Below are 57,671 nucleotides of genomic sequence, written 5' to 3' on the forward strand. Positions count from 1 at the left end.
CCGCGACCATCGGGCCGACGGCACCTCGGTCCGCCGGGACCTGAAGGCGCTGGCCCAGGGTCGGGCGGGGGCGCTGATCCATCAACTGCCCGTCGACGGCGACTTCACCCTGGCCGCCGGTCGCGGCATCTGGGGCTTCCCGAAGGTCCTGGCCGATTTCGACGTCGACCACACCGGTTCCGTCAAGCGCGGTTCGGTGAGCCGGGACGGCCGGCTGATCGCCCAGTTGAGCGTCAACCCGGGCATTGCGGTGCCGGGTTCGGGGGCCGGCACGTCGCTCGCCGCCTATTCGCACCTCGACGAACTCACCCGGTTCACCACCTGGGACATGAACCCGACCGGGGTCCGCTCCCGGCCCGGAGGCGCGGAGCTGAAACTGGGCAGCCACCCGATCGCGGACGAATTGCGGTCGCTGGGACTTCCGAAACGGGCACTCCTCACGTCCTCGATCCCCGAATTGAAGATGACGTTCGGGGACGCGCGGCCCGTCTGACCGCACGTGAGTGGCGAAGCGTGCCCGCGCACGCTTCGCCACTCACATGGGGGTTGCGCCGATTACCGAACTGGGGTCCAATACCGGCTACGGTTCTGGACGCTTGACCAATTCGTGGCACCCCCGGGGGCGGCCACCGAAAGGACGATCGGTAGTGCAGATCAGACGACGCAGCGTGCTCGCGGGGGCGGCCCTGACTCCGGCGTTCGCCGCGCTCGGTTCCGGGACGGCGGCCGCAGAACCCGCGACCGACGGCGACGGCGAATTCCTCGTCGGTGTCGGCATTTCCGACGCCACCGGGCCGGTCGCCGACGTCGGGATGATGGGGTACTCCAGTTTCGAGCAGCGCGCCGAGGGACTGCATCAGCGGACCCGTGCGCGGGCGTTCGTGTTCGCCGAGCCCGGCAGGCAGCGCGTGGTCTACGTGTGCGTCGACGTGTGCATGATCTTCCAGTCCGTGCACGACGCCGTACTCGCCCGGCTCGCGGAACTCCACGGCGACCTGTACACCGAGCGGAACGTCATGCTCACGGCGGTGCACTCCCACGCGGCGTGCGGCGGCGCGTCCCACGACTACGCCTACAACCTCGCCGTGCTCGGCCACAACCGTCAGGTGTTCGACGCCGAGGTCGGTGGCATCGTCGAGGCGATCACCGCCGCGCACGATTCCCTCGCCCCCGGTTCGGTGTCGTACGGCCGCAGCGAACTCACCGATGCCAGCGTCAACCGTTCGCGGTTCGCCTTCGACCGCAACCCCGCCGAGGACCGGGACTACTATCCCCTTGGCATCGACACGTCGATGCGGGTCCTGCGAATCACGCAGGGCGGCAGAGACGTCGGGGCGATCAACTGGTTCCCGACCCACGGCGCTTCGCTCACCGACACGAACCATCTGATCTCCGGTGACAACAAGGGCGCGGCCGCCTACTTCTGGGAGCACGACCACGAGGGTGTCCGTTACCTCGACGACCAGAAGCCGCATTTCGTCGCCGCGTTCCCGCAGACGAACACCGGCGACATGTCCCCCAACCTCGATCTCCAGCCCGGCCACGGTCCCACCGACGACGAGTTCGAGAACACCCGCATCATCGGGCAGCGGCAGGTCGCGGCAGCACGCACGGCGTGGGAGGCGGCGTCGGAGACCCTCACCGGCGGCGTGGACAGCCGAATCATGTATCTCGACATGGCCAATCAGGAGGTCGGCGGCGAATTCACCCCCGACGGCCGCACCTGCCGGACCTCCCCCGCGTGTGTCGGCGCCGCCATGAGCGCGGGCAGCACCGAGGACGGTCCCGCCATCCCGATCTTCCCGGAGGGCACCACCGATCCGCTCGTCGACGCACTCGGTGGGATGGACGCGCCGATCCCGCAGTGGCTGCAGGATGCGCAGGCCCCGAAACTCGTGCTGGTGGCCGTCGGTCTGCTGCCACCCGACGGGTGGGTTCCGCACGTGCTGAAAATCCAGATCCTCCGCATCGGCGGCGTGTACGTCGTGGGCGGCCCAGCGGAATTCACGATCGTGTCCGGGCTGCGGATCCGCCGCACCGTCGCCGACAGACTCGACGTCCCGCTGGAGAACGTGATCTTCCAGGGGTACGCCAACTCGTACGCGAGTTACTGCACCACCCCGCAGGAGTACGACGCGCAGCAGTACGAGGGCGGCTCGACCCTGTTCGGCCGATACACACTGCCCGCGTACCAGCAGGGATTCGCGGCGCTTGCGGACGCTTTGCGCACCGGTCGCGACGTTCCCCGCGGCCCGGCACCCCGCGACCTGTCGCAGTTCCAGCCCTACCTCGGTCCGGGCATCGACCGCGACGAACCGCCCGCAGGCCGCGTCTTCGGCGACGTGCTGACCCAGCCCGCCGCGAAAGCGTCGGCGGGCGAACAGATCGCGGCCGAGTTCGTCACCGGCCACCCCCGGAACGACCCGCGCCGACGTGACACGTTCCTCGAGATCCAGCGCCGAGGCGGCGACTGGGTACGTTACGCCGACGACGGCGACTGGTCCACCAAGTTCCGCTGGACGCGCACCGGGCCGAACCAGTCGGTCGCGCGCATCACGTGGGACGTCCCGGACGGCACCCCCGCCGGACGCTACCGTGTGCAGCACTTCGGCAACAGCCGCGACGCGGCAGGCACGATCACCGCGTTCACCGGGACGTCGAACGAATTCGAGATCGGATAGCTCTCGACGTGCCCCCGCTCACAAGCTGCGCCGCGGTGTCTCGCCCACCACATCGACGTTGCACCCCAACGCATTTCACGATCATCCGTCACACCACCGACCGTGCGATGAAACTACCCGGCAATACTTCCGGACGACAGTGGGTGCATGAACGATGCCGCGAGAGAACCCGGAGTTCATGTCAACGCGTGCGAGGCGTGCGGTCGGCTTCCGCACCCCCGCCGTCTCCGCCTGGCGCTCGCGAAACTGTGCGCCGTCTTTCCCGTCGAATTAGTGCTCCATGCCTTGGTCATTCATTTCCACGTCTCCTATCTGATGACCGTCACGGTCCTGACCGTCAGCACCACCGTGTTGGTGATCTGGGTGGTGGAGCCGTCGGCGATGAGACTGCTCGGCGGCTGGCTGCACGGTCCGCCCGACGGCAGGCACGGCCATCTCTCGACCGGGCAGTCACTCTGGCGTATCCGTGCCCGGGTGAGCGACCAACCGGGACAGCTCGAGTCGCTGGCCCGCAACCTCGCGAAGCTGGATGCCAACATCCTGACCGTGCACGTCCATCACCTGGACGGCGGTTCGCTCGACGAGTTGATCGTCGGGGCGGGCCGGGAGACGTCACCGGAGGCGCTGTCGCATGCCGTCCGGGCCGGGGGCGGCCGCAGTGTGGGCATCTGGCCGGCTTCGGCGCTCGCGCTCATCGACGGCCAGACGAAGGCGCTGACGTTGGCGTCGCGGGTGGCGGCCGATCCGTCCGAACTGCCCCTGTCGATCGCGGAGCTGCTCGGCGCCCAGTATGTCGATTCGCTCGTGAGCGACCATCCGGCCACGGCGGCGTCCGTCGCGATCCCGTCGGGCGAGGGTGAGCCGCTCGTCTTCGTGCGGCCGGTGGACGAGCCGTTCACGCCGGCCGAGATCGCCCGCGCTCGCCGCCTCAGCGAGCTGGCGCAGCGAACACGCGAGACCGCGAACTCGGGGGGACTCGCCGACCCTGCCACGTGATCTTGCGGACATCCCCGACGACGGCCTGGGTGCGGGAGACACTACGACGGTGATGTTCGCGCGCACTTCGACTGTCCTGACGATCGGCGTCGCCACGCTCGGCCTCCTGGCCACCACCGCCGGCGCGGTGCCGACGTACGCCGTCACCGCCACCGTTCCCGTCGGGCTGACGCCGATGCAGGTGGCGGTCGCACCCAACGGTGCCGTCACGTACGCCACGAACTCCGGGGCCAACAGCGTCTCCGTCATCGACACCGCAACGAACGCCGTCACCGCCACCGTCCCGGTGGGCGGCGGACCCACCGGGATCGCCGTCACCCCGAACGGTGCGCGGGTGTTCGTCGTGAACACCGCAGACCGGACGGTGTCCGTGATCGATACCGCCACCAACACGGTGGCGGCCACGATCCCGGTCGGCGAATTCGCCTTGGCGGTCGCGGTATCCGCCGACGGGGCCCACGCCTACGTCACGAACGGCGTCGAGAGCACCGTCTCCGTGATCGACACCGCCACGAACACGGTGACCGCCACGGTTCCGGTCGGCGCCTTCCCCATCCAGCTCGCGGCCAACGGCACGCACGTGTACGTCACCAACTCCTCCGACAACACGGTGACGGTGATCGACACGGCCACGACGACCGTCGTCGACACGATTCCCGTCGCCTCCCACCCCAGTGCCGTGACGGCGACGAACGACCGGGCCTACGTGCGGAGCGGCGCGGAGATGTCGGTGATCGACGCCGCCACCAATACAGTGACCGCCACGTTCGGCGTCGACGGGATAATGGGCGGCGCCGCGGTGACCGGGGACGGAAACACGCTGTACGTCATCGACTCCGAGGGTGGGTCCGTCACGGTCTTCGATCCGGGCACCAACGCCGAGGTGACGTCGCTCGCCGTCGGCGGCAGTGCCGGTGGCGTCGCGGTCTCCGCCGACGGCACGAAGGCCTACGCCACCAGCCAGAACGACAACACGATCGCCACCATCACGCGCGCAGCGGGCGACGCGACGCGGCCGCGCTGACGCTAGACCGACACCACCGCCGGATCCTCCTCCACCGGCTGATCTTTCGACCGACGGTCGAGGGCGGTGGCGAGGACGAGAACGGCGAGCGCCCCCACGGTCAGTGCGGCACCCATCCAGATCGGCGACGTGAAGCCGAGTCCCGCTGCGATGGTGATGCCGCCGAGCCAGGCCCCGAGTGCATTGCCCACGTTGAAGGCGGCGATGTTCGCGCCGGACGCCATCGTCGGCGCCTGTGCCGCGTAGTTCATGATCCGCATCTGCAGCCCGGGGACGGTAGCGAAACCGAAGGCGCCCATGAAGAACAGGGCCATGATCGTCATCGGCTTGCTCCCCGCGGTGAGCGCGAACACGACGAGCACGACGGTGAGCACGGCGAGGATCGTGATCAGCGTGCGGGTGAGTGCCTTGTCGGCGGCCCGGCCACCGAGGACGTTGCCGACGAACAGACCGCCGCCGAAGAGCACGAGGAGCCACGGGACGCTGGTCGACGCGAATCCGCCGACCTCGGTGAGGGTGAACGCGATGTACGTGAACGCACCGAACATGCCGCCGAATCCGAGGATGGTGACGGCGATCGAGAACCACACCTGCGGAGACCGGAAGGCCTGCAGTTCGGTGCGCAGACCGCCGGATTCCGGTGCGTCCGCCGGACGGGACACGGACGGCACCAGCGTTGCGATGCCGATCAGCGCCACGACGCCGATGACGGTGATGGCCCAGAACGTGGAGCGCCAGCCGAACTGCTGGCCGAGGAACGTGCCGAACGGGACGCCGAGAACGTTGGCGATGGTCAGTCCCGCGAACATCGTCGCGATCGCGCCTGCCCGCTTGCTCGCGGGCACGAGGTCGGCGGCGAGGACCGAGCCGATGCCGAAGAACGCGCCGTGGCACAGGGCTGCGAGGACGCGTCCGCCCATCATGACCTCGTACGTCGGGGCCAGCGCCGACAGGAGATTGCCGCCGATGAACAGCACCATCAGCGCCTGGAGTACGCGTTTGCGGTCGAAGCGGGTGACGGCTGCTGTGATGACGATCGCCCCGATGGCGACGGAGAGGGCGTAGCCGGAGATGAGGTAGCCGGCCACAGACTCGCTCACCTGGAAATCGGCCGACACCTCCGGCAGCAATCCCATGATGACGAATTCGGTGAGACCGATCCCGAAGCCGCCCATTGCGAGGGCGAGCAGACCCAGTGGCATCGCAGCCACTCCTTTCGTACAGACTGGGAGATAAGAGCGTTAGCTCGAATACCGCGTCTGCATTAGTTGCAGGCGCGTCATAAATAGTTGCACACGCCTGCTATGTGCGCAAGCTGGTATTCTGACCTTGCAGTCGTATCCACAGGAGGTGGCCCATGGCAGTCGCTGACGACGCCGTCGAGATTCGGTCGCAGGGATGGCGCACGCTCGCGGCCCTGCACGGGTTGCTCGAGGCGGAGCTCGAGCGCGCCCTACAGCGCGGGCACGATCTCTCGGTGGTCGAGTACACGGTGCTCGACGCACTCAGCCGTCAGGACGGCTGGCACATGCGCATGGCGCAACTCGCCCGCGCCGCGGCGCTGAGCAGCAGCGCCACCACCCGGCTGGTGAACCGTCTGGAAAACCGCGGACTGCTCACCCGCATTCTGTGCGACGACGACCGTCGCGGCATCTACACCGAGCTCACACCCGCGGGCCGGGCCGCACTGGACGAGGCGCGTCCCACCCACGACGCCACGCTGGAAGCGGCGCTCGATCGGGCCGCCGACATTCCCGAGCTCGCCCACCTCGCCCGGGCACTGCACGAGTTCCCCGCATAGGTGAGTGCCAAGGCGTGCCGGAGCACTCCTTGCCACTCACGTCAGGACAGAGGGGTGAAGTCGCGTGACGCGATGTGCTCCGGCCGCGGACGCGCCGCGGCGAACGGCTCGACGAGGGTGTTCTCGACACTGTTGAACACGAGGAACAGGTTCGACCGCGGGTAGGGCGTGATGTTGTTGCCCGACCCGTGCATGACGTTCGAGTCGAACCACAGCGCGGTGCCTGCGGCACCGGTGAACTGGTCGATCCCGAACTCCGCCGCCATCCGCGTCACGTCCTCGCGACGCGGAACCCCGACCTCCTGCGCGACGAGGGACGACGTGTAGTTGTCGTCGGGGGTGGCGCCGACGCACTGGACGAACTGCTTGTGCGAACCGGGCATCACCATCAACGACCCGTTGAACGGGTAGTTCTCGGTGAGCGTGATCGAGCAGCTGACGGCGCGCGGGACGGGAAGACCGTCCTCGGCGTGCCAGGTCTCGAAATCCGAGTGCCAGTAGAAGCCGGTGCCCTTGAAACCGGGCATCGAGTTGATCCGGCTCTGATGGATGTAGACGTCGGAGCCGAGGAGTTGCCGCGCGCGGTCGAGAATCCTGCTGTCGCGGATCAGCGCGGCGACCGCGTCGCTGCGCCGGTGCACATCGAAGACCGAACGAACCTCGTCGGTGCCGCGTTCGGTGATGACGCGCCCGCTGTCGCGCATCGCCGGGTCCCGGGACAGCCGGTCGAGTTCCTCCCGGCACGACATCACGTCGCCCGCGTTCATTAAGTTGTCGATGATCGTGAAGCCGCGCGACTCGTGTCCGGCAAGTGCCGACGAATCGAACGGCCCGTCGGCGGGTCTGCCCCACACTGCGGGTTCGCTCCGTGGGAGCATGGACGGCTCGGCGTCGATCCGAGTCGGGTAGCGATCGTGGCGGTTGGTGTGTCCCTGAACCTCAGCTACCTGGGTCATTGTCCCTCCTCGGCACTTACCCTCTACTTGACTGTCGCTACGACGACAGGGTCTTCTGGTCGGCGCGGAGCCGCTGGACGGCGTCGTCCAGGTGTTCGGCGAGCAGTTTCTGCACCTCTCCAGCTGTACCCGATCGGATCGCCTCGCGCAGGGTCGCGTGTTCCTGCGCCTGCTCGCGGATGTCGTCGTAGGTGGTCTGCAACGCACCCAGGCACATCCGGGTCTCGATCAGCAGTGTCCGCGCCGCCCGAATGAGCCGGGGGCTCTCCGAACTCTCCACCAGGATCTGATGGAACTGCTGGTCGGCGTCCGAGACGGCGGCGGCGTCGCCGCGCTCGGCCGCGGCCTGCATCACGAGCACGGTGGGTTCGAGCGCCAGGTACGTGGCTTCCCGGCGGCCGTCGTCGAGAATCATTTCGAGCGCCCCGCGCTCGATGACCGAGCGGCTGCGGTACACGTCGACGACGTCGTCGAGGGTCAGCTCCGTCACGAAGATCCCGCGATGACGGATGCTGTGCAGTATGCCCTCGGACACGAGCCTCTGCATGGCTTCGCGCAGGGGTCCGCGCGAGACCTGGAAATGCGCGGCCAGTTCCGCCTCGCCCAGCTGTGCACCGGGTTCGAGCGCCCCCTTCATGATGGCGATCCGCAGGCGGTCCGCGATGAATTCGGCAGTCGATTGACGACTGACGGGTTCCAGGTCAGTCAGAGCCATGACTGTGGCCTTTCTCGAACAAGGTTCCTAACGACGGGTTCACCGCCGTGTGGCCCGCAAGACGCAGGCCTTCCCAGATGGTCACCTGGTTTGCCGTGAGGACCGGCTTGCCGAGGCGCTGCTCGAGAGTACTCAGCGCACCCAGCGTCCTCATGGCCGTGTCGGGGATGAGCAGGGCTTCGGCGTCCGGGTGGTCGTTCTCCACCGCGAGTTCCACCACGGATTCCGGGCTGAGCAGACCGACCTCGGCCGCGGTGTCGATTCCCGCACTCGACATCGACAGCACCTCGATGCCGGCGGCGGCGAGGAACTCGACGAACAGCTTCGCGACGTCCTCCGGGTAGCTGGCGGCCACCGCGACGCGGGTGATCCCCAGCGCGTGCAGGGCGTGGACGAACGCGAAACTGGTGCTGGACGTGGGTACACCGGTGGCCGCGGCGAGCGTCTCGGCCTGCTGCTTCGCCCCGTCGGGGCCGTAGACGAAGCTGCCCGAGGTGCACGCCCACACGACGGCGTCCGGCTTCTCCTCGGCGAGGAGCGCGGCCCCGCCTGCGAGCTTCTCCGGGCTCCCGAGGTCGAGCAGTTCGGGCACGGCGTGCAGGTCGGTGCCATAGATGTGCACGACCGGCAGATCCACTCCGAGCATCTCCGCGGCGAAGGGGTAGTCGTCCTCGGCGGCGTGATCGGGGTAGATGAATCCCACTGTGGGGGTCGGCGTGCTCGTCATGCGTTCTCCTCTTTCCGAGTCGTGAGGGGTGATGTCAGAAGACGTTGCGGAGCCACTTGCCGGGGCCCGTCATGGGGAGCTTCATCCGGCCGAGACAGGCCCAGATCGTGAGTTGGTTGGCGGTGAGGACCGGTTTGCCGAGTTCCTGCTCGAGCGGGGCGATGACGTCGTAGGTCGGCAGATTCGTACAACTGACGAAGATCGCCTCCGACCTGGGGTCGTCCGCGGCGATGATCCGCTCGGCGATCGTGCGGTAGTTGACCTTCCAGATGCCGCCGCCGAGCCCGAGGTGATCGGAGCGAACCACCTCGGTGCCCGCCTCGTGCAGGAACGCATGCAGCCGTTCGGTCAGGGGGGCGTCGTAAGGCGTGATCACCGACAGCCTGCTCAGCTCGAGGTGTTCGATCGCCTCGACCAGCGCGCCGGACGTGGTGATCGCGTGCTGGGCGCCTGCCTCGCAGATCGCGTCGCACAGGGTTCGCTCGTATTCGAGCCCCTTGATGAAGCTTCCCGACGTGCACAGATAGGCCACGACCTCGGGCTCGACGTGCAGGACGTCGCGCGTCGCCGCCATGAGGTGTCTTCGCTCGGACACGAGTTCGGCCATCTCCAGACTGACGGGCACGGGTTCGTACGGCGTGCGCGCCAGGTGGAGGCTCACCTCGAGGGGAGCCCATCGCCACAGTTCTCGTTCGAGCGCCAGGTCGAACGGGGCGATGATGCCGATTCCCCGTTGCGCGATAGGCCCCTCGAATTCGGGAATGTTCAGTTCCAACACCAGGCCTCACCTTCGTTTCGGCCGCGCCCGAGCATTTTCAGATTGTTGACAATCATACGAGTTACTCATACGGTGTCAACGTGAGTCGGAACCCGATCGTCGCGGTGCTACATGCCCACGTCCTGCCGAGCGACGAACTCATGGCACCCGTCGCGGCCCGTGCCGAAGTTCGCTACACCGGCAAGGCGGGGCTGAGCGATGCCCTCGACGGCGCCGACGTGCTGTTCCTCTACGACTTCCTCACCGACGCGGTGCCCGGAGCCTGGCACGCCGCCGGCTCCCTGCAGTGGCTGCACATCGCCGCGGCCGGCGTCGATCCCGTCATGTTCCCCGAGGCCCGCGACAGCGACGTCACGATCACCAACTCACGGGGCGTGTTCGACGGGGCGATCGCCGAGTACGTGCTCGCCCAGGTCCTCTCGTTCGCGAAGGACCTGCCGGGCTCGCTCCGCCTGCAGCAGTCCCACACCTGGCAGCACCGGGAATCCGAGCGGATCGCGGGCCGTACCGCCCTGATCGTCGGCACCGGTCCCATCGGCCGCGCGATCGCCCGGCTTCTCCGCGCGGCGGGGATGAAGGTCAGCGGATCCGGTCGCACCGCACGCAACGCCGATCCCGACTTCGGGTCGGTCACCGCAACGGAAGATCTCCCGAAGCAGCTCGCCGTCGCCGACTACGTGATCGCGGTGGCACCGCTCACCGAGCAGACCCGCCACCTGTTCCGCGACTCGACGTTCGCCGCGATGAAGCCGGGCGCCCGGTTCGTCAACGTCGGACGCGGTGAGCTCGTCCGCACCGACGACCTCGTCGCCGCGCTCCGGGCGGGGACGATCGCGGGCGCCGCGCTCGACGTGTTCGACACGGAACCGCTCCCCGCCGGCCATCCACTCTGGGACATGCCGAACGTCTCGATCACACCCCACAATTCGGGCGACTTCGCCGGCTGGCGAGATGACCTCGTTACCGTGTTCACCGACAATTTCGAACGCTGGGTTACGGGGTACCCGCTCGAGAACGTAGTTGACAAGCACCTCGGGTACGTACCGAGCCGATGAAGACAGGGCCCGAACGTCCAGGCTGAAGGAGTTCTCATGAATCCCACCGACATGACCGCCGTCGAACTGGTCACGGCCTACTCGTCCGGAGAACTTTCGCCGGTGGAAGCGACGCAGGCGATGCTCGACGCCATCACCGAACGCGACCGCACCATCAATTCCTACTGCCTCGTCGACGAGGAGCGGGCGCTCGCGCAGGCCCGGAAGTCCGAGGAGCGCTGGAACACCGGCTACTCCAAGGGACTGCTCGACGGCGTTCCGATCTCGATCAAGGACATCTTCCTCACCGACGGCTGGCCGACACTCCGGGGTTCACAGGCCGTCGACGAGGACCAGCCGTGGAACGTCGACAGTCCCGTGGCCGCCCGGCTCCGCGAGGACGGCATGGTGTTCCTCGGCAAGACCACGACCCCCGAGATCGCCTGGAAGGCCGTGACCGACAGCGCCCTGTGCGGGATCACCCGCAACCCGGCCGACCCGACCAAGACGGCCGGTGGATCTTCGGGCGGCAGCGCCGCCGCGGTCGCGGCGGGTCTCGGTCCCTGCTCCGTCGGCACAGACGGCGGCGGCAGTGTGCGCATCCCCGCCTCGTTCTGCGGCGTCGTCGGGTTCAAACCCACCCACGGTCGCATCCCCCTGTTCCCGGCGAGCCCGTTCGGACCGCTGGCGCATGCCGGCCCCCTCACCCGCACGGTCGAGGATGCGGCACTGCTGATGGACATCCTGTCGCTGCCGGACCCGCGCGACCCGACATCGCTCGCCCCGTTCCCGACCACCTTCCGCGGCGAGATCGGCCGCGACGTGGTCGGACTCGGCGTCGCGTACTCCCCCACGCTCGGCTATGTGACCGTCGATCCGGAGGTCCGGGCGATCGTCGACCGAGCCGTGCAGGCCCTCGACGCCGCGGGTCTGCCGGTCACCGCCGCCGACCCCGGCTTCAGCGATCCGATCGAGGCCTTCGAGCTGCTGTGGGCGGCCGGGGCCGCAGCCATGTTGAAGAACTTCCCGGAGGGTGCGCGCGACAAGGTCGACCCGGGGCTCGGCAAGATCTGGGAGCGGGGCGAGAAGTTCAGCGCGGTCGACTATCTCGACGCTCGCGCGGTCGCCGCGGACATCGGCATCATGATGGGCAAATTCCACCTGACGCACAACGTCCTGCTCACACCCACCGTCCCGATTCCGGCTTTCGAGGCAGGTTTCGACGTCCCGCCGGGCAGCGACTTCACCAGCTGGCCGCAGTGGACCCCGTTCACCTACCCGTTCAACCTGACGCAGCAGCCGGCGATCAGCATCCCGGTAGGCCGCACCGCTGCGGGTCTGCCGGTGGGTCTGCAGATCATCGGCCCCCGTCACTCGGACGACCTCGTACTCGCGGTCGCGCGATATGCGGAGCACGTCCTCGGCTAGGTCGACCGAAAAGCACACGTTTCGCGCCGCATCCGAGGATGATCAGCACTAGGCCCGGTGCGGCGCGAACGTCTGCCCTGCTGCCCGGGTGAGAGTTGCCCGACAGGGATTTTCGGGGTCGGGGAGAGCCCGGGAGGGTAGATGACAGCGACGCCGGTGTCCGGGGTCCCGCCGCATTCGCCGCAGGGCCCGGATCCGCTCGCCCCGGGCATGCTCGTCGCCACCCGATACCGCCTCCTCGGCCGGTTCGCCGGCCCCGACTGGGTGCAGTGGTGGCACGCACACGACACCGAACTGCGCCGGGACGTCTCGCTCAGCCTCGTCGACTCGGCGCACGTCCGCGCCACCGACCCACTCCCGGATCCGGTGGTGCGGTTCTGCCGGAACACCACCGGAACCAGCTTCAGCCACGAGGGGCGGATCGCGCAGGTCTACGACATCGCGGCGGTCGGTAACCGGATCGCCGTGGTCGCGGAATGGACGCCCGGGTGGCGTGTCGCGGATGTCGCGCGCACGGTTCCGCGGCCGTTGGATGCCGCTCGTACCGTGCGGGACCTCGCCGCCGCGACTGCAGACGCACACCATTTCGGTGCCCGCATCTCACTCGATCATCCCAACCGGGTGCGGATCTCCCGGGAAGGACTCGCGGTCCTCGCCTTCCCTGCCACTCTCGCCGACGGCAGCGCGGCCGACGACGTCGCGGGACTCGGGGCGCTGCTGTACGCCCTGTTGCTCGGCACGTGGCCGCTGTCCTCGTCCGGCGCGACCCTGGCAGCCGGATTGCCCCCGGCCGGCAGGCGTGGCGACGGTTCCGTCGTCCCGCCGCATCGTGTGCGGCCCGCGATTCCACGACGTCTGTCCGACGTGGCCATGAATGCCCTCGCTCGACGGCCCGGGATGGCCACCGCGCAGGCGGTCGTCGACGCCCTGGACCGCATCTTGGCGGACGCGCGGGCTCGCTCGGCATCCGCATTCGCTGCCACCACGAAGAGAGCCCGCCCGGCACCCGCCAACCGGGCCCCCCGGCCGAACGCGCCACTTCCCGCGTTGAGCGGCGCACTCGCCCTGGTCGTCGCGCTCGGCGCCGCCGGGTGGGCGGCGGGCGCCACATTCACCTCGTCGGACGCTCCCCCGGCCGCCGTCGCAGACAGCATGCTCAGCCAGATCGCACCGGTTTCGGACCCCCTTCAGATACCGCTCACCCCGTCGTCCGCGGCCGTCTACTCCCCCCTGCGCTTCCCCGACAACGGTGCCACTGCCTCCCTCGCCGTCGACGCGAACCCCGCGACATCCTGGGCGACCGACCGCTACCCGCAGCAACTGTCGGCGACGAAGCGAGGAGTGGGTCTGATCGTGTCGTTTCCCGGGCCCGTCGATCTGCGGACCGTCTTGATCGACTCCCCGACACCGGGCACCACAGTCGAGATCCGGACCGTGCCCGTCGCGTGGGCGACCATCGATCGCACCCAGGTGATCGGCGCCGCCACGCTCGGCGACGGGGTCACCCAGATCGTGGCCCGGACGCCCGCACCCACCGACCGCGTCCTGGTCTGGATCTCGGGACTGTCCGGCGGCGAGTCCGGGTACCAGTCGCGCCTGTCGGAGATCGGCTTCCTGGGTAGCGGCGCATGAGCCGCAACATCTTCGGCCCCACGCAGCCGAACGAGGGAAGCACCGCGCGCGACCATCTCGCCAACGAGCGAACCTACCTCGCCTGGCATCGCACCGGTATCAGTGTCGCCGCGCTCGGTGTGGCGGTCGCGAAGTTCGCACCGCACCGCGGCGGCCACGCCGTGGCTGCCGGATTGATCCTGATCGGCGCGGGGCTACTGGTGTCCGCCTACGGCACCGTCCGCTACCGGGTCATCAGCCGGCAGATCGAATCCGGGGAATTCGCTCCGGCGACGTTCGCCGCCGTCGTCACGTCCAGCGTCGTCACAGTGCTCGCGCTACTCGCTGTGGTGGTCCTGATCTGATCCGGGTAAGGCCGTGACGCAGCGGAATCCGATGTGGCTCATCCCGGTGTCGACCATCTGCGGCCGCCGTGCGGCGGGCCGGTACCGCCGGCAGTAGCTGTCGGCGCACAGGAACGATCCGCCCTTGATCACCCGCCGGGGCACCCGGAACTGGGGTTGGCGGGGGTCGAAGCTCTCCGACATGCCGGGCCCACGCGGATTGCGTGGCGCGCAGCACGACTCCGCTGTGTCGGCGTGGCGATCCGAGAACCAGTCGGCGGTCCATTCCCACACGTTTCCCGCCATGTCGAACAGACCGTATTCGTTGGGCGGAAAGCTACCGACGGCGGTCGTGGTGCCGTACCCGGGGTCCGCGCGCCACGGGAACTCCCCGTGCCAGTAGTTCGCCAGCGGAGGGGATTCGCTCTCGGGGGCGTCACCCCAGGTGAATTCGGCGTGGTCGAGTCCGCCGCGCGCCGCGGCCTCCCATTGCGCCTCGGTGGGGAGGGAGCGCCCCGCCCACTGGGCGTACGCTGCCGCATCCTCGTGGGCGACGTGGACGACGGGATGCTGTTCGCGGCCGGTGATCGTCGACGCGGGTCCCGTGGGGTGGCGCCAGGATGCGCCAACAGTCCAGGTCCACCACTGACTGAGGTGACGGAGATCGACCGGGCCCCGAGTGGGGGTGAACACCATCGATCCCGGTTGCAGGTTCTCGGCGGGAGCGCCGGGGAAGTCGGCGGGGTCCAGCGGCCGCTCCGCGACGGTCACATAACCGGTGTCTCGGACGAACGCGGCGTACTGCGTGGTGGTGACCTGGTGGGCCTCGATGGCGAAGGCGTCGATCGCGACTCGATGCGCCGGACTTTCTTCCGGATAGTGCCGATCCGAGCCCATCGTGAAAGTGTGAGCGGGGATGTGCCGGACTTCGGAGACGGTCTGGGTATCCAACACGCCTTCCCTTCTGCCTGATCAGGTGACGGCCGGCGAGAAGATGCTCGTCCAATCGTTCTTCATGCTTACCACGGTCCAGTTCTTTCCTCGTGCGTGTTCGAGGGCCTGCTCCGCGCCGGCGACATAGTCGAATTCGCGATCGGCGTCGTCGTGCAGGATCAGCACCCGAAGCGCCGGGCGGTCGGGTAGCCCGGAGAACGCGAGCATCGGCAGGTCACCGTTGGAGTTGCCGACCGACAGGATCGGCCGTCGCCCGATCCGGCTCCAGATTCGGACCGGTTTCTCCGGCCCGTCGTCGAAGAAGTCCATCGCGGCCTTGTAGAGCAGGTCGCTCGTGTCCGCCCCTTCACGGTACGAGAGGCCGAGGGCACTGCCGATGACGCGTTCCGGCGGAATCCCGTAGAGCCGTCCGGCGACCGGGCGCATGAAGTCCCGGTCACCACCGGACGCGATGTAGATCGTGAATCCGTTCGCCTCGAGATAGCGCAACAGTTCGACCATCGGCGCGTATCCGCAGCCGGAATACGGGCGGCCGAGCGTCGGGTGGTCCGCGTCGTCGAAGAAGGACCGGACCCGCGCGTCGTAATTCTCGACGGTGATCGAATCGAACGCCTCGGTGACTGCGCCCATCAACAGTTTCAGGTCGCCGTCGTCGCCCCGATAGTGCTTGACCATCGCCGCACCGAGCCACTGAAGGTCGTGCTCGTGGGCCGCCTTCCACGGTTGCGTCTGCTGCAGGTCGGAGTCACCCGCGGCCATCTCGGCGAAGCGCCGGATGGTGAAGTCGAGCTGGATGGGCATCGGCTTCTCGCACCAGAGTGTGCCGTCGTTGTCGAATACGGCCACCCGGTCCGCGGGCTCGACGAAGTCCGGTCCCCGTGTCGTCACCCGCCCGACGAAGTCCTCGATCGCGGACCGCGTCGATCCGTCCGCCCAGGAACCACCCAGCCCGGCCCCCACGTCGCTCAGTCCTTCGCCAGGAAGGCGTGCAGCTTCGCCACCGCGTGGTCGATCGTGAAGCTCGCCGGCTCCTGCCTCGGGGGGAACTCCTTGAACGTCTCGAGGAATTGACTCGTGATGAATGTCCCGTAGATGGCGATGTAGTCGTGGTCGAGGAACCAGTCCCAGTAGGTGTTCGACGTGATGTCGGCACGCTCGAACGGGTCGGTGCGCAGGTTGAACAGTTTCGGCAACCGCAGTTGGGTGAACGGCTCCGCCCACAGCCCGAGGGTGCCCTGCGCCCGCTGCTCCATGAACACGATCTTCCAATTGTCGAAACGGATGCCCAGCACGTCGCAGTCGTCGGAGAAGTACACCATTCCCCGGCGCGGGGACGTCTCGACCTCACCGGTGAGGTACGGGAGCAGGTTGTAGCCGTCGATGTGCACCTTGAACGTCTTCTCGCCGATCGTGTGCCCGGTCTTCAGTTGCTCCACGACCTCGGGTGCGCCCGCGGCGGCGAGGAAGGTGGGAAGCCAATCATGGTGCTGAACGATCTCGTTGGACACCACGCCGGCTGGGATCTTGCCCGGCCAGCGAATCACCTCGGGGACGCGGAAGGCTCCCTCCCAGTTGGTGTCCTTCTCACTGCGGAACGGGGTGGTCGCGCCGTCCGGCCAGGTGTTCGCGTGGGGACCGTTGTCGGTGCTGTAGATGACGATGGTGTTCTCGGCGAGACCCAGCTCGTCGACCGCGTCGAGAAGTTGGCCGACGTGCTTGTCGTGATCGATCATGGTGTCGTGGTACGGCGACTGCCAGTGCCCGGCCTGGCCGACGCTTTCCGGCTTCGTGTGAGTCCGCAGGTGCATGTGCGTCGTGTTCATCCACACGAAGAACGGTGTCTCCGCTTCCTTCTGCCGCGTGATGAAGTCGATTGCCGCGGAGACCGTCTCGTCGTCGATGGTCTCCATCCGCTTCTTGCTCAGCGGACCGGTGTCCTCGATGCGCTGCTTCCCGACCGGGCCGTACCGCGGATCGACCTCACCCGCGTCCTCCTCGGTGGCGAAGCAGTGCAGGACACCGCGCGGCATCATCACCTCGTGCAGTTTGGGATAGTCCTGTGCGCTCGGGTAGTCGGGGAGCTCCGGTTCTTCCTCGGCGTTCAGGTGATAGAGGTTGCCGAAGAACTCGTCGAACCCGTGAGCGGTCGGCAGATACTTGTTCAGATCGCCGAGATGGTTCTTCCCGAACTGTCCGGTGGCGTATCCGAGGGGCTTGAGGAGTTCGGCGATGGTGGGGTCGTCGGGCGACAATCCGACGTCGACTCCCGGGATTCCGACCTTGCTCATGCCGGTGCGATACACGCTCTGCCCCGTGATGAACGACGCGCGACCGGCCGTGCAACTCTGCTCACCGTAGGAGTCGGTGAACTTCATGCCCTCGTCGGCGAGACGGTCGATGTTCGGTGTCCGGTACCCCATCAGTCCGTCGCTGTAGCAGCTGAGATTGGTGATACCGATGTCGTCGCCCCAAATGACCAGGATGTTGGGTTTCGGGTCCGTCATCTGTCTCTCCTCGCATCATCGGGGGAATCGCAGTCCTGACGTTGCTCGCGGTGCGCCCGCGACACATCACCCGCACCGGGTGAGAACCTCGTGTCCGAGTACCGGCCGTCAGTCCGGGGGGATCGACGGCGGTCGATCCACGGCGAGGATGTACACGCTGATCACCATCACCCACGCCGGGAAGACCAACGTCACCCAGAGACTGAAACTCACGACCACCAGCAGGGTGAGTGACAGCAGGTAGGTGCTGACAGCCAGCCATCGCGGCATCAGTCCGGTGCGCAGCCAGATGGTTCCCAGCGAAATCATGAACACCCCGGCCATGCGAACCCCGTAGACGTTGTTCACATGCAACATCACTTCGCGCCCGAAGAAGACGAGGTCGTTCTGCGGAACACCGGAGAGCCGGGACACGGCGAGGAGTCCGCCTGCGATTGCCGTCGACACGAACGTCATGGCGAGAAACAGCAACCCACTGCCGAGGAAGACGGTCGAGAAGAATCGGTCTTCGAGGTCCCCGAGCCGGTCGCGGATGACACCGATGAACCACAGGAACGCGATGCCCGCGAAGGGTGCGAGTATCAGGGCTGCCGTGATCTGCCGTTGGTGGTGTAACCACGGGGTCGCGGCTGCGCCGGGCAGCGCGCTACGCAGCAGAACGATGCTGGAGGCGAACAGGACACCGAAGACGACACCGGCGACGGCCGCGGCCCGTGGAGTCCGTAGCTGGTGGAACTCGGCGTCGCTCTGAGTGCGGGCCATGAGATCAGTCTTCGCCGAGGTCGAGCTCCAGGGCAACAGGGAGCCCGAATCGTACCCGGATTCAGCCCGCGTCGTCCGCCCTGCCCGGCCGCACGACGACAGGAACTCCCTCATAGGGCGCGAGGGAGATCGGGAAGCTGTGGAGTTCGTCGACGGTGCCGATCTGTTCGTCGGTGAACAGGTTGACCGCAGGCGATCCGGCCGGCAGGAACTGGGACTGCACGGTCGCGGCGATCTCCTCGGACGTGAAGTTGAGAACCGTGACTTCGAGACTCGAGTCCGCCAGTTCGTGGACCATGACGAGCAGCCCCTTGTGCGACACGGTGGGCACGTCGAGCTGAACCGCGGTGGCGATGCCGAACCGGTTTCGGATGTCGATGATGCGGGCGAGACCGCGAGCGAAGGACGCCGGATCCTGCAGTTGCACCGGCAGACTCCCGTACAGGCTGGTGCCCCGGGGGATGCCCGACTCCGACCGGGCCGCTTCGGGATTGACCCCCATCAGGTCGTGCGCGCCGCGGTTGATCCAGCGGGTGTCCCCTTCGGCGAGAAGGTCGGCGACCTCCTCGGACGGCACGGGAAGCAGCCCGCACAGATCCCAGCCCGACAGGGCGAAGACACCGGGCTGGAGCGCGTTGAACATCGCCAGGAGCAGATGCGCCTGCTTGACCGTGTCGATGTCGGCGGCATCCATCCTGTCGAGGTCGCGGATGCCGAGCGCAGCGGTGATGACGCTGGCGGTCGTGCAGGCGATCCCGTTGGTCGTGAACGTGCGGTTGTACGGGGCCCAGCGCCCGGTGAGCCGCTCGCACAGATCCTTACGGATGCGATCACCGAGATCGGACCCTGTGACCGACTCACCGCCGTACGCGAACTCGTCGTCCTTGTGCAGCGTCGCGAAGTGGACCAGCTCGAATGTCAGCTCGTCGTGATTCTGCAGCGCATGGACGAGCGACGCGGCATCCACACCGTGATCGCGGGCGAGGTTCATGGTGAGCCGGAGAAATTCGGTGTTCCCCATGACGAGGGCGTGATGGTAGGCGGGGCGATTGATGAAGTCGTAGGACAGGTCGGCTCCGGTGGTGCCCATCGCCTTGATGTCGTCGATGGTGAGGTTCAGTTCCTGGAACGTGAATCCCCCCATCTTCCGCACGATGCTGGCGATGAGGTGGTTTGCCGCCTCCGACAGTGGATGCCCTTCCGACCAGCCGGGCAGTCCTTCGGTCCGGCGTTCGACCCCGAGGAATCCGTTGGCGTCCAGTCGAAGAGCGCCCGCACCGAGGTCCGCGATGGAGTGGCAGGCGTCCCCGATGACGAGGCGCATGCCCGCGAACGACGGATCCAGCCAATTGATGGAGGGCTGCCCGGCCTTGAAATAGTGCAGGTACACCCACCTGCGCTCGATGCCGTCCACCCCCTTCACGACGGGGGTGACACTCCAGTTGGTTTCCTTGACACCGAGTTCGTAGAAGATGACGCGCTGGAGTTGACCGATGATGTACCCGGCCCGGGCGAGTTGCGCCTCGGTGTCGGCGTCGATGTTGACCGAGTCCCGGCCTTCCGGCACGCGGGGAAGCAGGTGCCAATCCTGTTGTTCGATCTCCACCATGTGATAGATGCCGGGGTAGTCGGCGTAGGCCATCTCGGCGAGCCGGAAGTCGGCGCCCTTGCCGGTGTGACCGGGGACGATGTCGTCGATGACGATGCCGTCGTATGCTGCGGCGACGACGCAGAGCTTGCGGAACTCCTCTTCGGTCCCGAAGGCCGAGTCGATCTGCATGCTGATGCGATCGAAATGGCCGTCCACCGACGGCGTGGCCCGCCATCCGTTGATCCCGCCTGCCTGCTTCACCGGCCCCGTGTGGACGGCCGTCACCCCGATCTCGGAGAACGCCTGCCACAGGGACTCGTCGCCGAGCGAACTCAGGAAACTCGCGCCCGGTGCCGTGATGATCGAAATCGGGTACGCCGTGAACCACACCGATCCCCGCTCCACCGCGGCGCGCGGATTCGGGTCGGCATACGGGTTCTGCCACATGCTGCCCTTGCCGGACAGCTGCTCCGCGATCAACTTCGCATCGTGCAGGATCGACTGATTGATCAGCCACTCCACATAATTCGGGTTGTCCGGCACGGGCTCACCCGTCTGCGCATCGACCCTGGTCGCACGGCGGACCGACGGTTTCAACGGCCGCGGGCGCGCCGGGTAGAACTGCTCGTCGTAGCTGATCTCGCTGGGCTCGTGATGGATCTCGGGGTTCATGGTCCTCCGTCGTCATCTCGTCTGCTCCGCCGCACCGGTCGGCTACCCGTCCACCGTCCCACGGAAACGACCGCCTGGCATGCGGAGTTGGATGACTGTCAGCGGACCGCGGAACTTTCGGGTGCGACGAACTCGGCGGAGGCCTCGGACCACAGGCTCACCCGCCTGTCCCGGCTCTCGAAGAACTCGATCTCGCGTCTGATGCCGGAACTCCGATCCCATCCGGGGAGGTCGAGGATGATCAATTCCTCCATCGCGTCCATGAACACCCGGTCGACGGGTCCCCACATCGTGCCGATCGCTGTGTTGTCCTTTCCGGTGAAAGTCAGGTTGACGGGATGAGACATCGACACCTGACTGAACACCGCATGGCCGGATTCGACGATGTATCCCGCTACTTCGTTGCTGGCGAGAAACCGCTCGTGTGTCACCGCCGGATCGGCATGGCTGTAGGGGCAGGCCAGAAAGATCTTTCTCATGGGTTCCTCGTGATTCGTGGGGCGGAGGCCCCGGTGCAGGGTGTGCTCATCGAGAACCCGCCGGGAGTGGATGCACGGTCCGGCACCATCCCGAGAGCGCCTCGATCATCAGCGACGCGACCGCCCGGTGGGCGACGTCGTTCGGAATGTCGTGGTAGCCGCCGGGGATGACGACGCTCTGTCCGTGCTGCAGTTCTCGCGCGAATTCGGCGGCGCGGTCGGGCGTTGCGAAGGCGTCGAATTCGCCGTTGACCAACAGGATCGGCATGGTCACCGCGGGCAGACACGCCCGCACTTTTCCTCCGGCCACGGTGAGCGCCTGCCAGAGGTTCGGTTCGGCGGGAGCCGTGTCGAAGCCGAGCGGATCGTTCTCGAGTGCGTCGAGGTACGACCGGTCCTTCGCCATGACGAGGTCCGTCCGGCCCTGCGCCTCACGCGGCAGACCCCACAGGGGCGCTCCCGTCATGATCAATCCGGTGCGCAGGGACGGTGTGCGAACCGAGAGGAGGGCGCCGGTCAGTGCGCCGAGCGAGTGGCCCAGGACGACCACCGGCAGGTCGGGCCCGTCGCCGGCCATGATGTCGACGAGAACTCCTGCATTGGAGGCGAGTTCGTCCACCGAGGGGAAGAACCCTGCCGGTCCGCCGGTGTGACCGTGACCGAGGTGATCGGGCGCCCACACGTCCAGACCGGCCGAGTTCAGCTGCCCCGCGAGCCGGTGATAGTGACCGGAGTGTTCACCGAATCCGTGCAGGAGCAGGATCCGTGCCCAGGGTTGCGAAGCTTCCCAATGCCGGTAGTAGACCTTGTTCCTGACACCGTCGAAGAAGGGCATGTCAGATCTCCGGACTTCCCGGATCGGTCGACGGCGGTGCGGTCGGCAGGTCCTCGAACCAGGTCGGGGACGTGAGCCAGTTCAGCGGAATCGGCGGGCTCGGGTAGCCCGCGACGAGAACGACGTTGCCGTGCACCGAGTAGTCGCCGGTCTGGACGAAGACCTTCACCCGGTCGCGGAGGTTGTAGAACTCGGGTAGGTACCGCAGTTCGTGGACGTTCTCCTCCCCTACCAGTGCCGAGACGAACTTCCGGGCTTCGGGGTTGGCGGTCACCATGTCCTCGGTGACGATGGCTGCTTCGAAATCCCCCACCTCGCACAGCACCGACAGCAGATCCCCGACCGACGGCAATCCCGGTGCGATGCCGAGATCGATCGTCTCGACCTGCGGCGACAGTGGAACGAGGCTCGCCGAAGACGTGCCGCTTCCCGCGTCCGCGACGTAGATCATCTCGCCGTGCCGGAGCTGGCTCACGACGGCGGCCAGGCGTTCGTGCAGCAATCGGGTTTTGGGTGCCATGGGATTCGTCCTTCGATCGAGTGCGTGAGGTGTGCGGCGCAGCGCACCGGGCACAGAATGTGCTCTGGTCGACAATCGACTAGAAATCTAAGACGCTCCCGCCCGGAGGTCAAGCGCTGGACGAATCCAGATCCAACGCTTGACCGATCGTCCGGAGAGGGAGCACACTTGCCTGGTCGATTGTCGACAAAGAGTCAATCGCTTCCGCGTCTACGCGCTTCCACATCCACATGACCCTCGAGGGAGAACACCATGGGCCAGCTGCTGCAGGGTAAGACAGTCATCGTTACGGGCGCAGGCGGAGGAATCGGCCTCGCCACGGCGTTGCATCTCCACGACGAGGGGGCACAGGTGGTCGCCACCGTGCACTCCGAGTCCAGCCTTCCCCAGCTGAAGGTCGACGACGATCGCCTGATCGGCCGCGTCGTCGATGTCACCGAAGAAGAGCAAGTCAAGGACCTTGTCGACTTCACGGTGGCGAGGTTCGGCAAGCTCGACGGCATCGTCAACAATGCCGGCATCCTGAAGCCCGGCACCATTCTGGATGCGTCGGTCGAGGACTTCCAGAAGACGTTCGACGTCAATGTGAAGGGCGTGTTCCTGGGGTCGAAGTACGCGATTCCCGAGCTGCTGAAGGTGGGCGGCGGGTCGATCGTCAACTTCGGTTCCATCAACTCGATCGGCGCCGAGAAACTGCTGACGACGTACACGGCGAGCAAGGGCGCCGTGCTCACGTTGACCAAGGCCATCGCCCTGGACTTCGGCGCGCAGGGCGTCCGCGCCAACACCCTCTGCCCGGGCTTCGTCGACACCCCGCTGAACGTGCCGCACTACACGGCACTCGGCGGCCGCGAGGAACTCGAGGCCGGGCTCCCCGACTTCCAGCCGATCGGCCGCGCCATCCTTCCCCTCGAGATCGCACACTCCGTCGCCTTCCTGCTGTCGGACCACTCCACCGCCATCACCGGAACGGCATTCGTCGTCGACGGCGGCGTTCTCGCCGGGGCCTGATCACCCACTCTTGCGGTGGGAGCCCTGCCGCCTCGGGCTCCCACCGCAATCCCATTTGACAGCCGACGTGACTCCCATCACCATTGATGCAATGTCGACAATTAGACGAAATGAGGTCGACCCCGATGACTTCCACTGACTCCGATGTCACCCAGCACGACGTTGTCGACGTGTTGGTGATCGGCGCGGGTCCGTCCGGCGCGGTGGTCACGCACACTGCTGCCACGGCGGGACTGAGCACCCTCTGCCTCGAGCAGGGTGACTGGGTCAACCCCAGCGACTTCCCCGCCAACCACCCCGAGTGGGAACTGCTCATCCAGCACGACTGGGCGCACGATCCGAATGTCCGTGCCCTGCCGTCCGACTACCCGGTCGACGTGACGGAATCCGACATGTGGCCCGTGATGTTCAACGCCGTCGGGGGAAGTTCCATCTTCTACGGCGCCGAATGGCCGCGGCTGCTGCCCTCGGACTTCCGGGTCAAGACGCTCGACGGCGTCGCGGACGACTGGCCGATCAGTTACGACGACCTCAAGCCGTACCACGACGAGGTCGACGAATTCATCGGCGTCGCCGGACTCGACGGCGACACCGCCTACCCCGAGGGTCTCGAATACCCGTTGCCGCCACACCCGTTGGGCAAGCCCGGCATGAAGGCGGCCGAAGCCGCGAACAAGCTCGGCTGGCACTGGTGGCCGGGCACCAACGCGATTCCCAGCCAGAAGAACAAGACACTCGAGCAGTGCGGTCGCTGGGGCGTCTGCGAATGGGGCTGTCCGCAGGGCGCGAAGGCCTCGTTCGACTTGATCTACATGCCGCAGGCGCAGCAGGCCGGCGCCCGCGTGGAGACCGGTGCGCGTGTCCGCCGGATCGTCACCGGCGACGACGGCCGCGCGGCAGGCGCCGAATGGGTGGACCGCACCGGCGCCGTCCATTTCCAGCCGGCCCGGGCAGTGATCGTCTGCGCGAACGGCATCGGAACACCGCGACTCCTGCTGCTGTCGGCCGACGAGAAGCATCCGGACGGCCTGGCGAATTCCTCGGGCCAGGTGGGCCGGAACCTCATGCTGCATCCCAACTGCACCGCCGTCGGGTACTACGAGGACAACCTCGAGAGCTGGCGCGGGCCGGCCGGGCAGCTCATTCACTCCATGCAGTTCTACGACACGGACACCTCCCGCGGATTCGTCCGCGGCGCCAAGCTGCACGCCCTCCCGACTCCGGGCCCGCTGAACACGATCGAGACCCACCGGCAACTCGATTTCGACGACCTGTGGGGACCGGCCATCCACGATGTCGCGCGCGCGGCGTCCAACGGAATCCTGTGGGCGGCCAACGTGGAGGATCTGCCCGAGGAACACAACCGGGTCACCCTCTCCACCGAGGAGTTCGATGCCGACGGCCTGCCGGCACCGAAGGTCGAGTACCGCGTCAGCGAGAACACCCGCAAGATCCTGAAGTACACCGTCGACCGCATGGTCGAACTCCACGAGGCTGCGGGCGCGAAGCAGATCTTCACGCAGGAATTGTGGGTCGACCAGCCAGGGCACCTCCTCGGGACGGCCCGGATGGGCGACGACCCGGCGACGTCCGTGGTCGATTCGCACGGCCGGGCCCACGATATCGACAACCTCTACATCGCGGACGGCAGCATCTTCGTCACGTCCGGCTCCGCCAACCCGACCTGCACGATCAGCGCCCTCGCCCTGCGGGTGGGCAAGAAGGTCGTCGAAGACGTCAACGCACGGAAGGCATCGGTATGAGCACCACATCCCTCGACCTGCAGTCGGCGCCGAAACGGCGGCTGTCGGTACCGGGCAGGCACACGGCACCGCCGCGGCCGCTCACGGACTCCGAACTGACCACGCTGCTGCGGATCGCGGACTGTCTGATCCCCGCGTCCGGTGAGAATCCCGCCGCCAGCGAGGCCGACGAGTACCTCCGCTACCTGAATCTGGCGCTGGCCGCCCGGGCCGATGTCTTCGACGCGGTCCTCTCCGCGGTCGACGAGGCAGCCGATCTGCACGGTGACGACCTGCGCGCGGAGCTCGAGCGGATGTGGGCCGAAGACAAGTTCACGTTCGATCCGCTGTCCTCGATCCTCGCCGGCGCCTACTTCATGACCCCCCAGGTCAAAGCGCTGATCGGGTACCCCGGGCAGCACCGGGACGCCGCCGGATTCGAGGACGCGGCCAACGAACTGGAAACCGGGATACTCGATCCGGTGCTCGAACGGGGCCACTTCTACGTGTCCGCGAACGGCGAGTAGCCGGCTCGGACGCTCCCCCGCTCCGCACTGGTGATCTATTGTCGACAAGAGGCTCCCGGCGTGGTCAACGTCGAATCAACCACCATCAGAAAGGACAACCCGATGACTCTGTCACCGAATCGTCCACCGGGATCGACTGTGGGTCGGCGCGAGGACGGCGACATCTCCCTCGGGCGGATCCATCAGCGCACCACGCCGGGCACGGTCGCGGGCGTCCTGCGCACGGCGATCCTCGACGGCACCCTGGCCCCCGGCAGTCAGCTCCGCGAGGCACACATCGCCGCCGACCTGGGCGTGAGCCGGGCGCCGCTGCGGGAGGCGCTGAGCATCCTCGCCGACGAAGGCCTCGTGGTGAAGATCGCGTACAAGGGTGCGTTCGTCGCCGAGGTCAGCGCGAAGGGGATGGCCGAGATCGCCAGCCTGCGCAAACGGCTCGAGCCCTACGCGATCGAGTTGGCACTGCCACGCCTGTCGGGCGCCGGCCGGACCAAGATCGTCCGGACCCTCCAGGACATGGCCCGGGGCGCCGACGACGGTGACCTGACCCGGACCATCGACGCGCACATGAGCTTCCATCGGGTGATCTACGAACTGTCCGAGCACGGCCTCCTGCTGGACCTGTGGCGCAGCTGGGAATCCCAGCTCCAGTTGTTCCTCTCGGCGGATCACCAGTCGTTCCCCGATCTCCACGACGTCGCCGCCGAACACGAGCGCCTGCTCACCATCATCGATACCGGCGACCTCGAGGCGATCACCCGCGAGATCGACCGGCACGTCCACGGTTCGACCGACGCCGCCCCGGCCGCAACCGCTCCAATCGACGGTTCTCAACCGTCGAATGCGTGAGTACGTCGATTTTCTCGGCCGTCAGCCGCCCTACGACGAGCTGGACTCCGCCGACCTCGAGGCCCTGGCTCGGACGGTGGAGGTCGAGTACTTCGCCGCCGGCGCACAAATCGTCGAGGCAGGCGCGGCCCCACTCGATCATTTCTTCGTAGTCCGCACCGGGGAGGTCGAGGTGATCGACCGCGGCCGGGTCGTCGATCTTCTCGGCCCCGGCGAAACGTTCGGGCAGATCTCGGTGCTGTCCGGTTTGCCTCCGCCTCTCGCGATCCGCGCCTCCGAAGACACACTCTGCTACCGCTTTCCGGACCCGCGGCCGGTGCTGCGGCACCCGCAGCGACTCCAGTTCGGGCACTACGGCACCCTCGTCACGCGGGAACGGTTGGCCCGCTCCGGTTTGGTCGATCAGGCGTTGCGGGCGGCCCGGCATCAGATGCGCCCTGTCGTCTGGTGCCCCGCCGATGCGACCGTGGGCGAGGCCGCGTCCGTGATCACCGAGGCCGGCCAGTCGTACGCGCTGATGGACCGGGGCGGCGCGATCGGCATCGTCACCGACAACGACTTCCGGCGGGCGTTCGCCGACGGGCACGTCGACGCGCACAGCCCGGCCTCGGTCATCGCCTCGTTCCCCGCCCGGTCCGTCCCCGCCGAGACGCTCGTGGGCGATGCGTTCCTGACGATGGTCGAGTCGGGGGTGCACCACCTGGTCGTGACCGGCACCGGTGACAGACCGGTGGGGATTCTCCGCGTCGTCGACGTCGCGTCGGCCGAAGTGCGCAATCCCCTCGTCGTCCGCCGGGCGATCGACGACGCGACCACAGTGGAGGACCTGGCGGCCGCGGCGGCCCTTCTCCCCGGAACCTGGGTCGAGTTGTACGACACCGGCGCGTCCGTCATGCACGTCGCGGGACTGATGTCCGCGGTGATCGACGCGATCATCAGGCGGCTCGTCGAGCTGACCGACGTCGGCGCCGACCACGTTCCCCACCGGACGTCCTGGCTGCTTCTCGGGTCGGTGGCCCGGCGCGAACCCCTCCCCAAGTCGGACGTCGACACCGGCCTGGTCTGGGAAGACCTGCCCGGGACGGACTCCCCCGCCCGGAAGTTGCAGAACTGGGCCGGGCGCGTCCTGGACAACATGGAACGCTGCGGCCTGCCCCGCTGCGCCGACGGCGCCAACGCGACCAACCCGCTGTTCGCGCGCTCCCGCACCGACGCGGTCGCCGCCGCGACGTCGTGGATCACGAATCCCACCCAGAAGAACGCTCTGCTGCTGTCGTCGATGATCGCCGACAGCAGACCCGTCAGCGGGATGTCGCTCGGACGTTCGGTGTCCGACGCCATGCTCGCGACCACCCGCAGCCGCGAGTATCTGTCGGCTCTGCTGCGTTTCACCACGTCCCGGCGACCTCCGGTCGGGTTCGTGCGCAACTTCGTCGTCGAGCACTCCGGCGCCAACCGCGGCAACCTCGACCTCAAGGCGGGCGGACTCGTGCCGATCGCGTCCCTGGGCCGGTGGATCGCCGTGGTCACCGGGGACGATCGCGGCTCCACCCTCACCCGGTTGCGGCGCGGCGAGGCCGCCGCTCTGCTCACCGCGGACGAAACCGAGACGCTGGTGCGCGCGTTCGAGTACGTGTACGGATTGATTCTGGGCCGCGAGATCGAGGCCATCAAGGGCAGCACGGTCGCGACGACGTGGGTCGCGCCCAACCAACTGGACACGCTCACCCGCCGGTATCTGCGTGAATCGTTCCGCGCGGTGGCCGAGGTCCAGAACCGGCTGGAAAGCGAATGGGTGGCGCGCCTTCCATGAGGGCACACCGGAGGTTCCGCCGCCTCGACACTGTGTCGTGCCCGTGGCGCGATGCCGAGTTCGCGGTCGTCGATCTGGAGACCACCGGACTGGATCTCGTGCGGGACACCATCGTGTCCTACGGGGCCGTCGTGGTCCGGCACGGTCGCATCGTCATGGCGGAGAGTGTCTACGGACTGGTCCACCCCGAGTGCGACATTCGCCCGGAGGCCGTGGCCGTCCACACTCTCCGGGAGGCGGACGTCGCCGATGCCCCACCGTTGAGCGAGGCCGTCGGCGTCCTGCGACATCTCCTCACCGACCGTGTCCTCGTCGCGCACGCGGCGTGGGTCGAGACGGCCTTCCTCTCCCGCGCCTTTCGCGACAGCGGGCTGAAGTTCCGGCCGACGGTCGTGGACACCGCTGCCCTCGCCCGTGCTGTCGGCGTGGCGCCGCGACAGCATCGGTGCGAGCCGAACCTGGAATGGCTGGCCGACACGCTCGGCCTGCCCGTCGTCGATCCCCACCACGCACTGGGCGACGCCGTCACCACGGCACAGGTGTTCCTCGCCCTGGCGTCCCGGCTCGAGCGCCTCGGGCACGACACCGCGCGCTCCCTCGTGGATCTGAGTGCCGGCGACCGTCGCCTCGGGCGCGGTTGACGCAAAGGTAATCCAGCCGAAACAACTGGTGATTGAGGTCACACCGATTTATGGTAGATTGTCGACAGTAGAACAAGCGCGATGCAACCTTTCGCCTTCTTCCACGACAACCGAACCTCGTCTCGGCACATCCCCCGCCGAGATACCCGCGACAGAGACCAGCGAGGTCACGATGGCCATAACCCCGGAAGAGCCCCCGGTGTCCACTCAACCGCCCACCGAGCCCGATCGCCCGCTCCTCGATTCCGGAGCGGACACCGATTCCGCCTATTTGGAGAAGCTCGGCTACAAGCAGGAGCTCAACCGAACGCTGGGGCTGTTCTCCGCCTTCGGAGTCCAGTTCACCTCGATCGCGATCGCCTCCGGAATCTTCACGACCCTGATCGTCGGCTTCGGGTTCTTCGGGCCCGCGTCGTTCTGGTCGTTCCTCGTCGGCGGCGGCCTGCAGGTGTTCACCGTGGGACTCGCGGTCGCGCAGCTCGTCTCGGCCTACCCACTGGCCGGCGGCGTGTACCAGATCACCGGGCGGATCACCGGGAAGCCGTGGCTGGCCTGGCAAACCGGATGGTGGCTGCTGATCGCACACACCGTCGCGGTCACCACCGTCGCCGTGAGCATCGCCCCCTTCGTCGCCGGCTGGTTCGGCGTCACGTTCGAGGACAACACCGACGCCCTCCCGTGGGCGCTCGGCCTGATCGTGCTCGGCACCGTCATCAATATCGCCGGAGTCAAGGTCGCTGCCGTGCTCAACAACATCGGCGTGGTGGCGGAAGTACTCTGCGTCGTCGCACTGGTAGCCGTGCTGCTGATCGTGAAGCATCCGACCCAGCCGCTGTCGTTCCTGAGCGAGTCCGGCGGAACGACCACCGGCGGCAACTGGTTCGTCCCCTTCCTTCTCGCGATGATCCTTCCCGCATACGCGATCTCGTCGTTCGACGCGACCGGAAACGCCTCCGAGGAGACCAAGGACGCCGCCCGGAAGGCGCCGATGGCATCGGTGATGGCCAACGTCTCCTCCTACGTCGTCGGCATCTTCATGGTCGCGTTGATCATGCTCGCCATCCAGGACCTCCCGGCGGTCATGGAGAGCACCACCCCGGTCAAACTGATCCTCGACACCGCGGTCGGCACCGCGTTCGCGAACATCTTCGAAGCCGTCGCGATCGTCGCCCTGTTCGCCGCCCTGGTCATGCTGCAGCTCACCGGCATTCGCGTCCTGTGGTCGCAGGCACGCGACGGCCAGATCCCCGCGGCCTCCTGGCTGCGCAAGGTCAGTGCCCAGCGGATCCCGATCAACGCGACCCTCACGATCTTCGCGATCTCCGTGGTGTTCGCACTGTGGTCCTCGCTGCTGTCCGTGCTCGCAGCGATGACGGCACTCGCCTGGGGAATGGCCTACGGTGTCGTGGTCGTGGTCGGCTTCTACGGACTGATCAAGCGCAAGTTGCCATCCCATCCGTGGCACTACGGCATCGTCAGCCCGGTCATCTTCATCCTGGCCATCGCCTGGTCGGTCGTGCTCTGCGCGCTCCTGATCTACTCCGACCCCACCCATGTCGGCCTCGGCATGCTGCTGGTCATCGCGTCGGGCGCCGTCATCTACATGCTGATCCCCAAGAGCAGGCGCGGTAAGTCCATCGACACCCAGGCCGGACACCTCTGACAGCCCACTTGCCCGACAACCGACCCACATTCGAAAGGAACTTCATGTCATCCACGCTTCGTTCCGTCACCAACATCATCGACGGCAAGGCCGTGGCCGGATCCTCCGAGCAGGTGCGACAGGTCCGCAACCCGTCCACCGGCGAGGTCGTCGCCGAACTCCAGGAATCGACCGTCGAGGACGGCTATCGCGCCGTCGATGCGGCCCGCGCAGCCTTCCCCGCCTGGGCCGCGAAGACACCCGGCGAGCGCTCGCAGATTCTGCACGACCTCGCCAACCTCCTCGAGGCGAACCTGGACGAACTCGCCGACCTCGAGACCCTCGACGCCGGCAAGCCGACGACGGCGGCGAAGGGTGACGAACTTCCGGGCATCGTCGCGGCGTTCCGGCACTTCGCCGGCGCGGGCCGGGCGTTGTCCGCGCAGGCCGCCGGCGAATTCACCGCCGGCAACACCAGCTTCGTCCGGCGCGAACCCCTGGGCGTCGTCCTCGGAATCACGCCGTGGAATTTCCCTCTCTGGCAAGCGGTCTGGAAGCTGGCCCCCGCACTGGTCGCCGGCAACACCGTGGTCGTCAAGCCGGCCGAGCTGACCCCGCTGGCCACCACCCGGTTCGCGGAGCTCGCGCAACAGCTGCTGCCCGCGGGTGTCCTCAATGTCGTGCACGGCAAGGGCAGTGTGGTCGGGGACGCTCTCGTTCGTCACCCCGACGTCAACCTCGTCTCCTTCACCGGCTCGACGTCCGCCGGACAGCGGATCGCCGAGGCTGCGGGTGCCACGCCCAAACGGCTGGTGCTCGAACTGGGCGGGAACGCTCCCGTCGTCGTCTACGACGACGTCGACCTCGAGGCAGCACTCCCGATCATCACCAACGGCATCCTGTTCAACGCCGGCCAGGAGTGCATGTCGGCAACCCGGCTGCTGGTGAGCGAGACCATCCACGACACGTTCGTCGCGGCGCTCGCCGAAAGACTGAGCGCGGCCCGGATCGGTGATGCTGCCGACAGTTCTACGGTTCTCGGACCTCTCATCTCGGAGGGCCAGCGCGCCCGCGTGGCAGAGCTCGTCGACGGCAGGCCGGACCACGCACGGGTCGTGACCGGCGGCAGGATCGTCGACGGTCCCGGCTACTTCTACGAGGCCACCCTCATCGACGGTCTGCAGCAGGACGATCAGCTGGTGCAGGAAGAGGTCTTCGGACCGGTGGCGACGGTCCAGACGTTCACGGACGAGGCGGACGCCCTGGAGAAGGCCAATGCGGTCGAGCAGGGACTCGCCGCGTCGGTCTGGACCCGCGACATCGGCCGAGCGCTGCGGAACGTCAACGCGATCGAGTCCGGGGTCGTGTGGGTCAACAACCACATGGCGGTCGGCCCGGAAGGACCGCTCGGCGGCTTCAAGGGCTCGGGCTACGGCAAAGAGGGCGGCGCGGCCGGACTCGAGGAATTCACCCGGGTCAAGCACGTCATCGTGAGCCTGTCGTGACGGCGCCGAGCCGCCACGACACCGCGTGGAGGACGTGGGAGCCGGCAGAGCCGGAAGACGCGGTCGGACGAGCCATCCGGCGGATCGACCTGCGCAGCGGTACGGCGTCGCCCTGGGCGCACGCCACCATGGTCGTGCCGTCGCGCGGGCGCGAGTGCTGGTTGGTGACGCAGTGGGACGGCAACGTCGACGTGTGGCGGGTCGACGACACGACCGCGAGATACGAGTTCGATTTTCACACTCGGACCGACTAGATCTGGTCCACCCATCCGATTCGAAAGGAAGCGCGCGTGACAGTCCTTGCCATCGACCAGGGCACGTCCGGCACGAAGGCTGTCGTCGTCTCCGAGGACGGCGACGTCCTCGCGATCGCCGAAACAGCCGTCCGTCCGGCATATCTCGCCGCGGGCGGCGTGGAGCAGGACCCGATGGAACTGCTGGGCTCGGTCCTCGAAGCGGGACGGAGCGCGGTCGCGAAAGCGGGTGTGCCCGTGTCCGCCGTGTCCCTCGCCAACCAGGGTGAGACCGTCCTGGTGTGGGACCCGGTCACCGGCCGCCCGCTCAGCCAGGCCGTGGTGTGGCAGGACCGCCGGTCGGACCAGCTGTGCCGCGACAAGTCCGAGTCCAAGTCGTGGGTCGAACAGCGGACGGGCCTCGTGCTCGATCCGTATTTCTCGGCGCCGAAGATGCAGTGGTTACGGCAGCACGCCACCGCATCGGGCGTGGTCACCACGACGGACACGTGGATCGTGCACTACCTGACCGGGGAATTCGTCACGGATTCCGCCACCGCCAGCCGCTCGCTGCTCACCGACCTCGACACGGTCGCGTGGGATCCGCAGCTTCTCGATCTGTTCGAGCTCTCCGCCGAGCGGATGCCTGCCATCGTCGCCAACGACGTCGTCGTGGGAACCACGGATGTCTTCGGATCCGGCGCTGCCGTGGGCGGTCTCGTCGTCGACCAGCAGGCGGCTCTCCTGGCGGAGCGGTGCTTCGACGCGGGCACCGCCAAGTGCACGTTCGGCACCGGGGCGTTCCTGCTGGCCAATACCGGCACGCTCCCGGTCCGCTCGGCAGCCGGGTTGGCGTCGTGCGTCGCGTGGAACGTGCGCGGGAAGACGTCGTACTGCGTCGACGGCCAGGCCTACACCGCCGCCTCCGCCATCCGGTGGATCCAGGACCTCGGCTTGATCGAGTCGGTGCGCGACCTCGACAGTGTGGCCGCGCACGATTCCGGTGGAACGTATTTCGTGCCCGCGCTGGCCGGTCTCGCCGCGCCCTGGTGGCGGCCGGACGCGACGGCGTCGTTCTCCGGGATGACGTTGTCCACCGACCGGTCCCAGTTGGTGGCCGCCGTCCTCGAGGGACTGGCGGCGCAGACGGCAGAGCTGGTGTCTGCCGTCGAAGGCGACCTGGGCGCTCCCCTCACCCGGCTGCGGGTGGACGGCGGACTCACTCGGTCCCGCCGCCTCATGCAGGCCACGGCTGATCTGACCCAGATCCCCCTCGACGTCTATCCGTCGTCCCACGCCACCGCTCTCGGAGCGGCGGCCTGCGCCAGATTGTCACTGAACCCCGACCTGTCCCTGCAGGACGCGGTAGCCGACTGGGAACCGGCGACCACCTACGAGCCGCGGTGGTCGGTCGACCGCGCGGCAGAATTCCGACACCACTGGCGGGCGGCCGCACGAGCGGCGCTGCCACAGGAGAAGCGATGACTGACACCCCTCCGCCCCCCGACTACGATTTCGTCGTGCTCGGTGCGGGCATCGTCGGCTCGGCGATCGCGCGGGAGCTGGCCGGATACCACCACACCGTGGCACTCGTCGAGGCGCGGGACGACGTGGGCGACGGGACGAGCAAGGCGAACACGGCGATCCTGCACACCGGATTCGACGCGAAGCCGGGCACGCTCGAATCCCGCATGGTGAGCCGCGGCTACACGCTGCTCTCCGAATACGCGCAGCAGACCGGGATTCCCGTCGAACGGTCGGGCGCCATCCTCGTCGCGTGGAACGACGAGGAACTGGCCGCACTGCCGGGCCTGCGCGACAAGGCAGCCGACAACGGCTACACCCACTGCGACATCATCGACGCCGACGAGGTCTATCGTCTCGTGCCCGCGCTCGGTGACGGCGCGCTCGGCGGGCTCACCGTCCCCGACGAGTCGATCATCTGCACCTGGACCACCAACCTCGCGCTGGCCACCGACGCCGTCGCCCGCGGGGTGACACTGCGGACGCGGACCCGCGCCGAGTCGGTGACCGCCCTGCCCGAGCGGACGATCCTGCACACGTCGAGCGGCGACATCAGCGCGCGGTGGGTGATCAACGCCGCCGGGTTGGGAGCCGACTACATCGACAAGGAATTCGGCTACGACCGATTCCACGTCACCCCGCGGCGCGGCGAACTGCTCGTCTACGACAAGCTCGCGCGGCCGTTGATCGACAAAATCGTGCTCCCCGTCCCGACATCGCGCGGCAAGGGTGTTCTGGTCAGCCCGACGATCTACGGCAACGTGATGCTCGGGCCCACTGCGGAAGACCTCACCGACCGTTCCGCGACGGCGACGTCGGAGGCCGGCTTCGAGTTCCTGCTGGGCAAGGGCGGCACGCTGATGCCGCGCCTGCTCGAGGAGGAGGTCACCGCCACGTACGCCGGACTCCGTGCCGCCACCGACTACGGTGACTACCTCGTCGAGGTCGACCACGATCAGCGCTACGTTCTGGTCGGCGGAATCCGCTCGACCGGACTGACGTCCGGTATGGCGGTGGCCGAGTACGTCGGCGAACTGCTCACCAAGGCAGGCGTTCTCGACGGCGCACGCACCGAATTGCCACCACCACCCCGGATGCCGAACATCGGCGAAGCATTCACTCGCCCGTATCAGGACGCCGAACTCATCGCGCGTGATAGTGAATACGGCAGGGTCGTCTGCTTCTGCGAGCGCGTCACGGCGGGTGAGATCCGCGACGCGTACCAGTCGCTGATCCCCCCGGCCGGACTCGAAGGGCTCCGTCGCCGCACCCGGGCGATGAACGGCCGGTGCCAGGGCTTCTTCTGCGGCGCCGAGGTCGGCTCGCTCGTCGATGCACACCGATGCCCCGCCGGTTCGCCCGAAGCGACCGAGACCCGGAAGGAAGCCGTCCGATGAGCGCTCCCGACACCTCACGCACCGTGGTGACCGCCGATGTCGCCATCGTCGGCGCGGGTCCCGCCGGGTTGGCCGCGGCCACGCAACTCGGAAAGGTCCACGGGCGCCAGGCTCTCGTCCTGGACCGCGAAAGCCGCGCGGGTGGGATCCCGCGGCATTGCGATCACCCCGGCTATGGCATCCGCGACATGCACACGTTCATCGGCGGCCCCGCCTACGCCGAACGCCTGGTGCGGGAGGCGAAGTCCGCGGGCGCCGACATCATGCCGAATGCGATGGTGACGGCGGTGCATCCCGACGGCGCGCTCGACGTCACCTCACCCGCGGGTCTCCTCCGCATCGAGTCCAGGGCGCTCGTCCTGGCCACCGGTGCCCGCGAGCGTGCCCGTCCGGCCCGCATGATTCCCGGCGACAGACCGTCCGGGGTCTACACCACCGGACAGCTGCAGAACATCGTGCACCTGCACCACGGACGTGTCGGAACACGTGCGGTGGTCGTCGGCGGCGAACTCGTGAGCTGGTCGGCGGTCACGACGCTGAAGCACGCCGGATGCAGGACCGTGCTCATGACGACGCAGTACCCGTCGCCGGAGTCCTACGCCGCCTTCACCATTCCCGGTAAGGCGTTGTTCCGGCTCCCGATCGCCACCCGCACCCGCGTCGTGCGGATCATCGGTCGCGGGAATCTGGAGGCGGTCGAGATCGAGAATCTCGACACCGGCGCACGCGAGATCGTCGAATGCGACACGGTCGTCTTCACCGGCGACTGGATCCCGGATCACGAACTCGCGCGCACGGCGGGTATCGCCATCGACCCCGGAACGAAGGGACCGCTGGTCGACACCGCTCTGCGCACCAGCCGGCCGGGCGTCTTCGCCGCGGGCAACGTCCTGCACCCGGTCGACACCGCCGACATCGCTGCCCTCGACGGCACGTTCGTCGCAGACCGGGTGGCCGCGTTCCTCGACGCCGGCGAAGCGATCGATCCGGGTGCGACCGCCGTGCGCATCCTCGCGGCCCCACCGTTCCGCTGGGTTTCCCCCGGAGTGCTCCGGGCGGGTGACCCGGCACCACCACGACAGCGCCTGCTGCTGTGGACCGATCAGCTGGTCCGGTTCCCGAAGGTGACCGTCTCGCAGCGGGGTCACGTCGTCGCGACCACGCTGCTGCCCTGGGCCGCCTCACCGGGACGGGTCTTCCGGGTGCCGTGGTCGATCATGGACGCCGTCGACCCGGCACTGGGGCCCGTGACCGTCGGACTGGCCAACGCACCTCGTGTGGGAACCACGCGCAACGCGGTCGGGGAATTCATTCCCTCCCGCTGCAACTGAGCACACCCCGACACCCACTCTCGTTCAGCACTACCCCACAGACAGATTGTCGACATAAACTTCGATCGATCGGAAGACACATGACGGAAGTACAGGGCGGTTTGCACGGTCCCGAGATGCGGCGGGCCATCACGGCCGCCGCGATCGGAAACTTCATCACCTGGTTCGACTTCGCCGCATACGGGTTCCTCGCCGTCCTGCTCGGCAGGATCTTCTTCCCCTCCGAGAACCCGGCGACGAGTCTGCTGGCGACGTTCGCCGCGTTCGGAGTCGCGTTCCTGATGAACCCGATCGGCGGCTTCGTCTTCGGCCGGCTCGGAGACAAGGTCGGCCGCAAGAAGATCCTTGCGACGGGGATCATCCTGATGTCGCTGTCGACGTTCGCGGTCGGCCTGCTGCCGGGATACGCCACCATCGGCCTCGCAGCCCCGGCGCTGCTCGTGACACTGCGGATCATTCAGGGTTTCGCCGCCGGCGGCGAACCCGGCGGTGCGGCGACGTTCCTCGTCGAATCCGCGAAACGCGGCCGGCGGGCGCGCACCGTCAGCTTCTGGCACTGCTCGAGTTACCTCGCCAACGCGGCGGCCTCGGTCCTCATCCTGGGCCTCAACGCCGCACTGAGCGAGGCGGCGATGTTCGAGTGGGGCTGGCGCATCCCCTTCCTCATCGCGGGACCGCTCGGACTGGTCGGGCTCTACATACGCCTGAAGCTGAGCGACACAGCGGAATTCGAACGACTTCAGGCCTCGGGCGAAGTCAGCGAGTCCCCGGTCAAGGACGCCCTCGCGACCAGTCGCCGGCAGATCCTGCAGGTGGTCGGTTGTATTGCACTGCAGGCCGCGGCTTTCTACTTCATCTTCGTCTACATGGAGACGTATCTGCAGTCGGAGGTGGGATTCTCGTTCGGTCTGGCCTCCGCGTCGACGGTCACCTGCCTGTGCTCGGCGGCGGTCGCCATCTTCGTGTTCGCCCGCTTCTCCGACCGCTACGGTCGCAAACCCGTGATCATCCTCGGCGCCGTCTCGAGCACGCTGATCGTCTATCCCGCGTTCATGGTGTTCGCGACGGGGAATGTCCCCGCAATCGTCGTCGCGCACGCCGCGATGGGGATCTGCCTCGCCATGTTCATGTCCGCGTCGGGCGCAGCGATGGTGGAGATCTTCCCGAGTCGTGTTCGGTACGCAGGATTCTCGATCGGATTCAACATCTCGGTCGCAGTCTTCGGCGGCACCGCACCGTACGTGGCGACCTATCTGATCGCCACAACCGGCAGTCCGTTGTCACCGTCGGTCATTCTGATCGTGACGGGCGTGATGGCCATTGTGGCGGCGGCGACGCTGCACGAAACCGCAGGCCGGAAAGTCGATGCGAGGGTGGCGGCGGAGCCGCTCCGCCGCGATCCCATCACCGTCGGCGAATAGCGGCCGAAGAACCCCGGCCGATCCCTTGACACCACCGCGGATCGACCTTAGATTTAAGATCGTTCTCTTGTCGACAATCGGCAATCTGACAATTGTCGAAAGGCCAGAGCAGTTCCCGGAAGTTCACCAGTCGAGGACCCCACAACGGGCATCGACCACCACCACCGAACAAGGACACGACATGACCAAGAAGCTGGGTGGCATCCTCGCCGCCGTCTCCACTCCCTTCGCCCAGGACGGCTCCGTCGACGAGGGCGCACTGCGCAACCACGTCGACTTCCTGATCGAGAACGGACTGCACGGCCTGGTCCCCGGCGGCAGCACCGGAGAGTTCGCAGCTCTCACGCTCGACGAGCGCAAGTTCGTCAACACGGTCGTCATCGACCAGGCCGCCGGCCGCGTGCCCGTCGCACCGCAGACCGGCTCCACCCGCACCGCGGAGGCCGTCGAACTGTCCCGGCACGCGGCCGACGCGGGCGCCGACGCCGTCCTGCTGGTGCAGCCCTTCTACGAGGCCCCCACGCGCCACGAGGTCATCGAGTACTTCGCCACCGTCGGCGAAGCGGCGAACATCCCGGTGATCGCGTACAACCTGCCGGGTGTCACGGGAATGAACCTCGACCGACCGTTCTACCGGGAACTGCTGGAACGCACGGACGCCGTCAAGTACATCAAGGACACGTCCGGATCGATCGAGCAGGCCTTCGACCTCATCTTCAACCTCGGCGACGCCATCGACACCTTCGTCGGCTGGGACACGATCGTGCTGCCCGCCTTCTCCGCCGGCGCCGCCGGTTCCATCTGGGGTGCGCCCAACTTCGCGCCCAAGGAGTGCGTCGCGATCTACGAACTCGCCAAGGCCGGCAAGTACACCGAGGCCCTCGAAATCTTCAAGCGGCTGTGGAACGTCCTCGACTTCCTCGGCAAGGAGGGTTACGCCGTGGCCACCAAGGCCGCCGCGCAGGCCGTCGGCGTGGACCTCGGAGTGCCCCGCGCACCGTACGGTGAGCTGCCCGCGGACAAGAAGGAAGAGCTCACCAAGCTCATCGCCGAGACCGGCCTCACCTACGCCCGCTAGTCACCGCCAAGAAGACCGCGCGCGTTCATCACGGAGTGACCCTTCCCCAACACGTGCGCAGAGGCCGGCAGCAATCACCCCCGCTGCCGGCCTCGCCTCTCGCCGGCAGGCGAAGAGAAGTTCACCCCTGGCAGGGTGGAACCAGGCCACCGCAACGCAGACGAACACACGGAGGAAGATCGTGCGCTGGAGTCGAGTAGTCAACGTAGTGAAGTGTCACGTCGGGGGCGAGATCAACAACGTCGTCACCGGCGGAATCGGCGACGTCCCCGGCGCCACGGTCTTCGACAAGATGAAGCACTTCCGTGAGCACCGCGACGACCTCCGGCAGCTACTGCTCCACGAGCCGCGGGGCTCGGTGACCCAGTGCGTCAACTTCGTCGTCCCGGCGACGGATCCCGAGGCCCAGATGGGCTACGTCATCGCCGAGTCCACGGAGTACCCGGCCATGTCGGGGAGCAACACCATGTGTGTCGTCACCGCACTGCTCGAGACCGGCATGATTCCCATGGTCGAACCGATCACCGACATCGTGCTGGAAGCACCCGCCGGACTCATCCGCATTCGCTGCACCTGCGAGAACGGCAAGGTGACGAGCGTCGAGTTCGAGAACCAGCCCGCGTTCGCCTACGAGGTCGGGGTGCCGCTCGAACTCGACGGCTACGGCACCCTCACCGTCGACGTCGCGTGGGGCGGCATGGCCTACGTCCTCGCCGACGCCGACCAACTCGGATTGAAGCTGCAACCCGACGAGGCACGCGACATCTGCGACCTCGGACAGAAGCTCAAGACCGCCGCCGCCGAGCAGATCCCCGCCGTGCACCCGACCAATCCCGAGTTCGCCGGAATCACCCAGACCGAATTCGTCGGACCGCTCTCCCGCACCGACGGGGTGCTGACCGCCCGGAATGCCGTGGTGGTCTCCCCCGGCCGGCTCGACCGCTCGCCCTGCGGCACCGGCACGTCCGCTCGACTGGCGGTGCTGAAGGCGAAGGGCCTCATCGAGGTCGGGGAGAAGTTCGTGCACGAATCGGTGATCGGCAGTCGCTTCGAGAGCCGGATCGACAGACTGACGAAGGTCGGAACGTACGACGCCGTGGTTCCCCGCGTGAGCGGCCAGGCGTACATCACCGAACTCAGCCAGGTCGGACTCGACCCCGCCGACCCGTTCCCGACCGGCTACACCCTGTCCGACACCTGGCCGACCGGCAACTGACCCGCACGTGAGTGGGAAAGTGTGCCCGGGCACTCTTTGCCACTCACGTGGGGATAAGGGGTTTGACGGCGCGGCCGAGGAACTCGACGAAGCCCAGCAGATCCGGTTCGTCCTCGGTCGGCGCGAAGGCCACCGACGTCGCGCCCAGGCGGGCAAGCCTTCGCACCTCTTCGGCGACGGTGCTCGCGTCACCCGCGACCCCGATTCCCGTGTCGGCCGGCTTCTCCCACCGCGCCAGTTCCGCGTCCACCCGTTGCCGCGCACCCTCGCCGGTGGCGGCGATCTTCGGGACGACCATGCGATGCGACGACGCCCGTTCGTCGCCGATCTCCTCGACGATCAGGTCGCGGGTCCTGCGGATGTCGTCGTCGCCGACCGCGGACGCGAGGAGGTTGCCGTCACCCAGACGCGCCGCCAGCCGGACCGACTTGGGACCTTCGCCGCCCAGCATCAGCGGAACCCGCTCGGTGGGAGGCCAGTCGAGTCTCACACGATCGAGCCGAACGTACCGTCCCTGTGTGCTCACCGACTCGCCGTCCAGCAGTGCCCGGAGCGCCACCGTGTACTCCTCGAGGAGGGTCATCGGTGACGCCGCCCGCGCACCCACCTGCTCCATCCATCCCTGCACACCGTGTCCGATGCCCGCAATCACTCGACCGGGAAACAACCGAGCGAGCGTGGCGATCTCCATCGCGGTGAGCGCGACGTTGCGCAGCGGGACGGGCATCAACCCGACGCCGACGTGGATTCGCTCCGTCCACGCGAGTGCCGCGGCCGCCGAAGCCACGCCGCTCTCCTTGAAACAGTCCTCCCACAACCAGATCTCGTCGAGGCCACTGTCCTCGGCGATCCGCGCGAAGTCCTTCAACCTCTCGGGTTCGATCGTCGGGATGAACGTCACGCCCAGTCGCGGCACCGCAGTCGTCATCGATCCATCATGGAGGATGACGTCCGGCCGTCGCGGGGCATCGCCATCATTCGCGCGGCGGCGCGGTGCTGGATTCGCGCGGCGGCGCGGTGCTGGCGCGGACGACCAGTGACGTCTTCATCAACGATCGCGTGCGGGTGCCGCCACCCAGTCGATCGAGCAGGATCGTCGCGGCCGCGCGGCCCTTCTCGACGATCGGTTGATGAATTGTGCTGAGACCGAGTAGTTCTGCAACGGGTGCGTCGTCGAATCCGATGACGGACATGTCGTCGGGCACGGCGAGTCCGCGCTCACGTAACACCTGCCACGCCGCCACCGCGTGCACGTCGGACGTCGCCACGAGAGCGGTCGGCTGAGCGGCGTCGAGCAGGATCCGGGTGGCCTCGGCACCGGCGGCGCGATCGATGTTGCCCGCCACGACGATCGACAGTTCCTCCACCGGGAGGTGGTGGTCGCGGGCCGCGGCGAAGTAACCGGCAAGCCGCTCCCGCGCGTTGCGTTCGGTCGCCGCTTCGACGTCGTCCGCCGTGACCATCCGGCAGTCGGAATCCTGGCCGAGCTTGTCGACGATGATCCCGATGCGTCGATGGCCCAGGCTCAGGATGTGGTCCATCTGCAGGTAGGCGCCGTGCCGGTCGTCGATGGCCACGAACGGGAGTCCCGCGCTTCGCGGCGAATCGACCACGACGGCCGGGATACCGCGCGCGATGATCGCCTCGACCAGAGGATGACCGTCGGGGACGTTGTGGATGACCACCCCGTCCACGAGCCCACGGAGAACCAGCGAGTTCGGTGGTGAATCCGGGGATCCACCGCGCGAGGCCGGAAACAGGGTGAGGGCGATGTCGGCCGAGTTCCCGATTTCCGCGATGCCCTTCATCAGCAGGGTCACGGACGGATCCTCGAGCGCCTGCACCGGGGAGTCGGGCACGATCACGCCGACCGCGCCGATACGCCCCGACCGCAGACTGCTCCCGGCGATGTTCGGGCCGGCGTAGCCGAGTCCCGCGGCGACGGAATAGATGCGTTCCCGTTGTGTCGCAGAGACCTTCGACGATTTACTGAAGGCGTAGGAGACGGTGGCGACCGATACTCCGGCCGCCCGGGCGACGTCCTTCATCGTGACCAAGTGGTACTCCCTCGTCGGCGATCATCGGCCACACCCGGCCGTTGCGCACCGGAGCGCACAATGGGACCGATCCTAGTCCGCGTCTGGACGCTCTCCACGTTCCCCTCGACATCACCCATTGACAGCGCTCCAGCCGGTGATACGATTCACCACCATAAGTTAATCGTTTCACCATTCCGGTTTCACCATCCATGGGAGCACTCATGACCAAGGCCCTCTACCTCTACGGCGGCTGGCCCGGCCACCATCCGTACGACATCGCCGCATGGGCACGCGAACTGTTTTCCGAGCTGAACTACCAGGTCGAGGAGTCGCAGGACATCTTCACCCTCGATCGCGACCTGACCGGATACGACCTGATCGTGCTCGGCTGGAACAACGCGCTCACCACCGAAGACCTGAGCGATTCGCAGGAGAAGAACCTGCTCGACGCCGTCGCGGCAGGAACCGGGGTCGCGGCGTGGCACGGCGCCGCCGCCGCGTTCCGGGCGAGTCTGAAGTACCACTTCCTCCTCGGCGGCGACTTCGTCGAACATCCTGCGGGAGAGGCTTTCCCACAGCCGTACAAGGTGAGCATCACCGACCGCGAGCACGAGGTGACCGCCGGTGTCGAGGACTTCGCCGTGGCGTCCGAGCAGTACTACATGCACGTCGACCCGAACAACCGGGTACTCGCGGAGACCGAGTTCAGCGGCGAGCACCTGCCCTGGCTGGAGGGACTGCGCAGCCCGGTGGCGTGGGTGCGCCAGTGGGGCGCAGGCCGGGTCTTCTACCACTCGATCGGCCACACGCCGGCCGACCTGTCGGAGCCGAACGTGCGCCGACTGACCAAGCAGGGACTGCGCTACGCCGCCCGCGTAGCGAACTGACACAGCAAGGAGACACGATCATGGCGAAATTGACCGGCGGGCAGGTGGTCGCCCAGGTCCTGAAGCAGTACGGCGTCGAGTACGTCACGGGCATTCCGGGCCACGGCATCTGGTCGCTCACCGATGCATTCCTGGAGAAGGGGTCCGAGATCCCGTTCATCCAGGTCTACCACGAGCAGAGCGCCGCGCACCTCGCGGACGGGTATTACCGGGTGTCCGGTAAGCCGATGGCCGCGGTGGCGTCGATCGGGGCGGGCGCAGCGAACACCGTGCTCGGTCTCGCGACCGCGTACAGCGACTCGACGAGCCTGCTGTGCATCACCGGCGGGCCGCCCACCCACATGCGCGGGCGCGGCCTGCTCCAGGAACTCGAGCGGCACACAGACAACGGCTTTCCGCAGGTCACCGACGCAGTGTCGAAGCGCAGCTGGGTCGCCACCCGCGTGGAGGAACTGCCGTTCATCATGCACCGCGCGTTCAGCACCATGCTGACCGGTCGGCCGGGGCCTGCACACATCGAGGTGCCGATGGACGTGCAGGCCGAGGCCGCCGACGTCTCCCTTCACGACCTCGCACGCCGGCTGCCGGTCGGCCTCCAGCAGCCCGACCCGCTGGCGATCGACAAGGCCGTCGACGTGCTCCGTGACTCACACCGGCCGGTGATCGTCGTCGGCGGCGGCGCCATCACGTCCGACTCGGCCGGCGAAGTGCTCGCCCTCGCCGAGGCGTGGCAGATCCCCGTGGTCACCACGTGGAACGGCAAGGGCGCGTTCCCCGAGGACCACGCGCTGTTCGCCGGCAGCGTCGGCCAGACCGGAACGATCGTGGGCAACGCCGTCGCCTCTCGCGCCGACGTGGTGATCTCCATCGGGTGCCGGTTCACCGACTGGTCCTCCTCCAGCTACGCGCAGGGAGTCACGTTCTCGATTCCGCCCGCCAAGCTCATCCACATCGACATCGATCCGCACGAGATCGGCAAGAACTACCCGGCCGAGGTCGGCATCGTCGCCGACGCCAAGCCGACCGTCGCCGCGATCGTCGCCTCCCTCCCCCGCAGCAGCGCCGACCGGTCCGAATACCTCGCCGAACTCGAACAGTTGAAGGCGGAGTGGGAGGCCAAGCTCGCCGGCCGTCGCGATTCCGACCGCTTCCCGTTCACCTCCCAACGCCCCCTCGGCGGCCTGCGGTCGGTGATGGAACGGGACGGCATCATCGTGGCCGGCTCCGGCAACACCCAGGGCGCCGTGAAGCAGACGTTCCCGGTGTATCACCCGCGCACCCACTTGACGTCCGGCGGATTCTCGTCCATGGGCTGGGCCGTGCCCGCCGCGATCGGCGCCAAGCTCGCCGCCCCCGACCGGCAGGTGGCGTGTGTCGTCGGTGACGGCGACTTCCTCATGACGTCGCAGGAGATCGGTGTCTGCGTGCAGCACGACATTCCGGTGGTCTTCGTGGTCCAGGACAACGCGGGCTTCATGTCCATCCGCGGTGGGCAGCGCAAGCAGACCAGCCGGCACATCGGCACCGAGTTCAATCGCCCCGACGGCACTCCCTACAGCCCCGACTTCAAGGCGCTCGGCCAGTCGTTCGGCCTCGAATCGTTCCGGGTGGACGACCCGGCCGACCTCGAGAGCACCTACCGGAAGGCCTTCGGCTCGAAAGCGCCTGCGCTGATCGAGATCCCGACCGATCGCGATGCAGCGGGACCGTGGGTTCCCGGTTGGTGGGACTTCCCCGTTCCCGCGTACATCGAGGACGAGCGTCAGGACGAGTACTGGGCGACCCGAGCCAAGGAACAGCACCTGTGAGAACGTCGGGACACGATCAGATCGACGCGTATTCACCGCTGCGCGAGGGCGCGGTGGTCGATGTGGGCGGCGACTCCGACAGGGTCACCGCCGATGTCGTGGTCGTCGGATCCGGGATGGGTGGCTCGACGCTGGCGTGGGCGCTCCGCGATCGGGACGTCGACGTCCTGGTCGTCGAGCGCGGGCGATTCCTCCCCCGCGAGGTGGAGAACTCGCAGGCCGCGGAAATGTTCCTCATGGGCCGGTACAAGACCGCGGAACCGTGGTTCGACGGCAGCAACGGTGAGCCGTTCCAGCCCGGCGTGTACTACTGGGTGGGAGGCAACACCAAGTTCTACGGCGGCAGTCTCCCCCGCTTCCGCCTCACGGATTTCGAGGAGACGCAGCACTACGACGGCATCTCACCGAAGTGGCCGTTCAGCTACGCCGATCTCGAACCGTTCTATGCCGAGGCGGAGCGCCTCTACCAGGTGCACGGCATCGACGGCGAGGATCCGACGGAACCACCACGGTCGTCTCCGTACCCGTTGCCACCGTTGCCGCACGAGCCGACGATCGAGCGTTTCGCGTCCTCCCTCCGTCAACAGGGACTGCACCCGTTCCACACACCGAACGGCATGAACCTGACGACGCAGGAGCATCGCAGGCAGTCGACGGCGTCGGACGGCACCCCGTCGCAGACCGATCACAAGAGTGAAGCGGAGAACCGGGCGTTGCGGCCCGCGCTCGAGTCGGACCGGGTGCGCCTGCTCACCGAGGCGAAGGTGACACGGTTGCTCACCGATGCGAAGGGCACGCGAATCGTCGCCGCGGAGGCCGAGTTCCGTGGTCGCACGATCCGGATCACGGCCAACCAGTTCGTGGTCTCGGCAGGGGCGGTCAACACCGCGGCACTGTTGCTCCGCTCGGCCGACGAGTGGAATCCGGACGGCCTCGGCAACTCGTCGGGGCTGCTCGGCCGGAACTACATGGTGCACAACAGCACGTTCTTCATGGGCGTCAACCCCTTCCGCACGAACACGACTGCGTGGCAGAAGACGCTGGGAATCAACGACTGGTACGTCGCGGGCCCGAACAACGAGTATCCGCTCGGCAATCTGCAGATGCTCGGCAAACTGCAGGCCGCGCACGTGAAGGGGGCACGGCCCTGGGCTCCGCTGTGGGCGCTGAAGGCGGTGGTGGATCGCAGCCTCGACATCTACCTCACCACCGAGGATCTGCCGACGCGGAACAACCGGGTCCGGATCGACGGCGACCGGATCATCGTCGACTGGACACCCAACAACACTGCGCCGCACAGTGAACTGGTTCGCCGCGTCTCGACGGCAGTCCGCAAGGCGGGGTATCCGATCATCCTCACCGAGCGGATGGGGATCGCAACGAACTCGCACATGTGCGGAACCGCGGTCGCGGGTACCGATCCGGCGGCGAGTGTCCTCGACCCGCACTGCCGCAGCCACGACGTCGACAACCTGTGGGTCGTGGACGGATCGTTCTTCCCTTCGTCGGCGGCGCTCAACCCCGCGCTGACCATCGCGGCCAACGCGCTGCGCGTGGCACCCCACATCGCTTCTGCCGCAGTGTGATGTGATCCGATCACGGTTCGCCCGGCCTCGTTCCCAGAGGCCGGGCGAACCGTGTGTTCACCTCGAGCCGATCCGCTCCTCGGCGAGCGGAGACTCCTCCCTCTCGCGGGTTTCCCCGGCCGCACTCGCCACCAACCCGGCGAGGACGGCGCCGGCGAGGACGACGTAGAAGGCCTGCAGGAGCCCGAACTGCTCACCGAGCAGCCCGAGGAGCGGCGGCCCGACCAGAAACGCCATGTACCCGAGCGTCGACACCGCGCTGACGCGTCGCGCGGCGCCGGCACCCGAGTCGGCTGCCGCGGACAGTGCGAGCGGAAATCCAAGGGCGACAACGACACCCCACAACGCACAGCCGAGCGCGGCGAGAACCAGGTTCCCCGCCAGGATCACGATCAGGTCCCCCGCCACCGCGAGCGCCGCGGACCAGCGGACGGTCGCAGAGCGGCCGTACCGGTCGACGACGCGCCCGCCGAGTAGGCGGCCCGACGTCATCGCGGCCACGAACACGACGTAGAACGCAGCGCCGGTGGCCGACCCGACTCCGTACCCGTCGACGATTCCCAGTGGAAGCCAATCGTTGGCGCTGCCTTCCGCGAACGCCATGCCCAGCGCGATCAGGCCGAGGAGAACGATCCGGGTGTCCCGCCAGATGGTCAGACCGCCGGACGTGCCGGATCGACGGCGCGTGCGCCCGGCCTCTCGTCCGGTAGCCGGAGGTAGCAGCGCCACGACGCTCACGCTCGTCACGAGGACCACGACGGCCAGCACCCCGAGATGCACCGGCACCGGAACATCGAGCAGTTCGGCGACCGCCCCGAGGCCCGCGCCGGCGAGCGTTCCGAGACTGAACGCACCGCGCAGCGACGGAAGAAAGCTGCGTCCCATGCGCTTCTCGATCGCTGCACCCTCGACGTTGAGGGCCACCTCGCACATGCCGAATCCCGCACCGGTGAAGGCGAGTTCCAGACCGACCAGGGCCGCGATCGCGACACCCGAACCGAGTCACATTGAACAGGCCGAGGCTCGCGACCGTGGCCGCGGCCGTGATGACGTGACGGGCACCGATCCGGGCGACGACGGGACCGGCGAGCAGCAGCCCCGCCATCGATCCGATCGACAGACCGAGAATGATCAGACCCATGTCGCCCGTGCCGACTCCCAGGGACGAGCGAATGGCTGGGGTGCGGGTCACCCAGGACGCATAGGTGATCCCCGTTCCGACGAAGACGACGAAAGTTGCTGCTTTCCAGCCACGCTCACCGCGCTTCAACGGCGGACTCTCGGTAGGAACAGCTGTCTCCTGTTCGTGTCGGGGGATGGTTAATCGTATCACCGGGCAACGACACGAAAGGCGGTCCGGCACCTCGGGAGAGGTACCGGACCGCAGGAATCGGAAGTGCCGGACGACCTACCCGGTCGCGACCTCGTGCCTGCTCGTCTCCGACGCCGGCTTGTGGTAGCGCGGCACCAGGCGCATCAACGCGGGACCGCCGATCGCGATCAGCGCGAGAAGGATGGCTGGCAGAAGCGGCATCCATTCGATACCGAGGTTGTCGACGAGGACGGTGATCGCAGCAGGCCCGACGAGCATGCCCACGTAGCCGATTGCGTTGACCAGACCGATGTTCCGCCCCGCGTTCTCGGGATCGCGTCGCCCGGCCGCCGACAGCATGAGCGGCGCCATGCACGCCAGGCCGAGTCCCAGCAGCACGAAGCCGGTGAGGGCGAGCGGCGCCGAGCCACCCAGCATCGCGAGAAGCGCACCGGCGGCACCGATGACACCGCTCGCACCGACGATGAGTCGAGCGCCGAAGTACTCGGCCAGCTTGTCGCCGAACAACCGGCCGACGAACTGCGCTCCCGAGTAGAGCGTGACAGCCGTCGCTGCCAGGCCCGCCGTGGTGCCGACCGCTCGGCGAACGAATTCCTGACCCCAGTCCAGGACCGCGCCCTCGCTCAACATCGATCCGAGCAGGAGCACACCGAATCCGATCATCACGAGAAGCGTCGCCGTGGTGGCCGAACGCTTCCCCGGGTGCGCGGGGTCGGCGGCGCCCGGAATGTCGTCCTGGTCCGGAGGCAGCAACTCGTCGAGCGAGAGAAGCCATTTGCCGAAGACGACACCGAGTACCGACAGGACCACGCCGATCGAGATGTAGGCGACGGCCGGGCTGTCGGTGAAGTGCCGCGCCAGAGCGCTGCCGACGAGTCCGAGAACGAAGCCACCCGCCGGGTAGGCGGCGTGGAACGCGGACATGATGGGTCGCCCGTAGTACCGCTCGACCTGCACACCGTGGGTGTTGAACGCCGTGTCGAAGGCGCCGCGGAGCAGTCCGATGAGCACGCCGATCACCATCGCTCCGACCAGCCCGTCGAGGAACGCGAGGGGGATGTAACAGAGGGGGTAGACGACCATCGTGGGCATGGCCGTGTTTCTCGGACCGTACCGGTCGATGAAGGGGCCGATGGCGAAGCAGCCGACAGCGGCGCCGATGCCGATCGACAGCGCGAGGAGGCCGAACTGGGAGTCGCCGCCGTCGCCTTCCCATCCGAGGTGACTACGCAACGAGGTGGTGCTCGTCGACCACATCAACATCACGGCGCCGAGCTGGAAGAAGCCGAAGAATGTTGCGATTCGCGCCTTTCGCACGCGTGTATGGTCGAGCACGGGAGCGGTGCCTGCTCCATGTGTTGCCATGATTTCGTCCTTGCGGTAGGTCTCGGACCGCCGCGGGCGCCTACGGGGGTAGGCATCCGTTCAGCGAGTAGCGAGTGCGTGAACTTTCGATCAACGCCGACTGGATGGCCGGAATCTCGAGGAAAACATTACGAAGGTGACGCGCCGCACAACAGGTACAGACCGTGTACCTCCTACGCGCAGACTGCACAGAATGAGAAGCCGGCGCCGACCGTGTCATGGTCGCCCGCTCCGTAATCATGGTCGCCCGATCCGAATCATGGTCGCCCACTCCGTCGAGCCACGATGGACGACCCCTCGAGCAGATCCAGCCCCTTCACCGCGAGCAGCAGGCTCTGGCGAGTGGCGGCGTCGTCCAGGGATTTGCCCAGGATCGCGGCGATGCGGTCGAGCCGGTTGTACAAGGTCCGGCGCTGGATGAAGAGCTTCTCGGCCGCTTCGGTCTTGCGGCCGTCGACGGCGAGGAAGGCGCGCAGTGTCGGCAACAGCGGGGTCGTGGACTGCGCATCCTTCGTGAGCAGTGGGCCGAGTTCGTCCTCGACGAAGCTGGCGAGTTCGGGACCCTGCGCCAACGTCACGAGCAGACGTTCGACGCCGAGGTCGTCGAAATGCAGCATCGGTGAGGCAGGCAGAGAGCGCGACACCGCGGCGGCACTCTTCGCCTGCGTGACCGCGACCTGCAGCATCGATGCGGGCACCGCGCGGCTCATGCCGCCACCGTGCTCCATATTCCCGAGCAGGCCCGTGAGCTCGGCGCGGGTTCGACCGGACTCCGCCGCCACGGCCACGACGTAGTCGCCCATGTCGGCGCTGATCGCACCCGTGTCGATCTGACGGCCTGCGCGCGGACCGGACGACTCGTCGCGGGCGTCCTTGTTCGCGATGACGACGACGATCTGTCCCGACCCCAGCTGATATCCGAGTCTTCCTGCCTGGTCGACGAATTCGGCCCCGGAGAGATCCCCGATCAGCAGTCGCGTGATCAATGCCGTGCTCCGCTGATCGTCCCTCGCTTCCCGGCTGCGGTCGGTCAGCAACGAGATCGCGACGGCCGCGGCGGCACGCTCGGTCGCGAAGGCTGCGGTGGCCCGTTCGGTCGCGGGCCGGTCGGTGAAGACGTGAATCCAGCCCCACGGCTGACCGCGCATCAGGACCGGCCTGCGGACGCATCCGCTGTCGTCGCTGTGGAGGCCCCGCGCGTGCCGGTCCCAGCCCTCGATGCCGGCTTCCTCGTCGAATTCGCCGACGTACGCCATCACGCGATGCGCGATGTTCTCGAGCACCACCGTGCCGTCGGTGAGTTCGGCCAGCGTCTGCACGATCGAGAGGTAATCGGCGCCGTCCAGGAGGAGGTTCGAGAAAGTGGACTCGACTTCCCGTTCGTGGGTGAGCGCCTGCAGGCGCTTGCCGGTCAGGATCTCGTGTACCTGCGACGAGACGCCGGCGAACGACACCTCGCGGGCGAGGGCGATGATCGGCAGGCCGCAGGCTTGCCCTTCGGCGACTACTGCATCCGGTACGCGGTCGAACATCCGTCCCGACTCCTCGATGACGAGCGCCGCGGCCCCGGCATGAGCGGCTGCGCGCACGAACGCCTGTTGAAGGGCGCCCGTGCTGCCCATTCCGAGCCCGGCGGTCAGGAGTAATTCTCCACCCCGGAGGAAGCGGGCGATATCCGAGATCTCCGAGGAATGCACCCAGCGCACCTCACGGTCGAGGCTGCCCGATCCGGTCAGGACACGGGCTCCCGCGTCTTTCAGGAGATCGATGTCGAGAGCGTCAGCGACGGTGAAAACCATGCTCAATGGTACACAGAACGTGCATGAACCGACGCAAATAGTTCCCACAATGCAACTGTCGGAAACACGTGTGGCACCGCGATGCTGAGTGACAACAGATCCAGCCCTCGCTCATCCGAAGGAAGCATCCCATGTCATTCGTCCTTAAGGCCGCCGTCGGTGAACCAGCGCAGCGGGCGAGCAACCCCGCCGTGGTCGACACCGTCGCCGCCGTCATCGCCGACGTCCGCGCGAACGGCGACGACGCCGTCCGGAAGTACTCCGAGAAGTTCGACGGCTGGTCCCCCGAATCGTTCCGGCTGGGCGAGGACCGGGTGGCGGAGATCGTGAAGTCCGTTCCCGAGACCGTCCTCGACGATCTGCGATTCGCGCAGCGCCAGATTCGCGACTTCGCCCAGGCGCAGCGGGACTCCATCCAGGACCTCGAGGTCGAGACCCTCCCGGGTGTGTTCCTCGGGCACCGCAACGTCCCGATCGACGCGGCTGCCGCCTACGTACCCGGCGGGCGCTACCCGCTGACCGCGTCCGCGCACATGACGGTCCTCACCGCGAAGGTCGCGGGCGTCGAACGCGTCGCCGCGACGACGCCTCCGAATGCCGGGGAGCCGCCGCAGATCAGTGTCGCGGCGATGCACCTCGCCGGCGCCGACGAGATCTTCGTCCTCGGCGGCGTGCAGGCCGTCGCCGCACTCGCGCTGGGCACCGAGACCATCGACCCGGTGTCCATCCTCACCGGCCCCGGCAACGCCTACGTGGCCGAGGCGAAGCGCCAGCTGTTCGGGGAGGTCGGGATCGACCTCTTCGCCGGACCGACCGAAACGCTCATCGTCGCCGATCACCTGGCCGACCCGTTCACCATCGCCGTTGATCTGCTGAGCCAGGCCGAGCACGGCCCGGATTCGCCGTGCGTGCTGATCACCACGTCGGAGTCCGTGGGACGAGCGGTGATCGATCATATCGACGCCCTGCTCCCCGGCTTGGTCACCAACGCCATCGCCGGCCCCGCGTGGCGTGATCACGGCCAGATCCACGTGGTGGACACCCTCGACGAGGCGTACCGGCTCGCCGACGTCTTCGCGTCGGAGCACGTCCAGATCCTCACCGAGGACCCCCGTCAGGCCCTGACCTCCATGCGGAACTACGGCGCCCTGTTCCTCGGCGAAGGAACGTGTGTTCCCTACGGCGACAAGCTGATCGGCACCAACCACGTCCTCCCGACGCTCGGTGCGGCCCGCTACACGGGCGGTCTGTGGGTGGGCAAGTTCCTCAAGACGCTCACCTATCAGGAGGTGCGCGACCTCGGCAGCAGCGCGAAGCTCGGCGAGGTGTGCGGCCGCCTGTCGCGTCTGGAGAAGTTCGAGGGACACGCCCGCTCCGGCGACCTTCGCGCCGCCAAGTTCGGCAACGCCCCGCTCCCGTGGGGCGACCTCCCGACCCGGGTGACGTCCGAACGATGACCCGCATCGAACACGACCTCCTCGGCGACCGCGAGGTCCCCGACGACGCCTACTACGGCATCCACACGCTGCGGGCGACGGAGAACTTCCCGATCACCGGCATTCCGCTGGCCAGCCATCCCGACCTCGTGTCGGCGCTGGCGTCCGTCAAGCAGGCGGCGGCGCAGACCAATGCCGGCCTCGGCCTGCTGCCGCGGCGCGAAGCGGACGCCATCGTGGCGGCCTGCGACGAGATCCGGGCCGGCGCGCTGCGCGACCAGTTCGTCGTGGACGTCATCCAGGGCGGCGCCGGCACGTCGACGAACATGAACGCGAACGAGGTGGTGGCCAACCGGGCCCTGGAATTGCTCGGCCACCGGCGCGGCCGCTACGAGTATCTCCATCCGCTCGAGCATGTGAACATGAGCCAGAGCACGAACGACGTCTACCCCACCGCGATCAAGGCCGGCCTGCAAACCGCCCTGACCAGGCTGCGGGCGGCCATGCAGGACTTGGCTGCGGCATTCGCGGTGAAGTCGACGGAGTTCTCCGACGTCCTCAAGGTCGGCCGCACCCAGTTGCAGGATGCGGTTCCGATGACCCTGGGCCAGGAGATCGCGACGTTCGCTCTCATGATCGACGAGGATTCTCAGCGACTCGGGGAGGCGGCAACGCTCATCTCCGAGATCAATCTGGGCGGAACGGCGATCGGGACCGGCCTCAACGCGCACCACGAGTACGCGTGGCGCGTGCGCGAGCACCTTGCCGCGATCACCGGGATCGAGGTGACGACGGCGTCCGACCTGATCGAAGCCACGCAGGACGTCGGGGCGTTCGTCCAGCTGTCCGGGGTCCTCAAGCGCACCGCGGTGAAGCTGTCCAAGATCTGCAACGACCTCCGGCTCCTGTCGTCGGGGCCGCGCGCCGGCTTCGGTGAGATCACGTTGCCGCCCGTGCAGGCGGGGTCGTCGATCATGCCGGGGAAGGTGAACCCGGTGATCCCGGAGGTCGTGAACCAGATCGCCTTCCGGGTCGTCGGCAACGACCTGACCGTGACGATGGCGGCCGAGGGCGGGCAGCTTCAGCTCAATGCCTTCGAGCCGGTCATCGCGCACAGCCTGTTCGAGACGATCGAATTGCTCACTCGCGGATGCACCGTCCTGCGGGAGCGCTGCGTGGTCGGCATCGGCGCGAACATCGACCACCTGAAGAACATGGTGGACGCGTCCATCGGCGTCGTCACCGCCCTCAACCCGCACATCGGGTACACCGCGGCCACCGCGATCGCCGCCGACGCTCTCGCGACCGGGCGCACCGTCGCCGCGCTCGTGCTCGAACGGGGTCTGCTCAGCCGCGAGCAACTCGACGACGTGCTGCGGCCGGAGAACCTCACTCGACCGCTCGTGCCCTGACGGCGGCGAGCAGCTCATCCCCCGCCGGGATGAGCTGCTCGGGTGGGGTTGACATCCACCACACTGCCGCTAACCTTTAGTTATACGTATAACCTTTTCACCGACTGCCGGTTCGCGTCGACCCGCCCGGCAGAACGTTGACACCACTCTCTACGACCGAGGAGCAGGACCCATGAGTGACGCATCCGTGGGGGAGCCCACAGGCCCGAGCAAACACAGCTACGACGTCGTCATCGTCGGCAGCGGAATGGGCGGCGGAACGCTCGCTTACGCGCTCGCGGACTCGGGAGTCGATGTGCTTCTGATCGAGCGCGGCGACTTCCTGCCGCAGGAAAAGCAGAACTGGGACCCCCGGGAAGTTTTCGAGGGACACCGGTACGCGAACGCCGAGCAGTGGTACGACACCGAGGGCAGGCCGTTCAGTCCGGGCACGTACTACTACGTCGGCGGGAACACCAAGCTGTACGGCTCGTCGCTCGTCCGGTTCCGTCGTGAAGACTTCCAGTCGACGCAACACGAGGACGGCAAATCTCCCGAGTGGCCCTTCTCGTACGACGACTTCGCGCCGTATTACGCACGGGCAGAACAGGTGTACCGGGTCCACGGCGATCACACCGACGACCCCACGCTCCCCCGTGACGAACCCTTCCCCTACCCGGCGATCGGACACGAGCCACCGGTGCAGGAGGCGGCCGACGCACTGCGGCGTCTCGGGTACACGCCGTCGAACATCCCACTGGGCATCGATCTGCGGGACGGCGGCGGATGTATCCGCTGTCAGACCTGCGACGGGTTCCCCTGCCGGGTGCTGGCGAAGTCGGACGCGGATGTGCGATGCGTCCGGCCGGCCGTCGCGTCCGGCTCGGTGGAACTGCTGACCAACGCGTACGCCGAGCGCGTCCTCACCGACGAGACCGGCAAACAGGCCACCGGCGTACGACTCCGGCACCGCGGCACCGAAGTCGTCGTCGACGCACGCACCGTGGTGGTGTCCTGTGGCGCCGTCAACTCCGCGGCGCTGCTGCTACGGTCGGCGAACGCCGCACACCCGGACGGTCTCGCCAACTCCTCCGGCATGGTCGGACGAAACTACATGGTGCACAACAACTCCATCATGGTCGGCATCAACCCGCTGAAGAAGAACACTTCCGAGTTCCAGAAGACGTTGTACATCAACGATTTCTACACTCACGGCACCGCGGACCACCCCTATCCGCTGGGACACGTGCAACTCATCGGCAAGTTGCAGGGCGAGATGATCAAGGGCCAGCGGCCGCTGATCCCCAAGTGGGCGCTGAGCCAGGCCACCGCGCGCAGCATGGATTGGTGGCTGTTCACCGAGGATCTGCCGGATCCCGACAACCGCGTCACCCTCACCGACGACGGCAACATCCAGATCGCATGGACCCCCAACAACACTCGCGCCCACGAGGTACTCGTCCGCGAGGTGCGGAAGATCCTCCGGAAGATCGGCTACCCGTTCGTCTTCAGCCAGGGCACCGGCATCGAGGTCAACTCCCACCAAGCCGGCACCGTGCGGGCCGGAACCGACCCCGCGACCTCCGTGCTCGACGCCGACTGCCGCGCCCACGACATCGACAACCTGTACGTCGTCGACTCGTCCTTCTTCCCCTCCCTGCCCGTGATGAACCCTGCCCTGTCCATCGCGGCCAACGCCTTCCGCGTCGCCGAGAGCATCGCCGACCGAATCGGCAAGACCCGTTCCCACGACACCCCGGCCCAGTCCGCGTCCCTGTGACGCTTCGCCCCCACCACACCCAGAAAGCCTCTTCGATGACAACACAGAAACTCACCGGCGGACAGATGGTCGTCGACTTCCTCATCCGCGAGGGAGTCGAGAAGGTCTTCGCGATCCCCGGACACGGCAACACCGCCCTCCTCGACGCGTTCGTCGACCGAGCCGACGAGATCGAACTGGTGCCGGCCATGCACGAACAGGGCGCCGCTCACATGGCCGACGGCTACTACCGGGCCTCCGGCAAGATCGCCGCGATCTGTACCTCCATCGGACCGGGCGCGACCAACACCCTCACCGGACTCGCGACGGCCTTCGCCGACTCGATGCCGATGCTCCTGATCACCGGTGCCGTGCACACCTACATGGAGAACCGCGGGGTGCTCCAGGAGATCGACCGCCCGCACGGCAACAACTTTCCCCGCATGGTGGAACCGGTGGTCAAGCGCTGGTGGCAGCCCAGCCGCCTCGAACAGCTTCCGGTGGCGCTCGCTCAGGCGTTCAACACCATGCACGAGGGCAGGCGCGGACCCGTGCTCGTCGACATCCCGCAGGACCTGCAGGCCGAGTACGGCGACTACACCCCCGACACCGGTGCCCGCCGTCCCGCCACCCGCGCAACCGGTGACCCGGCCGTGATCGCCGAGGCCGCACGCCTGCTGGCCGGTGCGAAACGTCCCGTCATCGTGGCCGGCGGCGGCGTCATCCACGCCGAGGCCGCCGCCGAGTTGATGGCCGTCGCCGAGCACCTCGGCGCACCGGTGACGCACTCGTTCCAGGGCAAGGGCGCGTTCCCCGCCGACCACGACCTCTACGCGTGGCCGTGCGGCGACATGGGTTCGATTCCCGGCAACGGCGTGACCCGCACAGCCGACGTGATCCTCGCCGTCGGCTGCCGGTTCAGCGACCGCATCACGTCGTCGTACCGTCCCGGCGTCACGTTCGACATCCCGAACACCAAGCTCGTGCAGATCGACATCGACGGTTTCGAGATCGGCCGCAACTACCCGGTCGAGGTCGGCGTCGTCGGCGACGCGAAAACGTCCCTCGCCGCGCTGCGCGACGTGCTCGCCGATCTCGGGCCTGCCCTCGACTACCGCAACACCGACTACTTCGCCGAACTGCAGGATCTCAAGGCGCAGTGGGAAGAGCACCTGCGGCCGATGCGGACCACCGACTACCTGCCGATGACCAACTCGCGGGCGATGGTCGAGATCCGCAAGGCCCTTCCGCGCGAGGGCATTCTGGTCACCGATTCGTCCAACCCGGCGAACCAGGCGTTCAACGAGTTCCCGATCTACGGCCCGAAGACCAACATCGTGGCCGGCGGCTTCTCCGGCATCGGATTCGGTGTGCCCGCCGCGATCGGTGCGCAGATCGGCGCCCCGGACACCCCGGTCCTGGCGATGGTCGGCGACGGCAGCTTCCTCCAGACCGGCACCGAGATCGCGACCGCCGCGATGCTCGGAGTGCCGCTGGTGATCGTCGTGCTCAACAACGGCGGCTGGGAGGCGATCAAGGACCTCCAGATCAGCCTGTTCGGTGAAGAACGCGAAATCATCTCCGGGTGGAAGAACCTCGACGGGACACCGTATTTCGCCGACATCACCCGGTTCGCTCAGTCACTCGGCTGCAGCGCCGAGCGCGTCGAGGACCCGGAGAAGCTGGCCGACGCGATCGAGCGCGCCTTCGCGACACCGGGCCCGGTGATCATCGAGGCGATGAGCGCCCACGAGCTGCCGTGGACGGAAATGCACCCGACCGGCTGGTGGGACATCACCGTTCCCGCCTACCACGGCGAGGTCCGCGACGACTACGTCGCGCAACGCGGATTCTGATCGGAGACCGGCATGGGACAGATCACACTCGGCCTGAACCTGGAGTTCGCCCGATTCGAGAACGGGTCGTTCG

General features: G+C 67.4%; 49 protein-coding genes and 1 pseudogene (2 of these 50 running past the window's edge). 32 read left to right on the plus strand and 18 right to left on the minus strand.

The window, feature by feature from the left end:
- The 4 genes from G9373_RS10165 to G9373_RS10180 all read left to right on the plus strand — a co-directional run.
- Positions 1-493 carry the 3' portion of an acetoacetate decarboxylase family protein gene (locus tag G9373_RS10165; protein WP_005572077.1) on the plus strand. 236 nt of this gene lie to the left of the window's left edge, so 493 of the gene's 729 nt are visible here — the last part of the coding sequence; its start codon lies beyond the left edge, outside the window; its stop codon occupies positions 491-493.
- Between the two features lie 154 nt (positions 494-647).
- Complete coding sequence (locus G9373_RS10170) at positions 648-2,681, plus strand: neutral/alkaline ceramidase (RefSeq protein ID WP_167115011.1); 2,034 nt, start codon at positions 648-650, stop codon at positions 2,679-2,681.
- Between the two features lie 147 nt (positions 2,682-2,828).
- Positions 2,829-3,677, plus strand: a complete 849-nt coding sequence (locus G9373_RS10175) for a hypothetical protein (protein WP_005572080.1) — start codon at positions 2,829-2,831, stop codon at positions 3,675-3,677.
- A 52-nt stretch (positions 3,678-3,729) separates the two neighbouring features.
- Positions 3,730-4,701 (plus strand): beta-propeller fold lactonase family protein, encoded by a 972-nt coding sequence (locus G9373_RS10180; RefSeq protein ID WP_054246100.1) that lies wholly within the window; start codon positions 3,730-3,732, stop codon positions 4,699-4,701.
- Positions 4,702-4,703: 2 nt separating this feature from the next.
- Here G9373_RS10180 and G9373_RS10185 read toward each other — a convergent pair whose 3' ends face one another.
- Entirely contained in the window at positions 4,704-5,903 is a 1,200-nt protein-coding gene (locus G9373_RS10185) for an MFS transporter (protein ID WP_054246099.1), read from the minus strand.
- A 155-nt stretch (positions 5,904-6,058) separates the two neighbouring features.
- Between G9373_RS10185 and G9373_RS10190 the strand changes: the two genes are divergently transcribed.
- Positions 6,059-6,502 carry a MarR family transcriptional regulator gene (locus tag G9373_RS10190; RefSeq protein WP_005254473.1) on the plus strand — a complete coding sequence of 148 codons (444 nt, stop codon included), beginning with the start codon at positions 6,059-6,061 and terminating at the stop codon, positions 6,500-6,502.
- Positions 6,503-6,543: 41 nt separating this feature from the next.
- Here the strand turns inward: G9373_RS10190 and thpD are convergent, their stop codons facing one another.
- From thpD to G9373_RS10210, 4 genes are read right to left on the minus strand one after another with little or no spacing between them, the layout of a single operon-like run.
- Positions 6,544-7,458: an ectoine hydroxylase gene (gene thpD, locus G9373_RS10195; protein WP_167115014.1), complete on the minus strand. Its 915-nt coding sequence runs from the start codon at positions 7,456-7,458 to the stop codon at positions 6,544-6,546.
- A 37-nt stretch (positions 7,459-7,495) separates the two neighbouring features.
- Positions 7,496-8,173 carry a GntR family transcriptional regulator gene (locus G9373_RS10200; protein ID WP_005572088.1) on the minus strand — a complete coding sequence of 226 codons (678 nt, stop codon included), beginning with the start codon at positions 8,171-8,173 and terminating at the stop codon, positions 7,496-7,498.
- On the minus strand, positions 8,160-8,900 hold the full coding sequence (locus tag G9373_RS10205) for a hypothetical protein (protein ID WP_005254470.1): 741 nt from the start codon (positions 8,898-8,900) through the stop codon (positions 8,160-8,162). Before G9373_RS10205 ends, G9373_RS10200 begins: the two co-directional genes overlap by 14 nt.
- A 34-nt stretch (positions 8,901-8,934) precedes the next feature.
- Positions 8,935-9,675 (minus strand): Asp/Glu/hydantoin racemase, encoded by a 741-nt coding sequence (locus G9373_RS10210; protein ID WP_037197713.1) that lies wholly within the window; start codon positions 9,673-9,675, stop codon positions 8,935-8,937.
- 83 nt (positions 9,676-9,758) lie between these two features.
- Here G9373_RS10210 and G9373_RS10215 point away from each other — a divergent pair, with 83 nt between their 5' ends.
- From G9373_RS10215 to G9373_RS10230, 4 genes are all read left to right on the plus strand, one after another.
- Entirely contained in the window at positions 9,759-10,733 is a 975-nt protein-coding gene (locus tag G9373_RS10215; protein ID WP_120659773.1) for a D-2-hydroxyacid dehydrogenase, read from the plus strand.
- A 36-nt stretch (positions 10,734-10,769) separates the two neighbouring features.
- Complete coding sequence (locus G9373_RS10220) at positions 10,770-12,140, plus strand: amidase (protein WP_005572092.1); 1,371 nt, start codon at positions 10,770-10,772, stop codon at positions 12,138-12,140.
- A gap of 141 nt (positions 12,141-12,281) precedes the next feature.
- Positions 12,282-13,772 carry a protein kinase family protein gene (locus G9373_RS10225; RefSeq protein ID WP_133986058.1) on the plus strand — a complete coding sequence of 497 codons (1,491 nt, stop codon included), beginning with the start codon at positions 12,282-12,284 and terminating at the stop codon, positions 13,770-13,772.
- Positions 13,769-14,116: a DUF202 domain-containing protein gene (locus G9373_RS10230; protein ID WP_005244716.1), complete on the plus strand. Its 348-nt coding sequence runs from the start codon at positions 13,769-13,771 to the stop codon at positions 14,114-14,116. Before G9373_RS10225 ends, G9373_RS10230 begins: the two co-directional genes overlap by 4 nt.
- Here G9373_RS10230 and G9373_RS10235 read toward each other — a convergent pair.
- From G9373_RS10235 to G9373_RS10270, 8 genes are all read right to left on the minus strand, one after another.
- Positions 14,090-14,992 (minus strand): formylglycine-generating enzyme family protein, encoded by a 903-nt coding sequence (locus tag G9373_RS10235; protein WP_240960452.1) that lies wholly within the window; start codon positions 14,990-14,992, stop codon positions 14,090-14,092. The genes G9373_RS10230 and G9373_RS10235 overlap by 27 nt on opposite strands.
- A 75-nt stretch (positions 14,993-15,067) precedes the next feature.
- On the minus strand, positions 15,068-16,009 hold the full coding sequence (locus G9373_RS10240) for an HAD family hydrolase (RefSeq protein WP_005572096.1): 942 nt from the start codon (positions 16,007-16,009) through the stop codon (positions 15,068-15,070).
- A 5-nt stretch (positions 16,010-16,014) separates the two neighbouring features.
- Complete coding sequence (locus tag G9373_RS10245) at positions 16,015-17,553, minus strand: arylsulfatase (RefSeq protein ID WP_133986056.1); 1,539 nt, start codon at positions 17,551-17,553, stop codon at positions 16,015-16,017.
- 108 nt (positions 17,554-17,661) lie between these two features.
- A complete protein-coding gene (locus tag G9373_RS10250; RefSeq protein ID WP_054246095.1) occupies positions 17,662-18,315 on the minus strand; it encodes a hypothetical protein in 654 nt (217 codons plus the stop codon).
- Positions 18,316-18,376: 61 nt separating this feature from the next.
- Positions 18,377-20,578: a maltose alpha-D-glucosyltransferase gene (treS, locus tag G9373_RS10255; protein ID WP_005254454.1), complete on the minus strand. Its 2,202-nt coding sequence runs from the start codon at positions 20,576-20,578 to the stop codon at positions 18,377-18,379.
- 98 nt (positions 20,579-20,676) lie between these two features.
- A complete protein-coding gene (locus G9373_RS10260) occupies positions 20,677-21,057 on the minus strand; it encodes a DUF1937 family protein (RefSeq protein WP_005254453.1) in 381 nt (126 codons plus the stop codon).
- Between the two features lie 46 nt (positions 21,058-21,103).
- A complete protein-coding gene (locus G9373_RS10265) occupies positions 21,104-21,892 on the minus strand; it encodes an alpha/beta fold hydrolase (RefSeq protein WP_005254451.1) in 789 nt (262 codons plus the stop codon).
- A 1-nt stretch (position 21,893) separates the two neighbouring features.
- Positions 21,894-22,412, minus strand: a complete 519-nt coding sequence (locus tag G9373_RS10270) for an RbsD/FucU domain-containing protein (protein WP_005572099.1) — start codon at positions 22,410-22,412, stop codon at positions 21,894-21,896.
- Between the two features lie 252 nt (positions 22,413-22,664).
- On the opposite strand from G9373_RS10270, the gene G9373_RS10275 reads away from it, so the two are divergent.
- From G9373_RS10275 to G9373_RS10345, 15 genes are all read left to right on the plus strand, one after another.
- Entirely contained in the window at positions 22,665-23,423 is a 759-nt protein-coding gene (locus G9373_RS10275) for an SDR family oxidoreductase (protein WP_005572101.1), read from the plus strand.
- 125 nt (positions 23,424-23,548) lie between these two features.
- The gene (locus tag G9373_RS10280) at positions 23,549-25,186 is read left to right on the plus strand and encodes a GMC family oxidoreductase (protein WP_167115018.1); all 1,638 of its coding nucleotides are present in this window, start codon (positions 23,549-23,551) and stop codon (positions 25,184-25,186) included.
- Positions 25,183-25,692, plus strand: a complete 510-nt coding sequence (locus G9373_RS10285) for a hypothetical protein (RefSeq protein ID WP_133986054.1) — start codon at positions 25,183-25,185, stop codon at positions 25,690-25,692. The genes G9373_RS10280 and G9373_RS10285 overlap by 4 nt, the downstream gene beginning before the upstream one ends.
- Positions 25,693-25,752: 60 nt before the next feature.
- Positions 25,753-26,538 carry a GntR family transcriptional regulator gene (locus G9373_RS10290; RefSeq protein WP_005566868.1) on the plus strand — a complete coding sequence of 262 codons (786 nt, stop codon included), beginning with the start codon at positions 25,753-25,755 and terminating at the stop codon, positions 26,536-26,538.
- On the plus strand, positions 26,531-28,351 hold the full coding sequence (locus G9373_RS10295) for a putative nucleotidyltransferase substrate binding domain-containing protein (RefSeq protein ID WP_167115021.1): 1,821 nt from the start codon (positions 26,531-26,533) through the stop codon (positions 28,349-28,351). The genes G9373_RS10290 and G9373_RS10295 overlap by 8 nt, the downstream gene beginning before the upstream one ends.
- Positions 28,330-28,992: a 3'-5' exonuclease gene (locus tag G9373_RS10300; RefSeq protein ID WP_052023980.1), complete on the plus strand. Its 663-nt coding sequence runs from the start codon at positions 28,330-28,332 to the stop codon at positions 28,990-28,992. The genes G9373_RS10295 and G9373_RS10300 overlap by 22 nt, the downstream gene beginning before the upstream one ends.
- A 199-nt stretch (positions 28,993-29,191) precedes the next feature.
- Positions 29,192-30,655, plus strand: coding sequence for an amino acid permease (locus G9373_RS10305; protein ID WP_005566862.1), 1,464 nt, complete (start codon positions 29,192-29,194; stop codon positions 30,653-30,655).
- Between the two features lie 44 nt (positions 30,656-30,699).
- A complete protein-coding gene (locus tag G9373_RS10310) occupies positions 30,700-32,139 on the plus strand; it encodes an aldehyde dehydrogenase family protein (RefSeq protein ID WP_054246090.1) in 1,440 nt (479 codons plus the stop codon).
- Entirely contained in the window at positions 32,136-32,393 is a 258-nt protein-coding gene (locus G9373_RS10315; RefSeq protein WP_167115024.1) for a hypothetical protein, read from the plus strand. The genes G9373_RS10310 and G9373_RS10315 overlap by 4 nt, the downstream gene beginning before the upstream one ends.
- 36 nt (positions 32,394-32,429) lie before the next feature.
- Positions 32,430-33,857: an FGGY family carbohydrate kinase gene (locus tag G9373_RS10320; protein ID WP_133986051.1), complete on the plus strand. Its 1,428-nt coding sequence runs from the start codon at positions 32,430-32,432 to the stop codon at positions 33,855-33,857.
- Positions 33,854-35,293 carry an NAD(P)/FAD-dependent oxidoreductase gene (locus G9373_RS10325; protein WP_167115029.1) on the plus strand — a complete coding sequence of 480 codons (1,440 nt, stop codon included), beginning with the start codon at positions 33,854-33,856 and terminating at the stop codon, positions 35,291-35,293. Before G9373_RS10320 ends, G9373_RS10325 begins: the two co-directional genes overlap by 4 nt.
- The gene (locus G9373_RS10330) at positions 35,290-36,624 is read left to right on the plus strand and encodes an FAD-dependent oxidoreductase (protein ID WP_167115032.1); all 1,335 of its coding nucleotides are present in this window, start codon (positions 35,290-35,292) and stop codon (positions 36,622-36,624) included. The genes G9373_RS10325 and G9373_RS10330 overlap by 4 nt, the downstream gene beginning before the upstream one ends.
- Positions 36,625-36,704: 80 nt before the next feature.
- Complete coding sequence (locus G9373_RS10335; protein WP_167115034.1) at positions 36,705-38,045, plus strand: MFS transporter; 1,341 nt, start codon at positions 36,705-36,707, stop codon at positions 38,043-38,045.
- Between the two features lie 181 nt (positions 38,046-38,226).
- Positions 38,227-39,123, plus strand: a complete 897-nt coding sequence (locus tag G9373_RS10340; protein WP_133986048.1) for a dihydrodipicolinate synthase family protein — start codon at positions 38,227-38,229, stop codon at positions 39,121-39,123.
- Between the two features lie 181 nt (positions 39,124-39,304).
- Positions 39,305-40,339, plus strand: coding sequence for a proline racemase family protein (locus tag G9373_RS10345; protein ID WP_054246083.1), 1,035 nt, complete (start codon positions 39,305-39,307; stop codon positions 40,337-40,339).
- A gap of 43 nt (positions 40,340-40,382) precedes the next feature.
- On the opposite strand, the gene G9373_RS10350 is transcribed toward G9373_RS10345, so the two are convergent.
- Together G9373_RS10350 and G9373_RS10355 are read right to left on the minus strand one after the other, a co-directional pair.
- Entirely contained in the window at positions 40,383-41,267 is an 885-nt protein-coding gene (locus tag G9373_RS10350) for an LLM class flavin-dependent oxidoreductase (protein WP_054246082.1), read from the minus strand.
- 46 nt (positions 41,268-41,313) lie between these two features.
- Entirely contained in the window at positions 41,314-42,396 is a 1,083-nt protein-coding gene (locus G9373_RS10355; RefSeq protein ID WP_005573895.1) for a LacI family DNA-binding transcriptional regulator, read from the minus strand.
- 203 nt (positions 42,397-42,599) lie between these two features.
- Between G9373_RS10355 and G9373_RS10360 the strand changes: the two genes are divergently transcribed.
- The 3 genes from G9373_RS10360 to G9373_RS10370 are packed head-to-tail and all read left to right on the plus strand — an operon-like array spanning position 42,600 to position 46,659.
- Positions 42,600-43,265, plus strand: a complete 666-nt coding sequence (locus G9373_RS10360) for a ThuA domain-containing protein (RefSeq protein WP_054246080.1) — start codon at positions 42,600-42,602, stop codon at positions 43,263-43,265.
- Positions 43,266-43,285: 20 nt separating this feature from the next.
- The gene (locus G9373_RS10365) at positions 43,286-45,073 is read left to right on the plus strand and encodes a thiamine pyrophosphate-binding protein (protein WP_167115037.1); all 1,788 of its coding nucleotides are present in this window, start codon (positions 43,286-43,288) and stop codon (positions 45,071-45,073) included.
- On the plus strand, positions 45,070-46,659 hold the full coding sequence (locus G9373_RS10370) for a GMC family oxidoreductase (RefSeq protein ID WP_167115040.1): 1,590 nt from the start codon (positions 45,070-45,072) through the stop codon (positions 46,657-46,659). The genes G9373_RS10365 and G9373_RS10370 overlap by 4 nt, the downstream gene beginning before the upstream one ends.
- 57 nt (positions 46,660-46,716) lie before the next feature.
- Here G9373_RS10370 and G9373_RS10375 read toward each other — a convergent pair whose 3' ends face one another.
- The 3 genes and pseudogenes from G9373_RS10375 to G9373_RS10385 all read right to left on the minus strand — a co-directional run bounded on the left by G9373_RS10375 (position 46,717) and on the right by G9373_RS10385 (position 51,156).
- A complete protein-coding gene (locus G9373_RS10375) occupies positions 46,717-47,592 on the minus strand; it encodes an MFS transporter (protein ID WP_240960451.1) in 876 nt (291 codons plus the stop codon).
- A gap of 475 nt (positions 47,593-48,067) precedes the next feature.
- A pseudogene (locus G9373_RS10380) lies at positions 48,068-49,384 on the minus strand (MFS transporter); the annotation flags it as partial.
- Positions 49,385-49,614: 230 nt separating this feature from the next.
- Positions 49,615-51,156 carry a PucR family transcriptional regulator gene (locus G9373_RS10385; protein WP_167115046.1) on the minus strand — a complete coding sequence of 514 codons (1,542 nt, stop codon included), beginning with the start codon at positions 51,154-51,156 and terminating at the stop codon, positions 49,615-49,617.
- Positions 51,157-51,287: 131 nt separating this feature from the next.
- Here G9373_RS10385 and hisD point away from each other — a divergent pair, with 131 nt between their 5' ends.
- The 5 genes from hisD to G9373_RS10410 form a co-directional block, all read left to right on the plus strand.
- Positions 51,288-52,613 (plus strand): histidinol dehydrogenase, encoded by a 1,326-nt coding sequence (gene hisD, locus G9373_RS10390; protein ID WP_005566516.1) that lies wholly within the window; start codon positions 51,288-51,290, stop codon positions 52,611-52,613.
- The gene (aspA, locus tag G9373_RS10395; protein ID WP_005566517.1) at positions 52,610-54,004 is read left to right on the plus strand and encodes an aspartate ammonia-lyase; all 1,395 of its coding nucleotides are present in this window, start codon (positions 52,610-52,612) and stop codon (positions 54,002-54,004) included. The genes hisD and aspA overlap by 4 nt, the downstream gene beginning before the upstream one ends.
- Before the next feature lie 172 nt (positions 54,005-54,176).
- Positions 54,177-55,763 carry a GMC family oxidoreductase gene (locus G9373_RS10400; RefSeq protein WP_005566518.1) on the plus strand — a complete coding sequence of 529 codons (1,587 nt, stop codon included), beginning with the start codon at positions 54,177-54,179 and terminating at the stop codon, positions 55,761-55,763.
- Positions 55,764-55,798: 35 nt separating this feature from the next.
- On the plus strand, positions 55,799-57,598 hold the full coding sequence (locus tag G9373_RS10405; protein ID WP_005566519.1) for a thiamine pyrophosphate-binding protein: 1,800 nt from the start codon (positions 55,799-55,801) through the stop codon (positions 57,596-57,598).
- A 12-nt stretch (positions 57,599-57,610) separates the two neighbouring features.
- Positions 57,611-57,671, plus strand: partial view of a sugar phosphate isomerase/epimerase gene (locus G9373_RS10410; protein ID WP_005566520.1) — the beginning only. It continues 779 nt past the right edge of the window; the window shows 61 of its 840 coding nt (coding positions 1-61); it begins with the start codon at positions 57,611-57,613; its stop codon lies beyond the right edge, outside the window.

Origin of the sequence: Rhodococcus sp. A14 (assembly GCF_011603105.1) — a bacterium.
Taxonomy (GTDB): Bacteria; Actinomycetota; Actinomycetes; order Mycobacteriales; family Mycobacteriaceae; genus Rhodococcus_F; species Rhodococcus_F opacus.

Bases quoted from the DNA above. Each gene is read 5' to 3' on its own strand.
- G9373_RS10350 (WP_054246082.1), bottom strand. From the start codon at position 41,267: ATGACGACTGCGGTGCCGCGACTGGGCGTGACGTTCATCCCGACGATC.
- G9373_RS10405 (WP_005566519.1), top strand. From the start codon at position 55,799: ATGACAACACAGAAACTCACCGGCGGACAGATGGTCGTCGACTTCCTC.
- G9373_RS10400 (WP_005566518.1), top strand. From the start codon at position 54,177: ATGAGTGACGCATCCGTGGGGGAGCCCACAGGCCCGAGCAAACACAGC.
- aspA (WP_005566517.1), top strand. From the start codon at position 52,610: ATGACCCGCATCGAACACGACCTCCTCGGCGACCGCGAGGTCCCCGAC.
- G9373_RS10330 (WP_167115032.1), top strand. From the start codon at position 35,290: ATGAGCGCTCCCGACACCTCACGCACCGTGGTGACCGCCGATGTCGCC.
- G9373_RS10385 (WP_167115046.1), bottom strand. From the start codon at position 51,156: ATGGTTTTCACCGTCGCTGACGCTCTCGACATCGATCTCCTGAAAGAC.
- G9373_RS10340 (WP_133986048.1), top strand. From the start codon at position 38,227: ATGACCAAGAAGCTGGGTGGCATCCTCGCCGCCGTCTCCACTCCCTTC.
- G9373_RS10375 (WP_240960451.1), bottom strand. From the start codon at position 47,592: ATGTGCGAGGTGGCCCTCAACGTCGAGGGTGCAGCGATCGAGAAGCGC.
- G9373_RS10265 (WP_005254451.1), bottom strand. From the start codon at position 21,892: ATGCCCTTCTTCGACGGTGTCAGGAACAAGGTCTACTACCGGCATTGG.
- G9373_RS10270 (WP_005572099.1), bottom strand. From the start codon at position 22,412: ATGGCACCCAAAACCCGATTGCTGCACGAACGCCTGGCCGCCGTCGTG.
- G9373_RS10225 (WP_133986058.1), top strand. From the start codon at position 12,282: ATGACAGCGACGCCGGTGTCCGGGGTCCCGCCGCATTCGCCGCAGGGC.
- G9373_RS10205 (WP_005254470.1), bottom strand. From the start codon at position 8,900: ATGACGAGCACGCCGACCCCCACAGTGGGATTCATCTACCCCGATCAC.
- G9373_RS10285 (WP_133986054.1), top strand. From the start codon at position 25,183: ATGAGCACCACATCCCTCGACCTGCAGTCGGCGCCGAAACGGCGGCTG.
- G9373_RS10300 (WP_052023980.1), top strand. From the start codon at position 28,330: ATGGGTGGCGCGCCTTCCATGAGGGCACACCGGAGGTTCCGCCGCCTC.
- G9373_RS10260 (WP_005254453.1), bottom strand. From the start codon at position 21,057: ATGAGAAAGATCTTTCTGGCCTGCCCCTACAGCCATGCCGATCCGGCG.
- G9373_RS10230 (WP_005244716.1), top strand. From the start codon at position 13,769: ATGAGCCGCAACATCTTCGGCCCCACGCAGCCGAACGAGGGAAGCACC.
- G9373_RS10280 (WP_167115018.1), top strand. From the start codon at position 23,549: ATGACTTCCACTGACTCCGATGTCACCCAGCACGACGTTGTCGACGTG.
- thpD (WP_167115014.1), bottom strand. From the start codon at position 7,458: ATGACCCAGGTAGCTGAGGTTCAGGGACACACCAACCGCCACGATCGC.
- G9373_RS10365 (WP_167115037.1), top strand. From the start codon at position 43,286: ATGGCGAAATTGACCGGCGGGCAGGTGGTCGCCCAGGTCCTGAAGCAG.
- G9373_RS10235 (WP_240960452.1), bottom strand. From the start codon at position 14,992: ATGGGCTCGGATCGGCACTATCCGGAAGAAAGTCCGGCGCATCGAGTC.
- G9373_RS10245 (WP_133986056.1), bottom strand. From the start codon at position 17,553: ATGACGGACCCGAAACCCAACATCCTGGTCATTTGGGGCGACGACATC.
- G9373_RS10175 (WP_005572080.1), top strand. From the start codon at position 2,829: ATGAACGATGCCGCGAGAGAACCCGGAGTTCATGTCAACGCGTGCGAG.
- G9373_RS10275 (WP_005572101.1), top strand. From the start codon at position 22,665: ATGGGCCAGCTGCTGCAGGGTAAGACAGTCATCGTTACGGGCGCAGGC.
- G9373_RS10295 (WP_167115021.1), top strand. From the start codon at position 26,531: ATGCGTGAGTACGTCGATTTTCTCGGCCGTCAGCCGCCCTACGACGAG.
- G9373_RS10220 (WP_005572092.1), top strand. From the start codon at position 10,770: ATGAATCCCACCGACATGACCGCCGTCGAACTGGTCACGGCCTACTCG.
- G9373_RS10180 (WP_054246100.1), top strand. From the start codon at position 3,730: ATGTTCGCGCGCACTTCGACTGTCCTGACGATCGGCGTCGCCACGCTC.
- G9373_RS10310 (WP_054246090.1), top strand. From the start codon at position 30,700: ATGTCATCCACGCTTCGTTCCGTCACCAACATCATCGACGGCAAGGCC.
- G9373_RS10190 (WP_005254473.1), top strand. From the start codon at position 6,059: ATGGCAGTCGCTGACGACGCCGTCGAGATTCGGTCGCAGGGATGGCGC.
- G9373_RS10360 (WP_054246080.1), top strand. From the start codon at position 42,600: ATGACCAAGGCCCTCTACCTCTACGGCGGCTGGCCCGGCCACCATCCG.
- G9373_RS10250 (WP_054246095.1), bottom strand. From the start codon at position 18,315: ATGGCCCGCACTCAGAGCGACGCCGAGTTCCACCAGCTACGGACTCCA.
- G9373_RS10335 (WP_167115034.1), top strand. From the start codon at position 36,705: ATGACGGAAGTACAGGGCGGTTTGCACGGTCCCGAGATGCGGCGGGCC.
- G9373_RS10185 (WP_054246099.1), bottom strand. From the start codon at position 5,903: ATGCCACTGGGTCTGCTCGCCCTCGCAATGGGCGGCTTCGGGATCGGT.
- G9373_RS10325 (WP_167115029.1), top strand. From the start codon at position 33,854: ATGACTGACACCCCTCCGCCCCCCGACTACGATTTCGTCGTGCTCGGT.
- treS (WP_005254454.1), bottom strand. From the start codon at position 20,578: ATGAACCCCGAGATCCATCACGAGCCCAGCGAGATCAGCTACGACGAG.
- hisD (WP_005566516.1), top strand. From the start codon at position 51,288: ATGTCATTCGTCCTTAAGGCCGCCGTCGGTGAACCAGCGCAGCGGGCG.
- G9373_RS10200 (WP_005572088.1), bottom strand. From the start codon at position 8,173: ATGGCTCTGACTGACCTGGAACCCGTCAGTCGTCAATCGACTGCCGAA.